Origin of the sequence: Kitasatospora sp. NPDC057965, from assembly GCF_042887135.1 — a bacterium.
Lineage (GTDB): Bacteria > Actinomycetota > Actinomycetes > Streptomycetales > Streptomycetaceae > Kitasatospora.
The window spans coordinates 330,038-385,836 of the sequence record NZ_JBHVPZ010000003.1; the positions used below are offsets into that span (position 1 = coordinate 330,038).

Annotated in this window: 55 protein-coding genes and 1 pseudogene (2 of these 56 running past the window's edge); 15 read left to right on the top strand and 41 right to left on the bottom strand. The window is 73.4% G+C overall.

Annotated elements, in window-relative coordinates:
* Positions 1–1,029, top strand: partial view of a bifunctional metallophosphatase/5'-nucleotidase gene (locus tag ACFVVU_RS05375; protein WP_380682059.1) — the 3' portion only. Its footprint begins 798 nt before the window's first position; only the last 1,029 of its 1,827 coding nucleotides appear in the window; its start codon lies beyond the left edge, outside the window; it ends in the stop codon at positions 1,027–1,029.
* A 126-nt stretch (positions 1,030–1,155) separates the two neighbouring features.
* A complete protein-coding gene (locus ACFVVU_RS05380; protein WP_387788462.1) occupies positions 1,156–1,584 on the top strand; it encodes a hypothetical protein in 429 nt (142 codons plus the stop codon).
* A 25-nt stretch (positions 1,585–1,609) separates the two neighbouring features.
* On the opposite strand, the gene ACFVVU_RS05385 is transcribed toward ACFVVU_RS05380, so the two are convergent.
* Together ACFVVU_RS05385 and ACFVVU_RS05390 are read right to left on the bottom strand one after the other, a co-directional pair.
* The gene (locus ACFVVU_RS05385) at positions 1,610–2,581 is read right to left on the bottom strand and encodes a BtrH N-terminal domain-containing protein (protein WP_387788463.1); all 972 of its coding nucleotides are present in this window, start codon (positions 2,579–2,581) and stop codon (positions 1,610–1,612) included.
* A complete protein-coding gene (locus ACFVVU_RS05390; protein WP_387788464.1) occupies positions 2,578–3,417 on the bottom strand; it encodes a MerR family transcriptional regulator in 840 nt (279 codons plus the stop codon). The genes ACFVVU_RS05385 and ACFVVU_RS05390 overlap by 4 nt, the downstream gene beginning before the upstream one ends.
* Positions 3,418–3,658: 241 nt before the next feature.
* Here ACFVVU_RS05390 and ACFVVU_RS05395 point away from each other — a divergent pair, with 241 nt between their 5' ends.
* Positions 3,659–4,585, top strand: coding sequence for an NADP-dependent oxidoreductase (locus ACFVVU_RS05395; protein WP_387788465.1), 927 nt, complete (start codon positions 3,659–3,661; stop codon positions 4,583–4,585).
* Between the two features lie 64 nt (positions 4,586–4,649).
* Positions 4,650–5,579, top strand: coding sequence for an AraC family transcriptional regulator (locus tag ACFVVU_RS05400; RefSeq protein WP_387788466.1), 930 nt, complete (start codon positions 4,650–4,652; stop codon positions 5,577–5,579).
* Positions 5,580–5,619: 40 nt separating this feature from the next.
* On the opposite strand, the gene ACFVVU_RS05405 is transcribed toward ACFVVU_RS05400, so the two are convergent.
* Entirely contained in the window at positions 5,620–6,531 is a 912-nt protein-coding gene (locus ACFVVU_RS05405) for an LLM class flavin-dependent oxidoreductase (protein ID WP_387788467.1), read from the bottom strand.
* Between the two features lie 90 nt (positions 6,532–6,621).
* Positions 6,622–7,053 carry a MarR family winged helix-turn-helix transcriptional regulator gene (locus tag ACFVVU_RS05410; RefSeq protein WP_387788510.1) on the bottom strand — a complete coding sequence of 144 codons (432 nt, stop codon included), beginning with the start codon at positions 7,051–7,053 and terminating at the stop codon, positions 6,622–6,624.
* A 100-nt stretch (positions 7,054–7,153) separates the two neighbouring features.
* On the opposite strand from ACFVVU_RS05410, the gene ACFVVU_RS05415 reads away from it, so the two are divergent.
* Entirely contained in the window at positions 7,154–7,723 is a 570-nt protein-coding gene (locus ACFVVU_RS05415; protein WP_387788468.1) for a Uma2 family endonuclease, read from the top strand.
* Here the strand turns inward: ACFVVU_RS05415 and ACFVVU_RS05420 are convergent.
* The 3 genes from ACFVVU_RS05420 to ACFVVU_RS05430 form a co-directional block, all read right to left on the bottom strand.
* Positions 7,720–8,574 carry an SAM-dependent methyltransferase gene (locus ACFVVU_RS05420; protein WP_387788469.1) on the bottom strand — a complete coding sequence of 285 codons (855 nt, stop codon included), beginning with the start codon at positions 8,572–8,574 and terminating at the stop codon, positions 7,720–7,722. The genes ACFVVU_RS05415 and ACFVVU_RS05420 overlap by 4 nt on opposite strands.
* A gap of 154 nt (positions 8,575–8,728) precedes the next feature.
* Positions 8,729–10,186, bottom strand: a complete 1,458-nt coding sequence (locus tag ACFVVU_RS05425; protein WP_387788470.1) for an aldehyde dehydrogenase family protein — start codon at positions 10,184–10,186, stop codon at positions 8,729–8,731.
* A gap of 88 nt (positions 10,187–10,274) precedes the next feature.
* The gene (locus ACFVVU_RS05430) at positions 10,275–11,141 is read right to left on the bottom strand and encodes a helix-turn-helix transcriptional regulator (protein WP_355361593.1); all 867 of its coding nucleotides are present in this window, start codon (positions 11,139–11,141) and stop codon (positions 10,275–10,277) included.
* A gap of 302 nt (positions 11,142–11,443) precedes the next feature.
* Here ACFVVU_RS05430 and ACFVVU_RS05435 point away from each other — a divergent pair, with 302 nt between their 5' ends.
* Complete coding sequence (locus ACFVVU_RS05435; protein ID WP_387788471.1) at positions 11,444–12,307, top strand: hypothetical protein; 864 nt, start codon at positions 11,444–11,446, stop codon at positions 12,305–12,307.
* 144 nt (positions 12,308–12,451) lie between these two features.
* On the opposite strand, the gene ACFVVU_RS05440 is transcribed toward ACFVVU_RS05435, so the two are convergent.
* The 17 genes from ACFVVU_RS05440 to hisI form a co-directional block, all read right to left on the bottom strand.
* Entirely contained in the window at positions 12,452–13,912 is a 1,461-nt protein-coding gene (locus ACFVVU_RS05440; protein WP_380682048.1) for a glutamate synthase subunit beta, read from the bottom strand.
* The gene (gene gltB, locus ACFVVU_RS05445) at positions 13,905–18,506 is read right to left on the bottom strand and encodes a glutamate synthase large subunit (RefSeq protein ID WP_387788511.1); all 4,602 of its coding nucleotides are present in this window, start codon (positions 18,504–18,506) and stop codon (positions 13,905–13,907) included. Before gltB ends, ACFVVU_RS05440 begins: the two co-directional genes overlap by 8 nt.
* Positions 18,507–18,983: 477 nt before the next feature.
* Positions 18,984–19,706 carry a VIT1/CCC1 transporter family protein gene (locus ACFVVU_RS05450; RefSeq protein WP_355362093.1) on the bottom strand — a complete coding sequence of 241 codons (723 nt, stop codon included), beginning with the start codon at positions 19,704–19,706 and terminating at the stop codon, positions 18,984–18,986.
* Between the two features lie 169 nt (positions 19,707–19,875).
* Positions 19,876–20,859 (bottom strand): prolipoprotein diacylglyceryl transferase, encoded by a 984-nt coding sequence (gene lgt, locus ACFVVU_RS05455; protein ID WP_387788472.1) that lies wholly within the window; start codon positions 20,857–20,859, stop codon positions 19,876–19,878.
* Positions 20,860–21,012: 153 nt separating this feature from the next.
* The gene (locus ACFVVU_RS05460; RefSeq protein WP_387788473.1) at positions 21,013–21,876 is read right to left on the bottom strand and encodes a DsbA family protein; all 864 of its coding nucleotides are present in this window, start codon (positions 21,874–21,876) and stop codon (positions 21,013–21,015) included.
* 68 nt (positions 21,877–21,944) lie between these two features.
* The gene (locus ACFVVU_RS05465) at positions 21,945–22,406 is read right to left on the bottom strand and encodes a MauE/DoxX family redox-associated membrane protein (RefSeq protein ID WP_355361603.1); all 462 of its coding nucleotides are present in this window, start codon (positions 22,404–22,406) and stop codon (positions 21,945–21,947) included.
* A gap of 120 nt (positions 22,407–22,526) precedes the next feature.
* A complete protein-coding gene (locus ACFVVU_RS05470) occupies positions 22,527–22,820 on the bottom strand; it encodes a hypothetical protein (protein ID WP_387788474.1) in 294 nt (97 codons plus the stop codon).
* Positions 22,821–23,048: 228 nt separating this feature from the next.
* Positions 23,049–23,858, bottom strand: a complete 810-nt coding sequence (gene trpA, locus ACFVVU_RS05475) for a tryptophan synthase subunit alpha (protein ID WP_380684407.1) — start codon at positions 23,856–23,858, stop codon at positions 23,049–23,051.
* A 2-nt stretch (positions 23,859–23,860) separates the two neighbouring features.
* Positions 23,861–25,120: a tryptophan synthase subunit beta gene (trpB, locus tag ACFVVU_RS05480; protein ID WP_380684406.1), complete on the bottom strand. Its 1,260-nt coding sequence runs from the start codon at positions 25,118–25,120 to the stop codon at positions 23,861–23,863.
* 55 nt (positions 25,121–25,175) lie between these two features.
* Positions 25,176–25,325, bottom strand: a complete 150-nt coding sequence (gene trpM / locus ACFVVU_RS05485; RefSeq protein ID WP_344337432.1) for a tryptophan biosynthesis modulator TrpM — start codon at positions 25,323–25,325, stop codon at positions 25,176–25,178.
* Between the two features lie 10 nt (positions 25,326–25,335).
* Complete coding sequence (gene trpC, locus ACFVVU_RS05490; RefSeq protein WP_380684405.1) at positions 25,336–26,142, bottom strand: indole-3-glycerol phosphate synthase TrpC; 807 nt, start codon at positions 26,140–26,142, stop codon at positions 25,336–25,338.
* A 193-nt stretch (positions 26,143–26,335) separates the two neighbouring features.
* Complete coding sequence (locus tag ACFVVU_RS05495) at positions 26,336–26,785, bottom strand: DUF2752 domain-containing protein (RefSeq protein WP_380684404.1); 450 nt, start codon at positions 26,783–26,785, stop codon at positions 26,336–26,338.
* Between the two features lie 80 nt (positions 26,786–26,865).
* Positions 26,866–27,114, bottom strand: a complete 249-nt coding sequence (locus ACFVVU_RS05500; protein WP_355361615.1) for an HGxxPAAW family protein — start codon at positions 27,112–27,114, stop codon at positions 26,866–26,868.
* 182 nt (positions 27,115–27,296) lie between these two features.
* Positions 27,297–27,938 carry a TIGR02234 family membrane protein gene (locus ACFVVU_RS05505; RefSeq protein WP_380684403.1) on the bottom strand — a complete coding sequence of 214 codons (642 nt, stop codon included), beginning with the start codon at positions 27,936–27,938 and terminating at the stop codon, positions 27,297–27,299.
* A gap of 20 nt (positions 27,939–27,958) precedes the next feature.
* A complete protein-coding gene (locus tag ACFVVU_RS05510; protein ID WP_380684402.1) occupies positions 27,959–28,405 on the bottom strand; it encodes a hypothetical protein in 447 nt (148 codons plus the stop codon).
* A 55-nt stretch (positions 28,406–28,460) separates the two neighbouring features.
* Positions 28,461–29,975 (bottom strand): anthranilate synthase component I, encoded by a 1,515-nt coding sequence (locus ACFVVU_RS05515; RefSeq protein ID WP_387788475.1) that lies wholly within the window; start codon positions 29,973–29,975, stop codon positions 28,461–28,463.
* A gap of 56 nt (positions 29,976–30,031) precedes the next feature.
* Complete coding sequence (gene hisI, locus ACFVVU_RS05520) at positions 30,032–30,403, bottom strand: phosphoribosyl-AMP cyclohydrolase (RefSeq protein ID WP_355361623.1); 372 nt, start codon at positions 30,401–30,403, stop codon at positions 30,032–30,034.
* Between the two features lie 166 nt (positions 30,404–30,569).
* Here hisI and ACFVVU_RS05525 point away from each other — a divergent pair, with 166 nt between their 5' ends.
* From ACFVVU_RS05525 to ACFVVU_RS05540, 4 genes and pseudogenes are all read left to right on the top strand, one after another.
* Positions 30,570–31,208 (top strand): hypothetical protein, encoded by a 639-nt coding sequence (locus tag ACFVVU_RS05525; RefSeq protein ID WP_387788476.1) that lies wholly within the window; start codon positions 30,570–30,572, stop codon positions 31,206–31,208.
* A gap of 32 nt (positions 31,209–31,240) precedes the next feature.
* On the top strand, positions 31,241–31,879 hold the full coding sequence (locus tag ACFVVU_RS05530; RefSeq protein WP_387788477.1) for a TIGR03085 family metal-binding protein: 639 nt from the start codon (positions 31,241–31,243) through the stop codon (positions 31,877–31,879).
* 126 nt (positions 31,880–32,005) lie between these two features.
* The gene (locus ACFVVU_RS05535) at positions 32,006–32,791 is read left to right on the top strand and encodes a VOC family protein (RefSeq protein WP_387788478.1); all 786 of its coding nucleotides are present in this window, start codon (positions 32,006–32,008) and stop codon (positions 32,789–32,791) included.
* 76 nt (positions 32,792–32,867) lie between these two features.
* Positions 32,868–33,560 (top strand): annotated as a pseudogene (locus tag ACFVVU_RS05540) (Crp/Fnr family transcriptional regulator); the annotation flags it as partial.
* Positions 33,561–33,641: 81 nt separating this feature from the next.
* Here the strand turns inward: ACFVVU_RS05540 and hisF are convergent.
* From hisF to hisD, 8 genes are read right to left on the bottom strand one after another with little or no spacing between them, the layout of a single operon-like run.
* Complete coding sequence (gene hisF / locus ACFVVU_RS05545; RefSeq protein ID WP_387788479.1) at positions 33,642–34,412, bottom strand: imidazole glycerol phosphate synthase subunit HisF; 771 nt, start codon at positions 34,410–34,412, stop codon at positions 33,642–33,644.
* Positions 34,409–34,849: a Rid family hydrolase gene (locus ACFVVU_RS05550; RefSeq protein WP_380682189.1), complete on the bottom strand. Its 441-nt coding sequence runs from the start codon at positions 34,847–34,849 to the stop codon at positions 34,409–34,411. Before ACFVVU_RS05550 ends, hisF begins: the two co-directional genes overlap by 4 nt.
* Positions 34,846–35,571 (bottom strand): bifunctional 1-(5-phosphoribosyl)-5-((5-phosphoribosylamino)methylideneamino)imidazole-4-carboxamide isomerase/phosphoribosylanthranilate isomerase PriA, encoded by a 726-nt coding sequence (gene priA, locus ACFVVU_RS05555; RefSeq protein WP_380682190.1) that lies wholly within the window; start codon positions 35,569–35,571, stop codon positions 34,846–34,848. The genes ACFVVU_RS05550 and priA overlap by 4 nt, the downstream gene beginning before the upstream one ends.
* Before the next feature lie 20 nt (positions 35,572–35,591).
* Positions 35,592–36,227: an imidazole glycerol phosphate synthase subunit HisH gene (hisH, locus tag ACFVVU_RS05560; RefSeq protein WP_380682191.1), complete on the bottom strand. Its 636-nt coding sequence runs from the start codon at positions 36,225–36,227 to the stop codon at positions 35,592–35,594.
* A 34-nt stretch (positions 36,228–36,261) separates the two neighbouring features.
* Positions 36,262–36,414, bottom strand: coding sequence for a hypothetical protein (locus ACFVVU_RS05565; protein ID WP_344325680.1), 153 nt, complete (start codon positions 36,412–36,414; stop codon positions 36,262–36,264).
* Positions 36,411–37,004, bottom strand: coding sequence for an imidazoleglycerol-phosphate dehydratase HisB (gene hisB / locus ACFVVU_RS05570; RefSeq protein WP_355361642.1), 594 nt, complete (start codon positions 37,002–37,004; stop codon positions 36,411–36,413). Before hisB ends, ACFVVU_RS05565 begins: the two co-directional genes overlap by 4 nt.
* Positions 37,005–37,009: 5 nt before the next feature.
* Positions 37,010–38,110, bottom strand: coding sequence for a histidinol-phosphate transaminase (locus ACFVVU_RS05575; protein ID WP_387788480.1), 1,101 nt, complete (start codon positions 38,108–38,110; stop codon positions 37,010–37,012).
* Positions 38,107–39,414: a histidinol dehydrogenase gene (gene hisD / locus ACFVVU_RS05580; RefSeq protein ID WP_387788481.1), complete on the bottom strand. Its 1,308-nt coding sequence runs from the start codon at positions 39,412–39,414 to the stop codon at positions 38,107–38,109. The genes ACFVVU_RS05575 and hisD overlap by 4 nt, the downstream gene beginning before the upstream one ends.
* A 101-nt stretch (positions 39,415–39,515) precedes the next feature.
* Here hisD and ACFVVU_RS05585 point away from each other — a divergent pair, with 101 nt between their 5' ends.
* From ACFVVU_RS05585 to ybaK, 3 genes are read left to right on the top strand one after another with little or no spacing between them, the layout of a single operon-like run.
* Positions 39,516–41,096, top strand: coding sequence for an oxidoreductase (locus tag ACFVVU_RS05585; RefSeq protein ID WP_387788482.1), 1,581 nt, complete (start codon positions 39,516–39,518; stop codon positions 41,094–41,096).
* 60 nt (positions 41,097–41,156) lie between these two features.
* Complete coding sequence (locus tag ACFVVU_RS05590) at positions 41,157–41,882, top strand: LON peptidase substrate-binding domain-containing protein (protein ID WP_387788483.1); 726 nt, start codon at positions 41,157–41,159, stop codon at positions 41,880–41,882.
* Between the two features lie 55 nt (positions 41,883–41,937).
* A complete protein-coding gene (gene ybaK / locus ACFVVU_RS05595; RefSeq protein WP_387788484.1) occupies positions 41,938–42,432 on the top strand; it encodes a Cys-tRNA(Pro) deacylase in 495 nt (164 codons plus the stop codon).
* A gap of 23 nt (positions 42,433–42,455) precedes the next feature.
* On the opposite strand, the gene ACFVVU_RS05600 is transcribed toward ybaK, so the two are convergent.
* The 6 genes from ACFVVU_RS05600 to ACFVVU_RS05625 all read right to left on the bottom strand — a co-directional run bounded on the left by ACFVVU_RS05600 (position 42,456) and on the right by ACFVVU_RS05625 (position 48,715).
* Entirely contained in the window at positions 42,456–43,229 is a 774-nt protein-coding gene (locus tag ACFVVU_RS05600) for a hypothetical protein (RefSeq protein WP_387788485.1), read from the bottom strand.
* Between the two features lie 83 nt (positions 43,230–43,312).
* Positions 43,313–44,125, bottom strand: a complete 813-nt coding sequence (locus tag ACFVVU_RS05605) for an ABC transporter permease (protein WP_380682198.1) — start codon at positions 44,123–44,125, stop codon at positions 43,313–43,315.
* Positions 44,122–45,120, bottom strand: coding sequence for an ABC transporter ATP-binding protein (locus ACFVVU_RS05610; RefSeq protein WP_380682199.1), 999 nt, complete (start codon positions 45,118–45,120; stop codon positions 44,122–44,124). The genes ACFVVU_RS05605 and ACFVVU_RS05610 overlap by 4 nt, the downstream gene beginning before the upstream one ends.
* An 83-nt stretch (positions 45,121–45,203) precedes the next feature.
* Positions 45,204–46,448: an NYN domain-containing protein gene (locus ACFVVU_RS05615; RefSeq protein ID WP_380682200.1), complete on the bottom strand. Its 1,245-nt coding sequence runs from the start codon at positions 46,446–46,448 to the stop codon at positions 45,204–45,206.
* A 251-nt stretch (positions 46,449–46,699) separates the two neighbouring features.
* Positions 46,700–47,728 carry an aspartate-semialdehyde dehydrogenase gene (locus ACFVVU_RS05620; RefSeq protein WP_380682201.1) on the bottom strand — a complete coding sequence of 343 codons (1,029 nt, stop codon included), beginning with the start codon at positions 47,726–47,728 and terminating at the stop codon, positions 46,700–46,702.
* Between the two features lie 96 nt (positions 47,729–47,824).
* Complete coding sequence (locus ACFVVU_RS05625) at positions 47,825–48,715, bottom strand: dihydrodipicolinate synthase family protein (RefSeq protein WP_387788486.1); 891 nt, start codon at positions 48,713–48,715, stop codon at positions 47,825–47,827.
* A 72-nt stretch (positions 48,716–48,787) separates the two neighbouring features.
* Here ACFVVU_RS05625 and ACFVVU_RS05630 point away from each other — a divergent pair, with 72 nt between their 5' ends.
* Positions 48,788–49,675 (top strand): LysR substrate-binding domain-containing protein, encoded by an 888-nt coding sequence (locus tag ACFVVU_RS05630; protein WP_380682203.1) that lies wholly within the window; start codon positions 48,788–48,790, stop codon positions 49,673–49,675.
* A gap of 62 nt (positions 49,676–49,737) precedes the next feature.
* Here ACFVVU_RS05630 and dnaE read toward each other — a convergent pair whose 3' ends face one another.
* From dnaE to ACFVVU_RS05645, 3 genes are all read right to left on the bottom strand, one after another.
* A complete protein-coding gene (gene dnaE / locus ACFVVU_RS05635; RefSeq protein WP_380682204.1) occupies positions 49,738–53,283 on the bottom strand; it encodes a DNA polymerase III subunit alpha in 3,546 nt (1,181 codons plus the stop codon).
* Positions 53,284–53,400: 117 nt separating this feature from the next.
* Positions 53,401–54,129 carry a hypothetical protein gene (locus tag ACFVVU_RS05640; protein WP_387788487.1) on the bottom strand — a complete coding sequence of 243 codons (729 nt, stop codon included), beginning with the start codon at positions 54,127–54,129 and terminating at the stop codon, positions 53,401–53,403.
* A 64-nt stretch (positions 54,130–54,193) separates the two neighbouring features.
* On the bottom strand, positions 54,194–54,778 hold the full coding sequence (locus ACFVVU_RS05645; protein WP_387788488.1) for a dienelactone hydrolase family protein: 585 nt from the start codon (positions 54,776–54,778) through the stop codon (positions 54,194–54,196).
* Positions 54,779–54,968: 190 nt separating this feature from the next.
* Here ACFVVU_RS05645 and ACFVVU_RS05650 point away from each other — a divergent pair, with 190 nt between their 5' ends.
* Positions 54,969–55,799 carry the 5' portion of an alkaline phosphatase D family protein gene (locus tag ACFVVU_RS05650; RefSeq protein WP_387788512.1) on the top strand. Its footprint extends 804 nt past the window's final position, so the window shows 831 of its 1,635 coding nt (coding positions 1–831); the start codon lies at positions 54,969–54,971; its stop codon lies beyond the right edge, outside the window.

The following is a 55,799-nucleotide window of genomic DNA, read 5'->3' on the forward strand; positions in this document are numbered from 1 at the left end:
GCCACCTCCTACGGCGACCAGCTGCCCTGGGCGGAGAACGCCTCGGTGGCGCTGGCCGAGCAGGTGCCGGGCATCGACGCCGTCCTGGTGGGCCACGCGCACAAGGAGATCGCGCAGCGCCTGGTCGTCAACAAGCAGACCGGCAGGACGGTCGTGCTCTCCGAGCCGCTGGCCTGGGGCCAGCGGCTGACCTGCTTCGACTTCGAGGTCGAGTTCGACAAGGGCGCGTGGAAGGTCGTCTCGCTCTCCTCCCGGGTGCTGAACTCCAACACCGTCCCGGAGGACCCGGAGATCGTCGGCCTGATGACCGAGCAGCACAAGAAGGTCGTCGCCTACGTCAACCAGGTCATCGGCACCTCCAAGATCGAGCTGTCCATCGCCGACGCCCCGTTCAAGGACACCCCGATCATCGACCTCATCGGCCGGGTCCAGGCCGACGTGGTGCGCGCCGCGCTGGCCGGCGGCCAGTACGCCAAGCTGCCGGTGCTCGCCCAGGCCGCGCCGTTCAACCGCACCGCGGTGATCCCGTCCGGCCAGGTCAAGCTGCGCGACGCGGCCGGCCTGTACATCTACGAGAACACCCTGGAGGCCCGAATCCTGACGGGTGCGCAGCTCAAGGACTACCTGGAGTTCTCGGCGAAGTACTACGCCCAGCTCGCCCCGGGCGCGGTGGTCGACAAGGCCACCCTGACCAACGCGCAGAACACCCCGGACTACAACTACGACGCGGTGTACGGCGTGTCGTACGACATCGACATCGCCCAGCCGGTCGGCTCGCGGATCGTCAACCTCTCCTTCGAGGGCAAGCCGATCGACCCGAACGCCCAGTTCGTCCTCGCGGTCAACAACTACCGCGCCAACGGCGGCGGCAACTTCCCGCACGTCGCGGCCGCGCAGAAGCTGTGGGCCAACTCGGACGAGATCCGCAACGCGATGATCGCCTGGGTGAAGGAGAAGGGCGTCATCGACCCGGCGGACTTCTACAGCGAGTCCTGGCGCCTGGTCCGGGCCGGCCAGCCGGTCTTCTGACCGAACCGCCCATCGGCAGCACCCGACCGGCCCCGGGGTCCACACCCCGGGGCCGGTCCCGTTCCCGCCCCCGTTCCCGTCCCAGTTCCCGTCCCCTTCCGGCTCTCTCCCGGCTAGCCTGACGGCATGCGGACCATCGCCGCCTGGCCCCTGGACGGCACGCCCCCGCCGGACGTGCCGGCCGAGTTCCACGACGCCTGCGCCCGGATCGGCCGGGACCTGCGGCACCTGCCCGCCGGCGACCGGCTCCCGGCCGGCGTCCGCTGGGAGCTCTCCGAGGACCACCACAGCGGCTTCCTGCTCGGCCTGGGGGCCGACCGGGGCATGCTGTTCGCCCAGGACACGGACCCCTACCTCCCGCCCGGCCCGCTCACCGCGTACGTCGCCGAACGGGTGCAGGACCACCTGGCCGGCCATGAGTTCGTCCAGTGGCCCGCCTGCCCCGGCCACCCCCACCCGCTGGTGGCCGCCGCGGCCGGGGCGCAGGCCTGGTGGCACTGCCGACGCTCCGGACGCCCCCTCGTCCGGATCGGCGAGCTGGCCACCGGCCGCTGAGGCCCCGGGGCATGTCGGACACGTCCTAACGCAGCGCGGCCAGCTCCCCCATCGCCTCGCGTTCGATCCGCGCCAGGTCCTCCAGAAGTCGCCCGGCCCGCTCCAGCGGCGCGGCGTCCCCGGACTCCCCGGCCGCGGCGACCAGCGCGGCCACCTCGGTCCAGCCCGCCGCGGCCACGATGTACCGCTCGTGGGCGGTCCGCACCCGGCTGCCCCCGAGCAGTTCGACGCACTCGCCGAGGAAGTCCCGGTAGAGGTTGCGGAACAGCGCGCCGCCGGTGCCGGCCCGCTCCATCATCAGTGCGGCCTGCGGCAGTTGGCGCGCGGGCTGCTCGGCCCGGGCCAGCCAGCCCGGCACGGCGGCGGCGGCCTTCGCGATGCCGCGGTGCCCGAGGTTGGCGATCGGCGGATGCAGGAACGCCCTCGCGCAGTCGGCCATCGCCGGGGCCAGCAGGCCCCGCAGGTCCGGGAGTTCGCCGCGCAGGGCGAGCGTGAAGGAGCGGTGGCGGGCGGTCATCGGGCCGCGTTCGGCGCGCGCCGCCGCGAGCGAGGCCAGGCTGGTGGTGACCGAGCCGCCCTGCTGCGCGGTGTCCACCAGGTGCGCGCGGTCGGCGTCGTAGCCCTCCATCGCGACCATGTGCCCGCCGAAGTGCACCCGGGAGGTGAAGTACTCCAGGTGGTAGCTGTCCAGCTGGAGCCCGACCGGGCGCCCGGCGTCCAGCTCGACGGCCACGTTCTGCCAGGCCCGGCGGGCCGATCCGGTCTCCCGGACCTCCAGCTCCAGTCCGAGCCGGGCGGCCAGGGCGCGGGTCAGCTCGAAGGGCTTGACCCGCCCGCCGAGGAACGGGAAGTCCAGGCCCTTGCCGTCCCAGTAGACGAACGACAGCCCGGCCCCGAGCCCGAACAGCATCGGCTCGGACAGCTCGACGCCCTGGTGGCGCAGCAGCACGTCCAGCGTCGTCGTCTCGCAGTGCTCGCCCGCGCGCGGCCCCGTCACGCCGTCCCCTCCGTCCGCTCCTCGACCCGGACCACCAGCCGGGTCGTCCACTCCTCCGCCGGGGCCTCCCCCGGCCCGACCAGGTACGCCTCCCGCACCGGCGCCAGCGGCCGCAGCCCGCGCTCGTGCACGGCGGCCAGCAACGCGTGGTAGGCGAGCGGCAGTTGGGTGTACGGGCCGTGGTGCACCGTCTCGACCGCCGGCCCGCCGGGCAGCACCTCCCACTCCAGCCCGTCCGGCAGCGCACCCGGCTCCTCCGCGGTCTGCGCGCCGACCGCGATCCGCATGCCGTCCCCGAGGTCCAGCGGGAACAGCCCCCACAGCGGGGGCCGCCACGGCGTGCCGTCCAGCGCCGCCAGCAGCCGGCCGACGCTCCCGCCGATCCGTTCCGCCAGCTCGCCGGGCCCGGCCACCGCCCGGACGACGGCCAGCCGGCGCCGCGGCTCCTGTCCGAGGGTGATCTCGTACCCGGGCAGTCCGCCGCCGTCGGCGAGGCGTTCCAGCAGCTCCAGGCGGGCGCGGTCGCGGGTGATCCGCTCGGCGACCCGGTCGCGTTCGGCGCGCAGCAGCCGGGCCCGCTCCGGTTCGGCGGACGCCAGGGTCGCGGCGATCACCGGGAGCGGCACGTCGAGTTCGCGCAGCAGGGCGACGGTGAGCGCGTCGCGGGCCTGCCCGGGGGCGTAGTAGCGGTAGCCGGTGGCGGGGTCGACCCGGGCCGGTGGCAGCAGGCCGGTGTCGTCGTAGTGGCGGAGCTGTTTGACGCTCAGCCGGCAGAGGCGGGCGAAGCGCCCGATGGTGAGGAGGTCGTCCCGCAGGACGTCGTCTGGGTCTCGCACGGGCCCATCGTGGACCCTCCCGCCGTGGGAGGGTCCATTCCGGTCGGGGCGTGCGGGACGGCACGGGCGTCCGCGACGGTCCCGGCGTCCGCGACGGTCCGGGCGTCCAGGACGGCCGGCGGGCGAGACGTTGGGACATCTTCCCGAGACAGCGGGATATTCAGCCGCGCGCGGGGCCTGCCTACCGTTGATCACGTCACCGAGAGTCCCCCTCAGCGAAGTTCCGAGAAGGAGCAGTCCCATGCGTGCAGTCGTCCAGCAGACCGTCGGCGGCCCGGAGGTCCTGGAGGTCGTGGAGACCGACCGGCCCACCCCGCTCAGCGCCGAGGTGCTCGTCCGCGTCCACGCCGCCGGCGTCAACCCGGTGGACGCGGCGGTCCGTTCCGGGATGTACCCGCTGCTCGGCGAGCCGCCGTTCGGGGTCGGCTGGGACATCTCCGGCGTGGTCGAGGAGGCCGCGCCGGGCGCCCGCTTCAAGGTCGGCGACGAGGTGTTCGGGATGCCGTTCTTCCCGCGCGCCGCCACCGGCTACGCCGAGTACGTCGCGGTGCCCTCCCGCCAGGTGGCCCGCAAGCCCGCCTCGCTGGACCACGTGCAGGCCGCGGCCCTGCCGCTGGCCGCGCTGACCGCCTGGCAGGGCCTGGTGGACGCGGCGGGTCTGGCCGAGGGGCAGCGGGTGCTGATCCACCGGGCGGCGGGCGGCGTCGGCCACCTGGCCGTGCAGATCGCCAAGGCGCGCGGCGCGCACGTGATCGCCCTGGCGAGCGAGCCGAAGCACGAGTTCGTGCGCTCGCTGGGCGCCGACGAGGTGATCGACTACCGCGAGGAGGGGTTCCTGGAGCGGGTCGGCCAGGTGGACGTGGTGTTCGACTCCTCCTCGCAGGGCACCGCCTCGCTGGCGGTGCTGCCCGAGGGTGGTGTGCTGGTCTCGATCATGGAGCACTGGAACACCACGCTGGCCACCGAGGTCGAGGCCGCCGGGCGGCGGTTCGCGGGCGTCTCGGTGGAGCCGGACTACGCCTCGCTGGAGGCCATCGCCCGACTGGTCGACGAGGGCCGGATCCGTCCGCACATCGCCGAGACCTTCCCGCTGGAGGAGGCCGGCAAGGCGCACGAGCTGATCTCCACCGGCCGCACCCAGGGCAAGATCGTCCTGACCGTCGGCTGAGTTTCCGCCGGGTTCCCCGGTTCCGTAGGGTTTGCCCGGGACGGCTCGGCAACGGGGAGGGCGCGTGGACATCCTGAGCGAGGCACTGAGCTCGATGCGTACGGGGCAGCCCACCTCCGTGCGCACCGAGGGGCGGGCACCGTGGGGGCTTCGGCTGCCCCCGGTCGTCGGCGCCGGGTTCCACGTGGTGCTGTACGGAACGTGCTGGCTGGTGCCGCTGGAGGAGGAGGCCGCGCCGATCGCGCTCAGCCCGGGGGACGTGGTGTTCCTGCGCGACGGCCGCGGCCACATCCTCACCGACCGGCCCGGTACCCCCATCACCCCCGAGCAGGCCTCGGACTACCGGCCGTCCCTGCCGATCGGCACCGTGTCGATCGGCGGGGACGGGCCGCGCACCAGCCTGCTGTGCGGCAACTACCACCTCGACCAGGCCCGCCCGCACCCGCTGGTGCGCCAACTGCCGGCGATCGTCCACCTGCAGACCCGGCACGGCCGGCACCCGGAGCTGAGCGCGGCCGTCCAGCTGCTCGGCGCCGAGCTGGAGAACCCGCGGATCGGGTCGACCGGCATCGTCCCGGCGCTGATCGACTCGCTGCTGCTGTACATCCTGCGGGCGTGGTTCGAGGAGCAGCCGCCCGCCACCGCGGCCGGCTGGGCGGCGGCGCTCGGCGACTCTGCGGTGGCTCCGGCGCTCACCGCGATCCACGAGGCGCCGTCCACGGCGTGGACGGTGGAGTCGCTCGCCGCCCGGGCCGGGCTCTCCCGGGCGGCGTTCGCCCGGCGGTTCACCGCTCTGGTCGGCGAGCCGCCGATGGCGTACCTGACCCGCTGGCGGATGACCACGGCGGCCCGGCTGCTGCGCGAGTCGGAGGCTCCGCTCACCACCGTCGCCGCACGGACCGGCTACGGCTCGGAGTACGCCTTCGCCAAGGCGTTCAAGCGGGAGTTCGGCCTCGCCCCCGGCGGCTACCGCCGCGAGTCCCGGGCCGCCTGAGCACCCGCCGCGTCCGCACGTGCTCGCGGCGCGGCCGCCGCTACCCCTTGGCGACCGCCTCGCGGACCGCCGGGGCGATCTCGTTCGCCCAGCGGCCGAGGGTCAGCGGGTCCGGCGAGCCGTGGTCGGCGGCGAAGAGGGTGAAGCCGGACGCCCCGTGCTCCAGCACCGCGCCGGTCAGCTCGGCCACCCACTGCTCCACCGAGCCGCCGAGCCAGGTCCGTTCGCCGTTCCGGGTCGCCGCCAGCGGGCGCTCGGTGATCCGGCCCGGGAGGTTGTAGACGGTGCGGATCTCGCGCGGGTCGCGCCCGACGGCGGCGGCCGCCTCGTCGACGACCGGCCGCGAGGTGCGGTAGGGCTCGCTGAGCCAGTCCGCGGCGTGACCGGGGATCCAGCCGTCGGCGACCCGGCCGGTGACGGCCAGCGACTTGCGGCCGTTGGAGCCCGTCCACACCGGCGGCGCGGCCACCGGCGCGGGCTCGATCCGCCGCACGCGGTAGTGCCGGCCCTCGTGGGTGACCGGCTCGCCGCCGCCCGACAGTCGTTTGACCAGCAGGATCGCCTCCTCGAAGGCCTCCACCGCCTCGCCCGGGGTGAGCCGCTCCACCCCCAGGTCGGCGATCCGGTCCCAGAGTCCGCCGGCGCCCATGCCCAGCACCACCCGCCCGCCGGAGAGCGCGGACAGCGAGGTGACCGCCCGGGCCAGCAGCGGCGCGGGCCGGCTCGGCAGGTTGGTGACGTTGGCGAAGCCGCTGATCCGCTCGGTGCGCCCGAGCAGGAACCCGAGCGCGGCGTAGGCGTCCACCCGCCCGCCGAGGTAGGGGTGGTCGGACAGCGAGAAGTGGTCCAGCCCGTCCCGGTCGGCCTGCTGGACGACGCTCAGCAGCCGGCCGGTGTCGGCGATGTCACCCGGCGCGCCGAATCCGAAGACGACGCTCTTGCTACGACTCATGTTCTCTTGCCCCCAAAGCAGAAAAGAGTTGCAGTTCGCATCACGAACCTATTAGTTCGTTGCGCGAACTGCAACCCCTGCCGATCGGGATCAGCCCGGCTCCCCGAAGACCGGCGGCGCCTCGTTGTCCAGCACGACCCGCCCGAGCAGCCCGGCCAGCATCTCCCGCTCCGCCGCGGAGAGCCCGGCCGGCAGCCCGTCGACCCGCCGACAGGTCTCGGCGTGGAACCGCTCCGCCAGCGCCGCCCCCTCCACCGTCAGCGCGACCCGCACCGCCCGCGCGTCCGCCTCGCAACTCTCCCGCCGCACCAGCCCGTTGCGCTCACTGCGGTCCACCAGCCCGGTCAGGCTCGACTTGGCCAGCCGCAGCAGCCCCCCGAGCTCCCCCATCACGTACGACCGCCCCATCAGCACGCACAGCAACTGCCCCTGCTGCGGAGTCAGCCCGTACTCACGCGCCGACTCGGCGTACACCGCGTCCACCAGGAACGCCGCCCGCACCAGCGCCCCGACAACTCCGATTCCGCCACCCTCGCTCTTGTCCACCCGCCCAGCCTAACAGTCGTAATTCGCGACACGAACTACTGATTCGACGATCGGCGCCAGGTGAGAGGATGGCCCCATGACCGGATTCCAGATCCCCGAACGGCATGCGCAGTTGCTGGCCTACGCCCAGAGCCTCACCGCGCCGTCAGGTTGGAAGATCGAGGTGTCGGGTGACGAGATCATCATGATGGCCGGCCCATCGGTGATCCACCAGCGCAATCTGATGATCGTCCGAGAGCAGTTCGATGCCCACCGCCCGGCCGACCTGATGCCCAGCGAGAACACCGACCTCATCGCTCCGACCACCGGCAAGCTCCGCAACCCGGACCTGACCTACATCCCGCTCGACACCGTCGAGCTCGGCGGCAACCAGGTGCCCGCCGAGCTGGCCGCGATCGCGGTCGAGATCGTCTCCCCCTCCAACCCGGAGAACGAGCTGGTCGGCAAGGTCCGCGACTACCCGCAGATGGCGATCCCGCTCTACCTGGTGATCGACCCGCGCGAGGGCACGCTCACCCTCCACTCCGAACCCGGCGGCGGCACCTACCACCAGCGGTGGACCGGGAAGTTCGGGGACGGCGTGCCGATCCCGGAGCCGTTCGCCTTCGAGCTCGCCACCGACGAACTGCTCCGGTACCCCCGCTAGGGCTTCTCGGCCACGGCGGCCCAGATGGCGACCTGGGAGTCGGTCGGCTGCTCGGGGGCGTCGGGGCGCCAGAGGGGGGCGGTGACCAGGCCGGGGTCGGTGAGGTCGAGGCCTTCGAAGAAGCGCAGCACCTGCTCGCGGGTGCGCATGGTCAGCTGGGCGGAGGCGTTGCGGTAGACGGCGGGGCCGCGGCCGGCGTCGGCGGTCGGGGTGAAGTCCAGGGTGCCGTGCGAGAGGACGAGGCGGCTGCCGGACGGCAGGGCGTCCACCAGGGTGCGCACGATGCCGTACGGGTCGTCCTGCTCGTCGATGAAGTGCAGGACGGCGACGAGCAGCAGCGCCACCGGCTCACCGGAGTCCAGCGCCCGCCGAACCTCGGGGAGGGCCAGGATCGCGGCCGGGTCGCGCAGGTCGGCCTGGACCACCGAGGTGCTCTCCGGGGTGGTGCCGCTCAGCAGGGCGCGGCCGTGCACCAGCACGATCGGGTCATTGTCGAGGTAGACCACCCGGGCGTCCGGCCGCACCTGCTGGGCGACCTCGTGGGTGTTCCCGGCGCTGGGGATGCCGGTGCCGATGTCGACGAAGTGCCGGATGCCCTCGCCGGCGAGGTGACGCACCGCGCGGCCGAGGAAGGCCCGGTTGGCCAGCGCGCTGATCCGCACCATCGGGCTGATGCCGAGCACCCGCTCCGCGGCCTCGCGGTCGGCCGGGAAGTTGTCCTTGCCGCCGATGTAGTAGTCGTACATCCGGGCGGGGTGCGGTATCTCGGGGCGCAGGTCGGCGGGCGGCCGTACCTCGTCGCCCTCGTCACCGACGAGCCACTCCCGGCCGATCTCCTGAAACTCGGTCACCCCTGCCACCCCTTAGGTCCGTTCCGATCACACACGGTCGAACTCAGTCCCCACTGGTCACCATGCGATCCGACAGGCGCAGCATAGGGCAGCCCCGGCCGGCAAGCGGAACCCGGCCGTCCCTGCCGAAGCGGAGGGACGGCCGGACCCCGGGTCAGAACGGGAAGCGGCTGCGCCCGTGCTGGATCGAGATCCACTTCACGGTGGTGAACGCGTCGACCGTGGACTCGCCGTTCAGCCGGCCCACGCCCGAGCTCTTCTCGCCGCCGAAGGGCACCACCGGCTCGTCCGCGATGGTCCCGTCGTTGACGTGGATCATGCCGGTCTCGATCCGCTGCGCGACCCGCACACCGCGCTCCACGTCGGCCGTGTGCACCGCGCCGCTGAGGCCGAACGGCGTGTCGTTGGCGATCCGCACCGCCTCGTCCTCGCCGTCGAACGGCACGACCAGCACGACCGGCCCGAACAGCTCGCGCCGCAGGATCGGCGCGTCGGCCGGCAGGTCGCCGAGCACCACGGGCTCCATCAGGCTGCCGGTGGTGATGCCGCGCAGCAGCGCGGTGGCACCGGCGGCGACCGCCTGGTCGACCTGCGCGGTGAGGGCGTCGGCCTGGACGGGGTTGATCAGCGGGCCGATGTGGGTGGCCGGGTCCCGGGGGTCGCCGACCTTGAGGGTGGCGACCTTGGCGACGAACTTGCGGGTGAACTCCTCGGCCACGGTGCGGTCGACCAGCACGCGGTTGGCGGCCATGCAGACCTGCCCCTGGTGCACGAAGCGGCTGAACACGGCCGCGTCCACCGCGTAGTCGACATCGGCGTCGTCCAGCACGATCAGCGCGCTGTTGCCGCCCAGCTCCAGGACGGTCCGCTTGAAGTGCGAGGCGGCGACGGTGGCGACGTGCCGGCCGACCTTGTCGGAGCCGGTGAAGGAGATCACCTTGGGGATCGGGTGCTCGATGAACGCGTCGCCGATCTCGGCGATGTCGGTGATCACGACGTTCAGCAGGCCGGCCGGCAGGCCCGCCTCCTCGAAGATCTTGGCGATCAGGGTGCCGCCGACCACCGGGGTCTCCTGGTGCGGCTTGAGCACCACGCCGTTGCCGAGCGCCAGCGCCGGGGCGACCGCCTTCATCGACAGGAACAGCGGGAAGTTGAACGGGCTGATCACCCCGACGACGCCGACCGGCAGCCGGTAGAGCCGGTTCTCCTTGCCGTCCACCGGGGAGGGCAGCAGCCGCCCCTCGGCGCGCAGCGACAGCTGCATCGCCTCGCGCAGCATGTCCTTGGTGAGGGAGAGTTCGAACCAGGCCTTGACGGCGGTGCCGCCGAGCTCGGCCATGATGTCCCGGGTGATCTCCTGCTCGCGGTCCTCCAGGATCCGCAGCGCGCGCTCGAAGACCAGCCGGCGGGCGTAGGGGTTGGTGGCCGCCCACTCCTTCTGCGCCAGCGCCGCGGCCCGGTAGGCCTGGTCGACCTCCTCGACGGTGGCGACGGTGATGGCGGCGATCTTCTCGCCGGTGAAGGGGTCGACGTCGACGATGTCCCAGGAGCCGCTGCCCTCGCGCCACTCACCGTCGATGAACTGCAGCGCCAACTCGGAAAGGTACGACATCTGATCCCTCTCATGCCTACGGGAACGCACGAACATCGTTCGCGGTCGTTCGCGATCAGATCTGATCGGGGCTCATCGTACTTATCCGTCAGAGCTCTTGGCGTACCGAGCGAAGAAGTTCTCGTGTCCGCTCGGGAGAGAGACTGTCCGCCACCAGACCGTCCATCGCCCCCGCGTACTCGGCGACCTCCGCCGGCTTGTCCAGGTACAGCGCGGTGGTGAACTGCTCCAGGTACACGATGTCCGGCAGCTCCTGCTCGTCGAAGGCCAGCACCGAGAACGCCCCGCCCTCCGCGCGCAGCCCGCCGAAGCCCAGCGGCATCACCTGGAACTCGACGTTCGGCAGTTCGGTCAGCTCCAGCAGCCGGTCGACCTGCGCCCGCATCAGCTCCGGCCCGCCCCAGGGCCGGCGCAGCACGGCCTCGTCCAGCACCGCGACCAGCCGCGGCGCCCGCTCGGCGCTCAGCACCTCCTGGCGCTTGAGCCGCACCTCCACCCGCCGCTCGATCTCGGCCGGCTCGGTGACGTGCCCGCCGTGGGTGATCACGGCCCGGGCGTAGTCGGCGGTCTGCAGCAGCCCGTGGACGAACTGCACCTCGTAGCTGCGGATCTCGGTGGCGGCCTCCTCCAGGCCCAGGTAGTTCTGGAACCAGCCCGGCAGGACGTCCCCGTACCCGTGCCACCAGGACGTCGCGTTGGCCGCCCGCACCAGCCCCAGCACCGAGGCCCGCTCCGGCTCCGCGTCGACCCCGTACAGCGTCAGCAGGTCGGCGACGTCGCGCTCCTTGAAGCCGACCCGGCCGAGTTCCATCCGGCTGATCTTCGACTCGGAGGCCCGGATCGAGTACCCGGCCTCCTCCCGGCTGACGCCCCGGGCCTCCCGAAGCCTTCGCAGCTGCGACCCCAGCAGCAGACGCCGCACGGTGGCACCACCACCCGCCTGAGTCGCACCCATCGCCTCAACCCTCCACACCTCGGCAGCCCCCCGGCCGTCGGCCGCAGTCTTCCATCAGGGACCGACAAACAACAGTCCTCGGAACACCCTCGACGGAGCCGTCGGCCGCCGCCGTGACCGCCCGGACGCCCGCCGTCCGGATACGCGCGGTAGCCGACTCGTAGCTCCCCGGAACGCACTCTAGTCCCCCGCCGTCGCCATGCACATCCCCAGCCCCCCGGTGTGCCCGTGGGAGCCGCAACTCGGCCGGAACCGACAACCGTTGACGCAACCCGGGCACGCCTCCGGGCGTCCCCGACGATGTGCTGAGACGACTTCGCACCGCCGCCGTGGTCCTGCTCGCCGTGCTCCTCCTCCCCGGTGACTCCTCCACCGCCCCCGCCGACGTCCTGGTCCCCGCCGGCAGGGCCCTGGAGATGGCCCGTCAGGTGGCCGAGGCCTGGCCCGGCTCCGAGACCGAGCGGATCTGGCGCACCGGCTACTACCCGAGCCTGGAGGCGGAATACTGGCTGCCGAGGGACTTCTCCGACGACGGCGCCTTCGCGGCCTTCCTCGGCGACCGGATCGATCTCGCGGCCGGGTTCCCGCCGTCCCGCGGCACCGGGACGGTCTCCTTCCCGGACGGGACGTCCACAGCTCTGCCGCTGACCGACCCGCGCGCCGCCTACGAGAACCTCGTCCGCTACCGCGACGACCCCTGCACCAGAGAGCCCTGCAACACCGTGCTCACCGTCACCGAGGTCCGGCCCGCGACCCGGCCCCAGCGCACCAGCCGCGGAACGGCGACGGTCCCGGTCTGGGAGTTCCGGTTCGCCGGCCTCGACGAGCCCTACGCCGTCGTCGCCGTGGAGTCCCAGGCACCGCCGGGCCCCCATACCCGGGAGGACGACACCCTCCCCGCCTGGGTCACCGACACCGACTACGCGCATCGTGAGGGCGAACGGCGGCTGGAGGCCTCGGTGCACCTGCGGCGCTGCGCCCGTCTCCTTCCGGGCGAGGTGTACGAGACCGCCGACGTCCTGGTGCTGGTCGGCCGCGTCGACCGGCCGGCCGACTGCGAACCCCCGGGGTTCCTGGAGGACGTCCGGTTCCGCTCGGCCCGTCCCGTGGGCGACCGCGTGGTCCTCAATCTCGCCGGCCGCCCCATCCTCTTCCCCGAGGACTGACCCGCCCCCGGGAACGCGAAAGGCGCCTGCCCCCAAACTGGTCGGGGATGTGGGCAGGCGCCAGGGACCGCGGTGGCCCGGCGACGCTGACGGGGTGCGGCTCGGTACGACCCGGCAGTGCGGTGCCGGGCTACCTGGACCGGATCAGACCACCAGCGGGCGGTCCGTCGGCCGGATCGGGGCGGGCAGCGGGGTCTTGCCGCCCAGGTAGGTGTCGACCGCCGCGGCGGCCGAACGGCCCTCCGCGATGGCCCAGACGATCAGGGACTGGCCTCGTCCCGCGTCACCGCAGACGTAGACGCCATCGACATTGGTGGCGAAGCGGCCGTCCCGGGCCACATTACCGCGTGCGTCGAGGTCCACGCCCAGCTGCTCGACCAGACCGTTCTTCACGTCCGTCCCGGTGAAGCCCATCGCCAGGGTGACCAGCTGCGCCGGGACGGCCCGCTCGGTGCCCGGCACCTGCTCGAACCTCCCGTCCTTGAACTCCACCTCGACCAGGTGCAGCTGCTGGACGTTGCCCTCCTCGTCGCCGCTGAAGTGGGTGGTGGAGACGGAGTAGATCCGCTCGCCGCCCTCCTCGTGCGCCGAGGTGACCTTGTAGGTCATCGGCATGGTCGGCCACGGCTGGTTGGCCGGCCGGTCCTCGCCGGGCCGCGGCATGATCTCCAGCTGGGTGACGGAGGCCGCCCCCTGCCGGTGCGCGGTACCGACGCAGTCCGCGCCGGTGTCGCCGCCGCCGATCACCACGACGTGCTTGCCCTTGGCGCTGATCGGCGACTCCACGAAGTCGCCCTCCTGCACCTTGTTGGCCAGCGGCAGGTACTCCATGGCCTGGTGGACGCCCTTGAGCTCGCGCCCGGGCACCGGCAGGTCGCGGGCGGTGGTGGCGCCGGCGGCGACGACCACCGCGTCGAAGCGCTCGCGCAGCTGCTGCCCGGTGACGTCCTCGCCGACGTGCACGCCGGTGCGGAACCGGGTGCCCTCCGCGCGCATCTGCTCGATGCGGCGGTTGATGTGGCGCTTCTCCATCTTGAACTCGGGGATGCCGTACCGCAGCAGGCCGCCGATCCGGTCGGCCCGCTCGTACACCACCACGGTGTGCCCGGCCCGGGTGAGCTGCTGGGCGGCGGCCAGGCCGGCCGGCCCGGAGCCGACCACGGCGACCGTCTTGCCGGACAGCCGCTCCGGCACCTGCGGGGTGACCCCGCCGCGGTCCCAGGCCTTGTCGATGATGGTGACCTCGACGTTCTTGATGGTCACCGCGTCCTGGTTGATGCCGAGCACGCAGGCCGACTCGCAGGGCGCCGGGCAGAGCCGCCCGGTGAACTCCGGGAAGTTGTTGGTCGCGTGCAGCCGCTCGATCGCGCCCTTCCAGTCGTCCCGGTAGGCGAGGTCGTTCCACTCGGGGACGAGGTTCCCGAGCGGGCAGCCGTTGTGGCAGAACGGGATGCCGCAGTCCATGCAGCGCCCGGCCTGCTTGGTGATGATCGGGAGCAGGCTGCGCTCGACGTAGACCTCGTTCCAGTCGCGCAGGCGCACGTCCACCGGACGCCGCTCGGCCAGCTGCTTGGGCGTGGTCAGGAAGCCCTTGGGGTCAGCCACGTGCCGCCTCCATCATCTTGCGAGTGGTCTCGGCCTCGGAGAGGCCATCGCGCTCAGCGGCGTCCTTGGCGGCGAGCACTGCCTTGTAGTCGGTCGGCATGATCGTGGAGAAGCGGGAGACCCCGCTGCCCCAGTCCGCCAGGAGCTCGGCCGCCACGGTGGAGCCGGTCTCCTCGTAGTGCTGCTGCACGGTCTCGCGCAGCCATTCGCGGGCGGCGGCGTCGGGGGCCTCGATGCCCACCATGCCGCTGTTGACGTTCGCCGGGCGCAGGTCCAGCACGTAGGCGATGCCGCCGGACATGCCGGCCGCCAGGTTGCGCCCGGTCTCGCCGAGGACGACGACCCGGCCGCCGGTCATGTACTCCAGGCCGTGGTCACCGACGCCCTCGACCACCAGGGTGGCCCCGGAGTTGCGGACCGCGAACCGCTCGCCGGCCTTGCCGCGCAGGTGGATCCGGCCGCCGGTGGCGCCGTAGCCGATGGTGTTGCCGGCGATGACGTGGTTCTGCGCGTCGTTGCCGATCGCCGCCGCGTCACGGGCCGGGCGGACCACGATCACGCCGCCGGACAGGCCCTTGCCGACGTAGTCGTTGGCGTCGCCCTCCAGGCGCAGCGTGATGCCGCGCGGCACGAAGGCGCCGAAGGACTGGCCGGCCGAGCCGGTGAAGGTGACGTCGATGGTCCCCTCCGGCAGGCCCTCGCCGCGGTACCGCTTGGTCACCTGGTGGCCGAGCATGGTGCCGACGGTCCGGTTGACGTTGCGGATCGGCAGCTGGATGCGGACGGCGTCGCCGTTCTCCAGGGCGTCCTGGGCCAGGTCGATCAGCTGGTTGTCCAGGGCCTTGTCCAGCGCGTGGTCCTGCGTGGTGGTGCGGTGCAGAGCCGCGCCCTCGGGCAGCTCGGGCACGTGGAACAGCGGGGCGAGGTCGAGCCCGGCGGCCTTCCAGTGGTCGACCGCGGCCTCGGCGTCGATGTGCTCGGCGTGGCCGACGGCCTCCTCGATCGAGCGGAAGCCCAGCGAGGCCAGGATCTCCCGGACCTCCTCGGCGATGAACTCGAAGAAGTTGACCACGAACTCGGGCTTGCCGGAGAACCGCTCGCGCAGCACCGGGTTCTGGGTGGCGACGCCGACCGGGCAGGTGTCCAGGTGGCAGACGCGCATCATGATGCAGCCGGAGACCACCAGCGGGGCGGTCGCGAAGCCGAACTCCTCGGCGCCCAGCAGGGCGGCGATGACGACGTCGCGGCCGGTCTTCAGCTGGCCGTCGGTCTGCACCACGATCCGGTCGCGCAGGCCGTTGAGCAGCAGGGTCTGCTGGGTCTCGGCGAGGCCGAGCTCCCAGGGGCCGCCCGCGTGCTTGAGCGAGGTGAGCGGCGAGGCGCCGGTGCCGCCGTCGTGGCCGGAGACCAGCACGACGTCCGCGTGCGCCTTGGAGACGCCGGCCGCGACCGTGCCGACGCCGACCTCGGAGACCAGCTTCACGTGGATGCGGGCCTCGGGGTTGGCGTTCTTGAGGTCGTGGATCAGCTGCGCCAGGTCCTCGATCGAGTAGATGTCGTGGTGCGGCGGCGGCGAGATCAGACCGACACCCGGGGTGGAGTGCCGGGTCCTGGCGACCCACGGGTACACCTTGTGGCCGGGCAGCTGGCCGCCCTCGCCGGGCTTGGCGCCCTGGGCCATCTTGATCTGGATGTCGTCGGCGTTGACCAGGTACTCGGAGGTGACGCCGAACCGGCCGGAGGCGACCTGCTTGATCGCCGAGCGGCGCTCCGGGTCGTACAGGCGGTCCGGGTCCTCGCCGCCCTCACCGGTGTTGGACTTGCCGCCGAGGCGGTTCATCGCGATCGCCAGGGTCTCGTGCGCCTCCAGCGAGATCGAGCCGTACGACATGGCGCCGGTGGAGAAGCGCTTGACGATCTCGGAGACCGGCTCGACCTCCTCGACGGGCACCGGGGTGCGGCCGAGCGCGTCGAGCTTGAACAGGCCGCGCAGCGTCATCAGCCGCTCGGACTGCTCGTTCACCCGGTCCGTGTACTGCTTGAAGACGTCGTAGCGGCGGTTGCGGGTGGAGTGCTGCAGCCGGAAGACGGTGTCCGGGTCGAACAGGTGCGGCTCGCCCTCGCGGCGCCACTGGTACTCGCCGCCGATCTCCAGCGCGCGGTGCGCGGCCGGGATGCCGGAGGCCGGGTAGGCCTTGGCGTGCCGGGCGGCGGTCTCCTTCGCGATCTCGTCCAGGCCGATGCCGCCGAGCTTGGTGGTGGTGCCGGCGAAGTAGGCGTCCACCAGCTCCCGGGAGAGGCCGATGGCCTCGAAGACCTGCGCGCCGCGGTAGGAGGCGACGGTGGAGATGCCCATCTTGGACATCACCTTGAGCACGCCCTTGCCGAGCGCCTTGATCAGGTTCTTGATCGCCTTCTCGGGCTCGATCGCGGTCAGGAAGGTGCCCTGGGCGACGAGGTCCTCGACCGACTCCATGGCCAGGTACGGGTTGACCGCGCCGGCGCCGTAGCCGATCAGCAGCGCGACGTGGTGCACCTCGCGGACGTCACCGGCCTCGACCAGCAGCGACACCCGGGTGCGCTGCTTGGTGCGGATGAGGTGGTGGTGGATCGCCGAGGTGAGCAGCAGCGAGGGGATCGGGGCGTGCTCGGCGTCCGAGTGCCGGTCGGAGAGCACGATGATCCGGGTGCCGTCGGCGATCGCCGCGTCGGCCTCGGCGGCGATCGCGGCGAGCCGGGCGGCCAGCGCCTCGCCGCCGCCGGCGACCTTGTACAGGCCGGACAGCGTGACGGCCTTGAGCCCGGGCTGGTCGCCGTCCGCGTTGACGTGGACCAGCTTGGCCAGCTCGTCGTTGTCGATCACCGGGAAGGTGATGCCGACGGAGCGGCAGGCGGCGGCCTCGGCGGCCAGCAGGTTGCCCTCGGGGCCGAGGTTGGACAGCAGCGAGGTGACCAGTTCCTCGCGGATCGCGTCCAGCGGCGGGTTGGTGACCTGCGCGAACAGCTGCACGAAGTAGTCGAACAGCAGTCGCGGCTTCTCGCTCAGCGCGGCGATCGGCGAGTCGGTGCCCATCGAGCCGAGTGCCTCGGCGCCGGTCTTGGCCATCGGCGCCAGGATGACCCGCAGCTCCTCCTCGGTGTAACCGAAGGTCTGCTGGCGGCGGGTGACCGAGGCGTGGGTGTGCGCGATGTGCTCGCGCTCGGGGAGCTTGGCGAGCTGGATCTGCCCGGCCTCCACCCACTCCTCGTAGGGGTGCTCGGCGGCCAGCGCCGACTTGATCTCCTCGTCCTCGACGATGCGGTGCTCCGCGGTGTCGACGAGGAACATCCGGCCGGGCTGCAGCCGGCCCTTCTTGACCACCCGGGTCTGCTCGATGTCGAGCACGCCGACCTCGGAGGAGAGGACGACCAGGCCGTCCTCGGTGATCCAGTAGCGGGCCGGGCGCAGGCCGTTGCGGTCCAGCACGGCGCCGATCTGGATGCCGTCGGTGAAGGTGACGCAGGCCGGGCCGTCCCAGGGCTCCATCAGGTTGGAGTGGTACCGGTAGAACGCGCGGCGGGCCGGGTCCATCGTGGCGTGGTTCTCCCACGCCTCCGGGATCATCATCAGCACGGCGTGCGGCAGCGAGCGGCCGCCGAGGTGGAGCAGCTCCAGGACCTCGTCGAAGGAGGCCGAGTCGGAGTGGTCCGGGGTGCAGATCGGGAAGATCCGCTCCAGCCCCTGCCCGTTGCGGTTGGCGGGGATGAGGTCGGTGGCGAGCTGGGACTCCCGGGCGGTCATCCAGTTCCGGTTGCCCTTGACCGTGTTGATCTCGCCGTTGTGCGCGACGAACCGGTACGGGTGGGCGAGCGGCCAGCTCGGGAAGGTGTTGGTGGAGAAGCGCGAGTGCACCAGGCCGAGCGCGGAGGCGTAGAGCCGGTCCGACAGGTCGGGGAAGAAGGGCTCCAGCTGGCCGGTGGTCAGCATGCCCTTGTAGACGATGGTGCGCGCGGAGAGCGAGGGGAAATAGACCCCGGCCTCGCGCTCGGAGCGCTTGCGGACCACGAAGGCGACCCGGTCCAGCGCCAGGCCGGTCTTGCCCTCGCCGGCCAGGAAGAGCTGGCGGAAGCGCGGCATGACACCGCGGGCGGTGGCGCCCAGCAGGTCGGGGGTGACCGGGACGTCGCGCCAGCCGAGGACGGTCAGGCCCTCCTCGTCCGCGATCGCCTCGATCCGGGCGACGGCGGCGGCGTCCTCGTCGTCGGCGTCGGGCAGGAAGGCGATGCCCACCGCGTAGCCGCCGGCCGCCGGGAGCTCGAAGGCCACGTTGGCGCGCAGGAAGGCGTCCGGGATCTGGGTGAGGATGCCCGCGCCGTCACCGGAGTCCGGCTCGGCGCCGGTGGCGCCGCGGTGCTCCAGGTTGCGCAGGACGGTCAGCGCCTGCTCGACGACGGTGTGGTCGGCGGTGCCGGTCAGCGTGGCGACGAATCCGACGCCACAGGCGTCGTGCTCGTTTCGCGGGTCGTACAGGCCCTGAGCAGCAGGTCGCGCATCCGGAACGAGCGCGTACGGCGGGCGGGCGGCGCCGGCCTGGGGCTCGTTGGCGGAGTGCATGGATGCAGACAGCATCGGCTCTCCCGTCGTCGTCTTTCGAAACTGGTGCAGTAGGGACGACGCTGGCCCTGATGCGATTGAGGCACGCACGTTACATGATGCCGAAGACCCCGGGAAGCGGAAAAAAGCGTCCACATCGCGGACGGACCCGCAGGTCACGGGGGTGATGAGGGAACGTGCCACACCGCACGTCCCGACGATTGTGCCCGGCGCTCCAGGGGCTGAAACAGGGGCCAGATCCCCCGGCCATCGGAGTCGATCAATGCGGCCTGCGATTCCAGCCCGGAAATCGATCCGCGGATGCGATTCCTCGGCGAATGGGCCCATATGGCGAGACAAGGCCAGGTCCAGCCGGGCGGCCATGTGTGCAAGCTCACCCGTTCGGGCGCATAACAATGCAACGGCACAGTGCCCGGCCGACCCGGCCCGCCAGTCCCTCCGGCCCCTCGGTCGCTCGCCCCATCGACCCGTCCGGCGTCAGCCGACCTGCCCGCCGATCAGCACGCCCAGCAGGTAGGTCACCGCTGCCGCGACACCGCCCAGCGCCAGCTGCCGCAGGCCGCTGTACCACCAGCTGCGCGCGGTCACCCGGGCCACCACCGCACCGCAGACGAACAGCCCGGCCGCCGCGACCAGCAGCGCCGGCAGCAGCGAGGTCGCACCCAGCAGGTACGGCAGCAGCGGCAGCAGCGCGCCCACCGCGAAGCAGACGAAGGAGGACCCGGCCGCCACCCACGGCGAGGGCAGGTCGTTGGGGTCGATGCCGAGCTCCTCGCGGGCGTGGATCTCCAGCGTCTGCTCCGGGTCGGCGGACAGCTGCCGCGCCACCTCGTGGGCGAGCTCGGGATCCACCCCGCGCTCGACGTACAGCTGGGCCAGCTCGGCCAGCTCGCCGTGCGGGTTGCGGCGCAGCTCCAGCCGCTCGGCCTCGATCTCGGCCTGCACCAGCTCCCGCTGGGAGGCCACCGAGGTGTACTCGCCCGCCGCCATCGAGCAGGCGCCGGCCGCCAGCCCGGCGAGGCCGGTGAGCACCACGGTGCTGGTGGAGACGGCGCCGCCGACGACGCCGGTCATCAGCGCGAAGTTGGAGACCAGGCCGTCCATCGCACCGAACACCGCCGGCCGCAGCCAGCCGCCGTTGACGTCCCGGTGGTGCCCTGCGGCGGGTATCCGGGGCTGGTGCCCGGCCTCGTGTTCCAGGGCGGTCGCAGTCACGGCCGTTCCCCTCCGTCCATTGGTCAGATCGCCTTACTGACTGACCGTAACCCTCTTGAGCTGGGCACTTCCAGCAAAGTTAGGCTGTCCGAACATGGCTTCGGCCGCCTCCGCACGGGGTGCGGAGGCGGCCGGGAGCAGGGGTCGGCGCAGGTCAGGCCGGGTTCTTGGCGCCCTTCTCCAGCTTGTCGCGCTTGGCGCCGGACTCCGCGGCGCCGGCGGCGGGCTCCGCGTCCCGCTCGGCCTTCGGCAGGTCACCCGGCTCGTCGGACGGCGCGTCGGCGGGCTCCCCGGCCCGTGCCTCGGCGCTCGCCATCGGATCGATGCTCGCCGGGTCCTCCCGGCCGGGCCGCTTCTTCCCGACGATCACGAAGTACGCGACGGCCCCGAGGAAGACGAGGATCGCCACCCAGTCGTTCAGCCGCAGGCCCAGGATGTGGTGCGCCTCGTCGACCCGCAGCCACTCGGTCCAGAACCGGCCCGCCGTGTACCCGGCCACGTACAGCGCGAAGGCCCGCCCGTGGCCCAGGGTGAACCGCTTGTCCGCCCAGATCACCAGCAGCGCGACACCCACGCACCAGAGCGACTCGTAGAGGAAGGTCGGGTGGTGGATCGTGGTGACGACCTCGCCGTTGGGCAGCGTCTTGGTGATCTCCAGGCCCCACGGCAGGGTGGTCTCCCGGCCGTACAGCTCCTGGTTGAACCAGTTGCCCCAGCGGCCGAGGGCCTGGGCGAGCACGATGCCCGGCGCGATGGCGTCCGCGTACGCGGGCAGCGGGACGCCGCGGCGGCGGGCGCCGATCCAGGCGCCGACCGCGCCCAGCGCGATCGCGCCCCAGATGCCGAGGCCGCCCTCCCAGATCTTCAGGGCGTTCCAGGGGTTCTTCCCCTCGCCGAAGTAGAGCTGGTTGTCGGTGATCACGTGGTACAGCCGGCCGCCGACCAGGCCGAACGGCACGGCCCAGACGGCGATGTCACCCACGGTGTGCCGGCCACCGCCCCGGGCGACCCAGCGCTTGCTGCCGAGCCAGACGGCGACGACGACACCGAGGATGATGCAGAAGGCGTAGGCGCGCAGCGGGATCGGTCCGAGGTACAGGACACCCCGCGACGGGCTGGGAATGTAGGCGATATCCATGGCAGCTCCGACGCTACAGGGTCGACGGCCCGTCCAGGACACCCCGGCGGTCACAGTCGGGCACAGATCGGGGCGCGGGCCCGGAGCACGGCCCGCCGTCGCCCCCTCCGGACGGGGAGGGGGCGGCGGCCACCCCGCAGCGTACGCGCCCGCTCAGCCGGCGTTCGGCGAGGGGTTGTTGGCCTCCGAGGTGGTGCTGGTGGGCGCCGGGGACTGGCCGTGGGTGCCGGGGGTGCCCAGCTGCTTGCCCTGGTTGGCCGCGTCCACCCACTTCACCAGGTTGGCCGGGGTGATCTCCTCGTTGTTGAACTTCGGGTAGATCGGCTGCCCGTTGAGCAGCACGGTCGGCGTGGACTTGAAGCTGGACTTGTCGAAGTCCTGCTGCACGGCGGACACCCATCCGCTGTACTTCAGGTCGTTGACGCAGGCCTCGAAGGTCGGCGTGACCAGGCCGTCGACCTGCTTGGCGAGGTTGATCAGGGTGGCCTTGTTCCCGAAGGCGTCGTTGGTCTCGTCCGGCTGGTTGCGGTACAGCACGTCGTGGTAGTCGCGGAAGTGCCCGGCGTCCTGGGCGCAGCCGAGCGCGTTGGCCGCGTACTTGGAGCCCTTGCCCGGCACGGCCCGGTCGATGAACGAGACGATGTGGTAGTTGGTGAAGATCTTGCCCGCGTCCTCCAGCTGGCTGATGGTGGACGAGAACTCCCGCTCGAAGATGCCGCAGGCGGGGCAGCGCGGGTCCTCGTAGACGGTGAGGACGGACGGCGCGTTGTCCGAGCCCACCGGGACGACCAGGTTCTTGTCCCCGATGGTGCCGGCCGGGACGGCGGTGGGGGTCTCCGGGGTGGAGCGCTGGTCCTGCACCACCACGCCGGTGACCACCGCGGCGGCGATCACCGCGAGCGCCACGCCGCCGATGATCAGCTTCTTCCTCCGCCGGCCGCGGGCCTCGTCCTCGGCCCGCTCCGCCAGCATCCGCTCACGGGCGGTGCGCTTGCCTTCTCGGTTCTTCTCGCTCATCAGCCTTGGAATTCCAGGTTCGGGGGGTGGGGGTGCGGTGGGTGGGACCGGGACGGCGGAGCCGGCACTCAGCCGGCCAGCCAGCCGTCCACGGAGAACTTCGTACGGGGCCGCCAGACCAGCCAGCCGGCCAGCAGCAGGAACCCGGTGTCGCGCAGGATCTCCTGCAGGTACTCGGTCTGCGAGGCGTCGACCGCCCCGCCGCCGCCGAAGCAGCCGCAGTCGATCGAGATGCCGCGCGCCCACGCGGAGGTGATCCCGCCGATGAAGGCGAGCAGCAGCACCGCCGAGACGGCCGCGACCAGGCGCGTGCCCAGGCCGATCACCAGCAGCAGGGCGAGCGCCAGCTCCAGGAAGGGCAGCCCGTGGCCCACCGGTTTGACCAGGGACTCGGGCAGGATCTCGTACGCGCGCACCGCCTGGGCGGCCTCCGCCGGGTCGGCGATCTTCGCCAGCCCGGCCCAGCCCCAGACCACGGCCAGGCCGAGCCGGGCGGCCGTGCCGATCCACTCAGTCGCCGGCCCGGCCATCCGGACAACCCCCTCGGGAAACACCGTCACGCCCCTATGAACCGCTCGTGGGGACGCCGGGTTCCTCCTGATTTCCGAGTTAAGCCAAAAGAGTGAAGGTTAAGACACTCTGAGGGCATTTCACCCTAATGGGTGGTCGGGGCCGCAGCCGGGCGGCCACCCCAGGTCGCGGCGGACGGCGGCGGAGCGGTCCGGGGCGGCGAGCTCCGGCCGGCCCCGGGCGGCCGAGCGGCCGGCCCGGGCCACCGCCGCCAGCCGGACCGCCTCCGCGCACACCTGGGCGTCCCGCTCGGCCCGCTCCACCCCCCGCCTGGCCAGCGCCGGCCCGACCGCGCTCTGTGCCCCGAGCGCGGCGCCGAGCGCCAGCGCGGCCGCGGCCGCCCGCAGCAGCACGGCTCGCTGAAGACCGGGCATCGGCCGACCCCTTCCGCTCGCTCGCCCCCGGGCACCGGGCACGTGGCAGGTGCACTCGTCCCTCCACTCAACGCGGCCCAACCACCGCTGGTGCGCGTGCCCGCCACTGTTCACCCGTTCGGGTCGGCGGGTTGACCGGACGGGCGTCGAACGGGTCCGGGAACGACGGCGGCCCGCCACCCCCGGCAAAGGGGTGACGGGCCGCCGGACGAGCCGTGGCGGGCGGTCCTACCGCCGGCGCACGCCCTGCGCCAGCTCACCGGCCAGCGAACGCACCGCCGCCAGCGCGGCCTCCTCGTCCCCGTCGGCGTCCAGGATCCGCTGCACGAACGCCGAGCCGACGATCACGCCGTCCGCGAACCCGGCCACCTGCGCGGCCTGCTCACGGGTCGACACCCCGAGGCCGACGCAGACCGGCAGCTCGGTGGTGGCCCTGGTCCGGGCGACCAGGTCCTCGGCGAGGTCGCCGACCTGCGCCCGGCTGCCGGTCACGCCCATCACCGCGGCCGCGTACACGAAGCCGCTGCCGGCCGCCGTGACCTCGGCCAGCCGCTTGTCCTTGCTGCTCGGCGCGACCACGAACACGGTGTCCAGACCGTGCTCCCCGGCCGCCTTGCGCCACTCCTCGGACTCCTCCACCGGCAGGTCCGGCAGGATGCAGCCCGCCCCGCCGGCCGCGGCCAGGTCGGCGGCGAACCGCGCGACGCCGTACCGGTCCACCGGGTTCCAGTAGGTCATCACCAGCACCGCCGCGGCGGGGTGCGCGGCGGCGACCTCCTGGACGGTGCGCAGCACGTCCTTGATCCGCACGCCGGCCCGCAACGCGATGTCGTCGGCGGTCTGGATGGTCGGGCCGTCCAGCACCGGGTCGGAGTGCGGCAGGCCGACCTCGACGATGTCGCAGCCGCCCTCGATCAGCGCGTTGACCGCCCGCACGCCGCCGTCCACGGACGGGAAGCCGGCCGGCAGGTAGCCGATCAGCGCGGCGCGGTCCTCCGCCTCGGCGGCGGCCAGGATGCCACTGAGCTTCGAAGCCATGGTCACTTACCCCCGTGGGCGGAGCCGGCGCCCGGCTCGTCGTAGAGGCCGAAGTACTCGGCGGCGGTGTGCATGTCCTTGTCGCCGCGCCCGGAGAGCGAGACCAGGATGGTGGCCTCGGGCCCGAGCTCGCGGCCCAGCTCCAGGGCGCCGGCCAGCGCGTGCGCGCTCTCGATGGCCGGGATGATGCCCTCGGTGCGGGACAGCAGCCGCAGCGCCTGCATGGCGGCGTCGTCGGTGACCGGGCGGTACTCGGCCCGGCCGGTGTCCTTCAGCCAGGCGTGCTCCGGGCCGACGCCCGGGTAGTCCAGGCCCGCCGAGATCGAGTGCGACTCGATGGTCTGGCCGTCCTCGTCCTGCAGGACGTAGGTGCGCGAGCCGTGCAGCACGCCCGGGTCGCCCTTGGTGAGGGTGGCCGCGTGCCGCGGGGTCTCGGCGCCCTCGCCGGCCGCCTCGCAGCCGATCAGCCGCACCCCGGCGTCCGGGATGAACTCGTGGAAGATGCCCATCGCGTTGGAGCCGCCGCCGACGCAGGCGACCACGGCGTCGGGCAGCCGCCCGGTGCGCTCCAGCACCTGCTCGCGCGCCTCCACGCCGATGACCCGATGGAAGTCGCGGACCATCATCGGGAAGGGGTGCGGGCCGGCCACGGTGCCGAACAGGTAGTGGGTGGAGTCCACGTTGGCGACCCAGTCGCGGAACGCCTCATTGATGGCGTCCTTGAGCGTGCGGCTGCCGGACTTCACGGCGATGACCTCGGCGCCGAGCATCCGCATCCGGGCGACGTTCAGCGCCTGGCGCTGGGTGTCGACCTCGCCCATGTAGATGGTGCAGTCGAAGCCGAACAGGGCGCAGGCGGTGGCGGTGGCCACGCCGTGCTGGCCGGCCCCGGTCTCGGCGATGATCCGGGTCTTGCCCATCCGCTTGGTGAGCAGGGCCTGGCCCAGCACATTGTTGATCTTGTGCGAGCCGGTGTGGTTGAGGTCCTCGCGCTTGAGCAGGATGCGCGCGCCGCCCGCCTCGGCGGAGAACCGGTGCACGTCGGTCAGCGGACTGGGGCGGCCGGTGTAGTCCTTGAGCAGCGCGTCGAGCTCGGCGGTGAAGGCCGGGTCGGCCTTGGCCTTCTCGTACTCCTCGGCGACCTGCTCCACGGCGGCGACCAGCGCCTCCGGGATGAAGCGGCCGCCGTACGCGCCGAAGTAGCCGCGCGCGTCCGGCACCTCGGCGCCGGGCAGGTAGTCCTTGTCGGACCGTTCGGACATGGTGAAGTCCCTCGGAAAGATGACGACGGTTGACGGTGACGTCTGTCGGCTGCGCTCAGCCGGACGTCTCGCGCCATCGCCGCCCCGGCACCTGCCCGGGTTCGCAGCCGATGACGTACCGCACCCGCCGCCCCAGCACCCGGCGTGCGGGCGCGCGGCAGCCGCGCGGGCGGCAGCCGGGAGCGAGTCGGGTGGCGATCTTCATGGCGGCGGGATCAGTCCTTGTGCCGGATCGCCGGGTGGGCACCGGCGGCGACCAGGTCGGCCACCGCGGCCCGCGGGTCCTTGCCGGTCACCAGCGACTCGCCGACCAGCACCGCGTCCGCGCCCAGGTTGGCGTAGGAGATCACGTCGAGCGGGCCGCGCACCCCGGACTCGGCGACCTTGACGATGCCGTCCGGGATCGCGTGGACGACGTTGCCGAAGGTGTTGCGGTCCACCTCAAGGGTCTTGAGGTTGCGGGCGTTGACGCCGATGATCCGCGCGCCGGCGTCCACCGCGCGCTTGATCTCCTCCTCGTCGTGCACCTCGACCAGCGGGGTGAGGCCGATCGACTCGGCCCGCTCGATCAGCGACACCAGGGCCGGCTGTTCGAGGGCCGCGACGATCAGCAGCGCGAGGTCCGCGCCGTGCGCCCGGGCCTCCCACAGCTGGTAGGCGGTGACGATGAAGTCCTTGCGGAGCAGCGGGGTGTCCACGGCGGCCCGGACGGCGTCCAGGTCCGCCAGCGACCCGCCGAAGCGGCGCTGTTCGGTCAGCACGCTGATCGCGGCGGCGCCGCCGGCCGCGTAGTCGATCGCCAGCGACGCCGGGTCCGCGATCGCGGCCAGCGCGCCCTTGGACGGGCTGGAGCGCTTGACCTCGCAGATCACCCGGACACCGTCGCCGCGCAGCGCGGCCACGCCGTCCTTGGCGTCCGGGGCCTTGGCGGCGCGCTCCTTGAGCTCGTCCAGCGAGACCCGGGCCTGCCGCTCGGCGAGGTCCTCCAGGACCCCTTCGACGATCGAGTCGAGCACACTCACTCGGGCGCCCCCATCATGTCTGCCAGTCCTGGTCCCGCTGGCGAGGAGCCGGACGGCCTAGCGGACCTCCGGCCCTTCGATGGTATCGGCACGGGGGAGCGCACGGCGCATCCGCCCGGCGCGCGTCTCACGGAACGGACCCCCGGCGACCGCCGCGAACTGCGGCTTCACACCGCCACCACCACCGGAACGGTCAGACCGGGGGCGGTGCCAGGCCCGCGCCGACCGGCAGATTGCGGACCACCGTGAAGACCAGGACGAGCAGCCCCACCAGCACCCAGCGCCGGGCCCCCAGCGCGAGCCCGGGGCCGGGCAGGGCCCGCAGCGCGGCCCAGAGCCAGCGCACCCAGAGCACCCCCAGCACGGCGAACAGCAGCACCGCGACCGCGTTGTCGTGCAGCGCTCCGCTGAGGTCCCCGTGGGTCAGCGCGTGCACGCAGCGCAGCCCGCCGCAGCCGGGGCACCACCAGCCGGTGGCCGCCAGGAAGGGACAGTCGGGGTAGTGCCCGGGGACGTTCGGGTCCACCGTGGCGACGTACCCGGTGGGAATGGCCACGGCGGCCACTGCGGACAGCGGCGGCACCAGCCGGCGCGGCGCGGAGGGCCGGGCGGCGGTGGGGGCGGGGGCGGCGTTCACGCCCATGATTGTGCCCGCCCGGGCGCCCGGGCGGGAGAAGCGAAACGGCGGCCCGCGGGCCGCCGTTCACGCGAGGTGCCGTTCGATCAGGCGGAGGCGGCGGCCAGCGCGGCCTGCTCCTCGGGGGTGTAGACCATGGTGCTGGGCTGCTTGCCCATGCCCGCCATCGACATGGCCTTGCCGACCACGCCGCCGAGCAGGACGACCGCCAGGCCGGCGCAGGTCAGCAGCACCGACGGGAGGATCATCGCAACGCCGGCGATGCCGAAGCCGAGGAACGAGATGGTCACGCCGGTCCAGGCGGCGGGGTTGTGGCCGTGTGCTGCTGCTGCCATCGGATGGTGCTCCTACGCTCTCGGGGCCCGACCGGGCCTGCTCGGCCCCTCACGGGTTGACGTGTCCCACTTGACGTCTCCATTGTGCCGGGCCACACAAGCACGCCCCAAGGGGGTGCCGGGTCTATCACGTCACAGTCGGGCCCGGCGCGTCGACGCTCGGCGCGCGGCGGTCCGTCCGGTCAGCCCGCCGTCGGGTCCTCGCCCCGGTCCAGCGCCTTCCACAGGTCCGCCGGGCTCTCCGCGGCGGCGGCCCGCCGCTTCGCCGGCGCCGCCTTGCCGGTCGGCGCCTCGTAGCGGCTGCCCATGGCCGGCCAGCCGCGCCCGTACCGGGCGGTCAGCAGCCCGGCCAGCGCCAGCAGCAGCCCGCCCAGCAGGGCCACCCACGGCCAGGCGGTGTGCGAGACCCCGGTCGCGGCCGAGCCGGTCAGCGCCAGCTTGCGGGCCGCCTCCGCGTCCAGCGCGGCGGTGTCCCCGGCGCCCGCCGCCGCGGCGGCCGCCGCGCCCAGCCCGGCCAGCACGGTCAGCGCCCCCACCGCGAGCCGGCCGGCGCCGCGCACCGCGAACACCGCCACCGCCGCCGCCAGCGCCACCAGCGCCAGCCCGGCGGGCAGTTCGGAGATCTTCCCGCCGGTGACGGAGACCTCCAGGGTCCCCGCCGTACCCTCGGCCCAGACCCGGCCGGCGGCGGTCAGGACCAGCACCGCGCCCAGCACGGTGAGCAGCAGCATCACCCCCAGCGTGCGCCGTCCGGCCCGCGCGGCGGGCGCGGGAGCGGCGGCGGGGGCGGGGGGTACGGCGTCGGTAGGGGCTTCAGCGCTCACCGCACCAGTGTCCCCCGCCCTCACCCCGCCACCGCACCCGGGGTGGGCGGCTCGACCGGGAAACCGCCCGTCTCCAGCACCAAGGTGCGCTCCCCCAGCGGCAGGAAGAGATCGTTCCCGAAGGGCACCCGCTCCGCCTCCCGGTACCCGGCGCCGGGCAGCGGGCGGCTGTGCACCGTGCAGACGCCCTCCCGCGGGTCCACCACGACGTACAGCGGGACGCCCGCGGCGGCGTGGAACCGGTGGCGCCCGGCCGGCTCCGGCGCCGGGAGCACGTCCAGCACCACCAGCGCGTCCCCGGCCCGGTAGTGCCCGGCGGGGTCCGGCACCGCCCCCGGGGCGAGCAGCACCAGCGCGGCCGGCTGCCCGTCCAGCCGCACGTCCGCGAGGACGCCGCCGTGGCCGCCCGGCTGCCGCACCAGCTGCTCCCTGGCGGAGGTCACGATCCGCCGCTGCGCCTCCGGCATCCTGCTGTCCCTTCCGCTGCGGCGGCCCCCGCGACCCGCGCGGGGACCGGCGGTCCTACGGCCTACGCAGCGTATTCGCGGTGGCCACCGCGCGCAGGACGGCGGCGGCCTTGTTGCGGCATTCGGTGTCCTCGCCGTGCGGGTCGGAGTCGGCCACCACGCCGGCGCCGGCCTGCACGTACGCGGTGCCGTCGCGCAGCACGGCGGTGCGGATGGCGATCGCGGTGTCGGAGTCCCCGGCGAAGTCCAGGTAGCCGACGCAGCCGCCGTACAGGCCGCGGCGGGTGGGCTCCAGTTCCTCGATGATCCGCATCGCCCGCGGCTTGGGAGCCCCGGAGAGGGTGCCGGCCGGGAAGCACGCGGTCAGCACGTCGAAGGCGGTCCGCCCCTCGGCGACCTTGCCGGTCACCGTGGAGACGATGTGCATGACGTGGCTGTAGCGCTCGATCTGCATGAAGTCGACGACCTCGACGCTGCCCGGCTCGCAGACCCGCCCGAGGTCGTTGCGCCCGAGGTCGACCAGCATCAGGTGCTCGGCCCGCTCCTTGGGGTCGGCGAGCAGCTCGGCGGCCAGCTCGGCGTCCTCGTGCGGGGTGGCGCCGCGGTGCCGGGTGCCGGCGATCGGGTGCAGCATCGCCGCGCCGTCGGTGACCTTGACCAGCGCCTCCGGGCTGGAGCCGACCACGTCGAAGCCGCCCTCGGCGCCGCCGTCCGGGCCGGGGAAGCGGAACAGGTACATGTACGGGCTCGGGTTGGTGGTGCGCAGCACCCGGTAGACGTCGAGCGCGGAGGCCGGGCAGGGCGCCTCGAACCGCTGCGAGGGCACCACCTGGAACGCCTCGCCGGCCCGGATCCGCTCCTTGATCTCCTCCACCGCGGCCCGGTACGGCTCCCCGCCGAACGGCGAGCGGACCTCGCCGGGGCCGCTCGGGGTGAAGGTGGCCAGGCCCGGGTCGACCGGCTTGAGCAGGTCGGCCTCCATCGCGTCGAGCCGGGCGACGGCGTCCGCGTAGGCCTCGTCCACCCCGCTGGCCAGGTCGTTGTGGTTGACCGCGTTGGCGATCAGCAGCACGGTGCCGTCGGCGTGGTCGAGCACGGCGAGGTCGGTGGCGAGCAGCAGGGTCAGCTCGGGCAGCTTCAGGTCGTCCGGGTTGAGGTCGGGCAGCTTCTCCAGCCGGCGGACCACGTCGTAGCCGAGGTAGCCGACCAGGCCGCCGGTGAGCGGGGGCAGGCCGTCGTCGGGGTGGCGCGGGGTGTGCAGGGCCCGCAGCGTGGCGCGCAGCACCTCCAGCGGGTCGCCGTCGGTGGGGATGCCGACCGGCGGGGCGCCGAGCCAGCGGGCGCCGCCGTCCGGGGCCGTGGTCAGGGTGGCGGCGCACCGCACGCCGACGAAGGAGTAGCGCGACCAGCTGCGGCCCTGCTCGGCGGACTCCAGCAGGAAGGTGCCGGGGCGCTCGTCGGCGAGGCTGCGGTAGAGGCCGATCGGGGTGAGGCCGTCCGCGAGGAGCCTGCGGGTGACCGGGATGACCCGGGTGTCGACGGCGAGCTTGCGGAAGGCTTCGAGGTCCATGGCGTGCGGCACCTTACGACGGAGGGGCGGAAGGGGGTGGTCGGCCGGGCGGTCGGTCAGCCGAGCGGGAGCACGTCGGCGTCGAAGCAGGTGCGGTCGCCGGTGTGGCAGGCCGCGCCGGTCTGGTCGACCTTGACCAGCAGGGTGTCGCCGTCGCAGTCCAGCGCGACCGACTTGACCTGCTGCACGTGGCCGGAGGTGTCGCCCTTCACCCAGTACTCGCGGCGGCTGCGGCTCCAGTAGGTGCAGCGGCCGGTGGTGAGGGTGCGGTGCAGCGCCTCGTCGTCCATCCAGCCCAGCATCAGCACCTCGCCGGTGTCGTACTGCTGCGCGATCGCCGGGAGGAGGCCGTCCTCGGTGCGCTTGAGGCGGGCGGCGATCTCGGCGGCCAGGGCGGTGGAACCGGGGGCGGCGGGTGTGGTGGACATGGGGCCATTGTGTCAGCCCGGTCCGGGCGGCCGGGCCGCCGTCCGGATCGCGGCCGCGGCCGTGAACAGCGGCGGACGGTCCCCGGGGCGCCGGACCGACCATCCGATCGAACGAGTTGTGCCAACCGCCTGCCGGGCGGCCCGGTTCTGCGCCATTCTCATGGTCATGACCTCCGAGCAGCGCGCCGCCGACCCCGCCGAGCCGCCGGGCGACGACGACCGCCCCCGCCCGGGGGGCACCTCCGACGCCCGGCCGTCCCGGGGCCTGCTGATCGCCGTCGCGGCGGTGCTGGCGGTCCTGCTCGCGGTGGTGGCGACGGTCCTGCTGTGGCCCGCGGACGACCCGGCGCCCAAGCCGCCGCCGCCCACCCCCACCACGGCCTCGCCGACGCCCACCCCGACCCCCACGCCGACGCCCACCCCGACGCCGACGCCCACGCCGAGCAAGGCGGTGCCGTACAGCTTCTTCACCGTCGGCGCCTGCCTGGACCACCCGCAGCTGAGCAAGACGGTCACCAAGCCGGAGGCCCGCCCCTGCGAGGAGAAGCACGACGGCGAGGCCGTCGCCGACCAGCTGCTGCCGGAGGGGCTGTCCGGCGACTACCAGATCGGCAACGCGATGCGGGACGGCTGCAAGGAGGCGCAGGCCGCCGCCGAGGCCCGGCAGGGCGGCGGCGGGCCGTACTACAGCTACCCGGTGGGCCCGAACTTCTCCTTCTACCAGCAGGGCTGGCGCGACTACACCTGCATCCTGACCGCGAGCAACCGGCCCGGCTCCACCAAGCTCACCGGGCAGCTGCGCTGAATCCCCGTCAGCGGGACGCCTAGGCTGAGGGCATGTCGAACCACGCCCTCGCCGAGCGCCACCGCCTGGCCGAACTGCTGGCCGCCGCCGGACCGGACGCGCCCACCCTCTGCGCCGGGTGGTCCACCCGGGACCTCGCCGCCCACCTGGTGATCCGCGAGCGGCGGCCGGACGCCGCCGCGGGCATCCGGGTCGGCCCGCTGGCCGGCTGGACCCACCGGGTGCAGGAGTCGTACGCCGACCGGCCCTACGAGGAGCTGGTCCGGATGTTCCGCTCCGGACCGCCGGTGCTCTCGCTGTTCTCGCTGCCCGGCGCGGACGAGGCGGCCAACACCGTCGAGTACTACGTGCACGCCGAGGACGTCGCCCGCGCCGGCGAAGGCCCCGGGCCTCGGCCCGTACCGCCCGGCCGGGTCGAGGCGCTCTGGCGCCGGCTCCCGCTGATCGCCCGGCTGGAGGCCGGCCGCCGCTCCCCCGTGCGGCTGCAGCTGAGCCACCCGGACGGCCGGAGCCTGACCGTCGGCCCGGCCGGCATGCCGACCGTGCGGATCACCGGAGAGCCGGGCGAGCTGGTGCTCTTCGCCTTCGGCCGCGGCGCCCGCGCCGAGCTGACGGTGGACGGCCCCGAGGACGCCGTCGAGGCCCTGCGCCACGCCCTGCCGATCCCGTAGCCGGGGGCGGTCCCGGCTGCGGATGTCACCGGCGGGGTGCAGACTCGCAGATGGCAGAGGCCGGGCGGGCCGCCGCCCGGCCCCGCCCGTCGTTCCCGTCTCCCTCCCCCGAAGGGACGCGACACCATGCTCACCACCGACTTCCCCGCCGGCTCCCCCTGCTGGATCGACCTCGGCAGCCCGGACCCGGCCGCCGCCGCCACCTTCTACGGGACGGTCTTCGGCTGGACCTTCCGGTCCGCCGGCCCGGAGGCCGGCGGTTACGGCTTCCTCCAGCTGAACGGGAAGACGGCCGCGGCCGTCGGCCCGCTCACCGAGGAGGGCGCGCACTCGGCCTGGACGACGTACTTCCGCACGCCCGACGCCGAGGCCACCGGCAAGGCCGTCGCGCAGGCCGGCGGCACCGTCCGGGTCCCGGCCATGGACGTGATGGACGCCGGGCTGATGGCCCAGCTGACCGACCCGCAGGGCGCCGACTTCGCGCTCTGGCAGCCCGGCACGGTGACCGGCCTGGACGTGGTCTCCGAGGACGGCGCGCTGATCTGGGCCGAGCTGCACACCAGTGACGTCGACGCGGGCTTCGCCTTCTACCGGAAGGTCTTCGGCTGGCGCTCCGAGGACTTCCCCGCCCCCGGCATGACGTACAAGGTGCTCTCCCCCGCCGAGGGCGACCTGCGGGGCACCGCGTTCGGCGGCATCGCCCCGGTGATGGGCGAGGCCCAGCCGCCGAGCTGGACGCCGTACTTCGGCGCCGTGGACGTGGACGGCGTGGTCGCCCGGGCCACCGGCGCCGGCGCCACCGTGCTGATGGGCCCGGAGAGCGTCCCGGACGTCGGCCGGATCGCCTGGCTCGCCGACCCGTTCGGCGCCCCGTTCGCCCTGATCAAGGGCGAACCCCCGAAGGAGTCCTGACCGCCTTCCGGCGCTTCCGCCCCCGCACCCCCTGCGCTAGCCTCGCGAGCGAGCGAGCAGCGCAGGGGGTGCGGCCGTGCAGCGAACACCGTCGGACGGGGGCTGGCCCGAGGGCACCCTGCTGGCCGAGCTGCGCCGCGACGGCTCCCCCGCCGCGCTCGCCGCCGAGCGGGCCGTCCTGCGGCTGGGCACCCGGCGCGCGCACGGCCACGGCGAGACCCTGATCCTGGACCGGGACCCCGGCGGCTTCGTCCTGCTGCTGCTGACCGGCTTCGCCAAGGCCACCGTCGAGGACACCGCGGGCGCGACCGCCCTGCTGGACGTCCGGGCGTACGGGGACGTGGTCGGCGAGGCCGCCGCCCTCGACGGGCAGCCCCGCTCGGCGACCGTGACCGCGGCCGGACCGGTCACCGTGCGCCGGATCTCCCAGCCCGAGTGGCTGCACTGGCTCGGCGGCCACGCCCCGGCCGGCCTCGCGCTGAGCCGCTGCCTGGTGCACCGCGGCCGGACCACCACCCGTCGGCTGGTCGGCCTCGCCTCCGAGCCGGTGCTGCACCGGCTCGCCCGCCGACTCGCCGACCTGGCCCGGTGCTACGGCACCGTCGGTCCGCGCGGCGCCGGCATCACCGTCCGCCCCCGGCTGACCCAGGCGGAGCTGGCCGCCCTGACCGGCGCCGGCGAGCGCCGGGTCCACCACGCCCTGCACGAGCTGGCCGACCGCGGCCTGATCCGGCTGGGCCGGCGCAGCACCGTCGTCCTGTCGCTGCCCGGCCTGGTGGAGCTGGCCGACGGACGGACGGACCCCGGCGCGGCCCTCGGCACGGACGTCGGCCCCGACCCCGATCCGGCCTCAGCGGACCGGGTGCCCGGCCTCCCGCAGCGCGTTCTTGACCTCGCCGATCCGCAGGTCGCCGAAGTGGAAGACGCTGGCGGCCAGCACCGCGTCCGCGCCCGCCTCCACCGCCGGGGCGAAGTCGGCGAGCTTCCCGGCCCCGCCGGAGGCGATCACCGGCACCGACACGGTCTTGCGCACCGCCCGGATCAGCTCCAGGTCGTAGCCGTCCTTGGTGCCGTCGGCGTCCATCGAGTTGAGCAGGATCTCGCCCGCGCCCAGCTCGGCGGCGCGCCCGGCCCACTCGACGGCGTCCAGCCCGGTGCCCTGACGGCCGCCGTGCGTGGTGACCTCGAAGCCCGAGGCGGTCTCGGTGCCCTCGGGGCAGCGCCGGGCGTCGACCGAGAGCACCAGCACCTGGCGGCCGAACCGCTGGGCGATCTCCCGGACCAGCTCGGGGCGGGCGATGGCGGCGGTGTTGACGCCGATCTTGTCGGCGCCGGCCCTCAGCAGCTTGTCGACGTCGTCGACGGCGCGGATGCCGCCGCCGACGGTGAGCGGGATGAAGACCTGCTCGGCGGTGCGGCGGACCACGTCGTAGGTGGTCTCGCGGTCGCCGGAGGAGGCCGTGATGTCGAGGAAGGTCAGCTCGTCGGCGCCCTCGGCGTCGTAGAGCTTGGCCATCTCGACCGGGTCCCCGGCGTCGCGGAGGTTCTGGAAGTTGACGCCCTTGACCACGCGGCCGGCGTCGACGTCCAGGCAGGGGATGACACGTACTGCGAGGGTCACGGCTGATTGCCTTCCAAAGCTTCCAGGGTCGCGGCGAGTCCGGCGCGGTGGGCGTCGAGTTCGACCTCGGCGAGCATCCGCGAGTCGACCAGGCTCTCCACCACCACGACGGCGGCCACCGGGCGCACCGCGCCGAAGAGCTCCTGGTGGGCGCGGCCCGCCGCGTCGATGTCACGGGCGTGGGTGAGGTACACCCGGGTGCGGACCACGTCGTCCGCCGTCAGACCGTACGCGGCCAGGGCCTCCAGCGCGTTGCCGAAGGCGGTCCGGGCCTGCTCGTAGGGGTCGCCCTCGCCGTGCAGCACGCCGTCCACCAGCGGCCGGGCACCGGCGACGTGCACGTGGTCCCCGGCGGCGACCGCCTGCGACGCGCCGAGGGTCTCCTCCCAGACGGAGAAGCCGCCGAGCCGGCCGCGCACGATCCGACGTTCCGTCATCCCGAAACCGCCTCCAACGCCTCTCCGAGGGTGAACTTCTGCTCGTAGAGTGCCTTGCCCACGATGGCGCCCTCGACTCCCTCGCCGACCAGGCCGGCGATGGCCCGCAGGTCGTCCAGCGAGGAGACGCCGCCGGAGGCGACCACCGGCTTGTCGGTGGCGGCGCACACGTCGCGCAGCAGCTGGAGGTTGGGGCCGGTCAGGGTGCCGTCCCGGTTGACGTCGGTGACCACGTAGCGGGCGCAGCCCTCGGCGTCCAGGCGGGCCAGCACGTCGAACAGCTGGCCGCCCTCGCTGGTCCAGCCGCGGCCGCGCAGCGTGGTGCCGACCACGTCCAGGCCGACGGCGATCCGCTCGCCGTGCTCGGCGATGGCCTTGGCGACCCACTCGGGGCTCTCCAGGGCGGCGGTGCCGAGGTTGACCCGGGTGCAGCCGGTGGCCAGCGCGGCGGCCAGCGACGCGTCGTCGCGGATGCCGCCGGACAGCTCGACCTTGATGTCCAGGGTCCCGGTGATCTCGCGCACCAGGTCCCGGTTGGAGCCGGTGCCGAAGGCGGCGTCGAGGTCGACCAGGTGCAGCCACTCGGCGCCGGCGTCCTGCCAGGCGAGGGCGGCGGCGAGCGGCTCGCCGAAGGAGGTCTCGGTGCCGGAGGCGCCCTTGACCAGGCGGACGGCCTGGCCGTCCCGGACGTCGACGGCGGGCAGCAGTTCGAGGCGGCTCATGATCTGAAACTCTTCCGTCGTCAGAGGGTGCTGACCCAGTTGGTCAGCAGGGCGGCGCCGGCGTCGCCGGACTTCTCGGGGTGGAACTGGGTGGCCCACAGCGGACCGTTCTCGACGGCCGCGACGAACGGCTGCCCGTGGGTGGCCCAGGTGACCAGCGGCGGGTTGATCCGCGCGCTGTGCGCCTCCAGCTCCCAGCTGCGTACCCCGTAGGAGTGGACGAAGTAGAAGCGGGTGTCCGCGTCCAGGCCGGCGAACATCCGGCTGCCCTCGGGGGCGTCCACGGTGTTCCAGCCCATGTGCGGCACGACCGGCGCCTCCAGCGGCTCCACGGTGCCCGGCCACTCGTCGCAGCCGGCGCTCTCCACGCCGTGCTCGACGCCCTTCTCGAAGAGGATCTGCATGCCCACGCAGATGCCCATGACCGGCCGGCCGCCGGCCAGCCGGCGCCCGATGATCCAGTCCCCGCGGACCGACCTCAGCCCGCGCATGCAGGCCTCGAAGGCGCCGACGCCGGGCACCAGCAGGCCGTCGGCGTCCATCGCGGTCTGGTAGTCGGAGGTGACGGTGACGTTCGCCCCGGTCCGCTCCAGGGCGCGCTGCGCCGAGCGGAGGTTGCCCGAGCCGTAGTCGAGCACCACGACGTTCTTGCCCATGTTCAGGTGTCCCAGTCTTTCGTTCGCTCGACGGTTACAGGCGCATGAGGCCCGAGCCCAGGCACATCAGCGAACCCAGGGCGAGCACGAGGATGACGCCCTTGGAGTGCTTCTGCTTCCAGAACGAGATGACGCCGCCGGCCAGGAAGAGCCCGACGAAGATGAGGATCATCGCGGAGTTGCTCACAGTGCGCCCTTGGTCGACGGGAGGATGCCGGCCGCGCGCGGGTCGCGCTCGGCGGCGTAGCGCAGGGCCCGGGCCAGCGCCTTGAACTGGCACTCCACGATGTGGTGCGCGTTGCGACCGTACGGCACGTGGACGTGCAGGGCGATCTGGGCCTGGGCCACGAAGGACTCCAGGATGTGCCGGGTCATGGTGGTGTCGTAGGTGCCGATCATCGGCGCCATCTTCTCCGGCTCGGTGTGCACCAGGTAGGGGCGGCCGGAGAGGTCGACGGTCACCTGGGCGAGCGACTCGTCCAGCGGCACGGTGCAGTTGCCGAACCGGTAGATGCCGACCTTGTCGCCGAGCGCCTGCCGGAAGGCGGCGCCGAGCGCGAGGGCGGTGTCCTCGATGGTGTGGTGGGTGTCGATGTGCAGGTCGCCGTCGGTCTTCACGGTGAGGTCGAAGAGACCGTGGCGGCCGAGCTGGTCGAGCATGTGGTCGTAGAAGCCGACGCCCGTGGAGATGTCGGTCTTGCCGGTGCCGTCCAGGTCTATCTCGACCAGGACGGAGGTCTCCTTGGTGGTGCGCTCGACGCGTCCGATGCGGGTCATTCGGGTTAGAGCTCCTTGATCACGGTGGCGACGGCGGCCAGGAAGGCGTCGTTCTCGGCGGGGGTGCCGGCGGTGACGCGCAGCCATCCGGGGACGCCGTTGTCACGGACCAGGACGCCGTGGTCGAGGACGGCCCGCCAGACGGCGTGGGTGTCGGCGAAGCGGCCGAACTGGACGAAGTTGGCGTCCGAGTCGGTCACCTCCAGACCGAGCCCGCGCAGCGCCTCGACCAGCCGGTCGCGCTCGGCCTTGAGCCGGCCGACGTAGCCGAGCAGGGTGTCGGTGTGCTCCAGGCAGGCCAGCGCGGTGGCCTGGGTGACGGCCGACAGGTGGTACGGCAGCCGGACCAGCTGCACCGCGTCCACCACCGCCGGGTCGGCGGCCAGGTAGCCCAGGCGCAGCCCGGCCGCGCCGAAGGCCTTGGACATGGTGCGGGAGACCACCAGGTTGGGGCGGCCCTCGATCAGCGGCAGCAGCGAGTCGCGGTGCGAGAACTCGACGTACGCCTCGTCGACCACCACCAGGCTGGGCCGGGCGGCCTGCGCGGCCTCGTACAGCCGCAGCACGGTGGCGGCGTCGACGGCGGTGCCGGTCGGGTTGTTCGGCGAGCAGACGAACACCACGTGCGGGCGGTGCTCGGCGATCGCCGCGACGGCGGCGTCCAGGTCGATGGTGAAGTCGGCGTTGCGCGGGCCGGAGATCCAGCCGGTGCCGGTGCCCCGGGAGATCAGCGCGTGCATCGAGTACGAGGGCTCGAAGCCGAGCGCGGTGCGGCCGGGGCCGCCGAAGGTCTGCAGCAGCTGCTGGATCACCTCGTTGGAGCCGTTGGCGGCCCAGACGTTCTCCCGGGCGACGGCGTGGCCGGTGGTGCGGGTTAGGTACGCCGCCAGGCCCTCGCGCAGCTCGACCGCGTCGCGGTCGGGGTAGCGGTTGAGGTTCCGGGCGGCCTCGGCGACCCGCTCGGCGATCCGGGCGACCAGCTCCTCGGGGAGCGGGTACGGGTTCTCGTTGGTGTTCAGCTGGACCGGGACGTCGAGCTGCGGGGCGCCGTAGGGCGACTGGCCGCGCAGCTCGTCCCGGACGGGAAGGTCGTCGATCGTGGTCACGTTCCGGGAACCGTCCAGTCGAATCGGGCCTTGATCGCGTCGCCGTGACCGGGCAGGTCCTCGGCGTTCGCCAGGTTGACGACGTGCTCGGCGATGCCGGCCAGCGCCTCGCGGTCGTACTCGACGACCTGCACGCCGCGCAGGAAGGTCTGCACGGACAGGCCCGAGGAGTGGCAGGCGCAGCCGCCGGTGGGCAGCACGTGGTTGGAGCCGGCCGCGTAGTCGCCCAGCGAGACCGGGGTGAACCGGCCGAGGAAGATCGCGCCGGCGTTGCGCACCTTCGCCGCGACCGCGTGCGGGTCGCGGGTCTGGATCTCCAGGTGCTCGGCCGCGTAGGCGTTGACCACGGCCAGGCCCTGCTCCAGGTCGTCGACCAGGATGACGCCGGACTGCCGGCCGCCCAGCGCCTCGGCCACCCGCTCGCTGTGCCGGGTACGGGCGACCTGGGTCTTCAGCTCGGCCTCGACCGCGTCGGCGAGCGCCACCGAGTCGGTGACCAGCACCGAGCCCGAGGTCGGGCCGTGCTCGGCCTGGCTGATCAGGTCGGCGGCGACGTCCACCGGGTCGGCGCTGTCGTCGGCGAGGACGGCGATCTCGGTCGGGCCGGCCTCGGAGTCGATGCCGATCCGCCCGGCGAAGTAGCGCTTGGCGGCGGCCACGTAGATGTTGCCGGGGCCGGTGACCATGTTCACCGGCTCGCACTCCTCGGTGCCCAGCGCGAACATGGCGACCGCCTGGGCACCGCCGACCGAATAGACCTCGGTGACGCCGAGCAGCGCGCAGGCCGCCAGGATGGTCGGGTGCACCCGGCCGCCGAAGGCCTTCTGCGGCGGCGAGGTCACCGCGATGCCGCGCACGCCCGCCTCCTGGGCCGGCACCACGTTCATCACAACGGAGGACGGGTAGACGGCCAGCCCGCCGGGCACGTACAGCCCGACCCGGTCCACCGGCACCCAGCGCTGGGTGACCGTGCCGCCCGGCACCACCTGGGTGGTGTGCCCCTCGCGGCGCTGGTCCGCGTGCACGATGCGGGCGCGGCGGATCGACTCCTCCAGCGCGGCGCGCACCTTCGGGTCCAGCTCCTCCAGCGCCCGCGCGATCTGCTCGGCCGGGACCCGGGTGGACTCCAGCCGCACGCCGTCGAAGCGTTCGGTGATCTCGATCAGCGCCGCGACCCCGCGATGATGCACGTCCTCGGCGATCGGACGCACCTTCTCCAGGGCGGCCGCGACGTCGAAGTCGGCACGGGGCAGCAGGTCGCGCGGGTCGTCGAGCGAGCCGCGCAGATCGATTCGAGAGATCACGCCCCCAGTGTAAGGAGTGGCCGGAACCGACGGTCCCGCATTTCAGTCCGTGATACGAAGGGCGAGACGGCCGGGGGAGGCCGGGGGAATCGGGGGGAACCGTGACGGATCGGGCACCGGACGACTGGACGGCCGCCGAACAGGCACTCTGGCAGGCGTTCCGGCTCGGCCGGATCCACGACCTGCGCAGCGGCGAGGCCGCCGAGGACGACCCGTTCGGCGAGGCCGTCTGGGGTCCGGAGCGAACGGTCCGCGCCCGGGTGCTCGCCCGGCTGCTGCTGGACGGCCCGGCCGCGGTCCCCGGCCGGGTCGCCTCGCTCAAGCTGACCGGCGCCCTGGTCACCGGCCCGCTCGACCTGGCCGGCGGCACCATCGGCCACTACGTCGAGCTGCACGACTGCCGCTTCGACCAGAAGGTCCTGATCTCCGAGGCCGAGGCCGGCACCCTGCGCTTCATCAACTGCCTCATCCCCCGGCTGGAGGCCTCCCGGCTGGCGACCTCCGGGGACCTGCACCTGGCCCGCTGCCGGATCCGCCAGGGCGTGCGGCTCACCGACGCCCGGATCGGCACCGACCTGCTGATCAACCAGGCCGTCCTGGGCGGCGACCGGTTCGGCCGGGCGCTGTCCGCCGACGGCATCGCGGTCAGCCAGGACTGCGAGGCCGACCGGCTGGCGACCCACGGCGAGGTCAGCCTGCGGACCGCCCGGATCGGCGGCCGGCTCTCGCTGCGCGGCGCCCAGCTGCGCGCCGCGCCGGGCAACCGCAACGCCCTCAACGCGGTGCGGCTCACCGTCGGCCACACCCTGTACCTGAGCGGCTCGGCCGACGGCGGCTGGTACGGGTCCCAGACCTACTACGGCTCCGGGTACGGCGAGGTCCCGCCGCCGGACGCGCCGAGCACGCCGTTCCGCGCCTTCGGCCAGGTCCGGCTCTCCGACGGCCGCTTCGAGAACGCCTGTCTGCTCTCCGACGCCGAGTTCCACCTGGTCGACGGCGACGAGGTGACCCTGCGCCGGATCCAGACCCCGGAACTGCGCTTCACCTGCCGGTTCCCGGAGGGCGGCGCCGTCTCGCTGTCCCGGGCCCGGATCGGCAACCTGGTCGACGCCCCCGGCTCCTGGCCGCAGGGGGGATCGGTCGGGCTCACCGGGTTCACCTACGAGTGCCTGCGCCCGGCCGTGCCGTTCCCCGTCCGGCAGCGGATCGGCTGGCTGGAACGTTCCTCCGTGGAGTTCCAGCCCGAGTCCTACGAGCAGCTCGCCGCCGCGCTGCGCCGCGACGGCGCCGACGACGACGCCCGCGAGGTGCTCTACGCCAAGCAGCGCCGCCGCCGGCAGACCCTGCCGCTGCCGGCCCGGATCTGGGGCCGGATCCAGGACGCCACCGTCGGCTACGGCTTCCGCCCCGGCCGCGCCGCGCTCTGGCTGCTGCTCGCCTGGGCACTCGGCAGCCTCTACTTCGCCACCCACGCGCTCCAGCCGCTCAAGGCCGACGAGCGCCCGCACTGGAACCCGGTGCTGTACGCGCTCGGCCAGCTGCTGCCGATCGTCGACCTCGGCCAGACCGGCTGGAACCCCGGCGGCACCGCCCAGTGGGTCTCCTCCGGCCTGGTCGTGGTCGGCTGGGTGCTCGCCACCACGGTCGCCGCCGGCGCCAGCCGGATGCTCCAGCGCGGCTGAGGACCGCTGAGCACCCGGGCCGTGAAGGCCCGGCGGGTCCGGGGAACTACGCTGTCCGCCGTGACAGAACGGCTTCCGCTCTTCCCGCTGAACACCGTGCTCTACCCGGGCCTGGTGATGCCCCTGAACGTCTTCGAGGAGCGCTACCGCCGTCTGGTCGCCGACCTGCTGGAGCGACCCGAGGACCAGCCGCGCCGCTTCGGCGTGCTCGCCATCAAGGACGGCCGCGAGGTCGCCCCGGTCCGCCCCGAGGACGGCCCGGCCGGCCCGCTGGACGGCCTCGGCACCACCGGCGACCCCTTGGAGGCGCTCCACCACATCGGCTGCGTCGCCGACGTCACCTCCGTCCAGCCGCAGCCGGACGGCCGGTACGAGCTGCTGATCACCGGGACCACCCGGTTCTGGCTCCGGTCCGTCGACGTCGGCGGCCCGTACCTCGTCGGCGAGCTCGAACCCATCGAGGAACTCACCGGCGAGGGCTCCGGCGCACTGGCCGCCGAGGTCGAACGGGTCTTCCGCACCTACCAGCGCCGGCTCGCCGGGGCCCGCGAGGCCAGCACCGTCGGCCGCCAGGAACTGCCCGACGACCCGCAGGTGCTGTCCTACCTGGTCGCCGCGGCCGCCGTCCTGGAGGTCCCGCTCAAGCAGCAGCTGCTCGCCTGCCCCGACAACGCCCAGCGGCTGCGCACCGAGCTCGAACTGCTGCGCCGCGAGACGGCGGTGCTCAGCTGGCTGCCCTCGCTGCCCGCCGTCAACCTCACCCGCCAGTCCTTCAGCCCCAACTGACCCGGTCCACCGACCGCACCCCACCGACCGCACCCCACCGATTTGCGGAGCCCCCGTGGCCAAGAAGCCGAAGAAGGGCGGCCAGGGCACGCCCGCGACGGTCGCCCTGGAGACCGCCGCCGTGCCGTTCACCGTCCACTCCTACGAGCACGACCCGGCCGCCGCCTCCTACGGCGGCGAGGCCGCCGAGGCGCTCGGCGTGCCGGCCGAGCGGGTCTTCAAGACCCTGGTCGCCGACGTCGACGGTGTCCTCACCGTCGGCGTCGTCCCGGTCGCCGGCCGGCTCGACCTCAAGGCGCTGGCCGCGGCGGTCGGCGGCAAGCGCGCCGCGATGGCCGACCCGGCCGCCGCCGAACGCAGCAGCGGCTACGTCCTCGGCGGCATCTCCCCGCTCGGCCAGCGCCGCCCGCTGCGCACCGTCGTCGACGCCAGCGCGCTCACCCACCCCACCGTCTACGTCTCCGCCGGCCGCCGCGGCCTGGAGGTCGAGCTCTCCCCCGCCCACCTCGTCACCCTCACCAACGCCCGCACCGCCCCCATCGCCCACTGACCCGAGGTCGCGGGGGGCAGACCTCAGCCCTCCCGCCGCTCCTCAGCCGACGGAACCCCCGCGTCCACGGCCGCGGGCCCCGGCACCCCCCAGTACGGCGGCGGGTCCTCCTCGCGCTTCCCGAATGCCGCCGACAGCGCCAGCAGCAGCACCATCGCCGCCATCGGCCACGCCAGCACCGCCCCGTACGCCCCGAGGTCGATGTCCGCCTGGAAGTGCCCGCCGTTCCCGACCCGCCGCGCCTCCGCGACCAGGTCGCGGCCCGGCCCGAGCCACCGCCCGAGGCCCCACGCCCCGACCGACGCCAGCAGCCCGCCGACCGCCAGCCCGACCGCCACCGAGATCCCGCCGCCGCGCTTCCGGCTGACCAGGAACGCGCCCAGCGCCGTCAGGATCCCCATCCCCAGCCCGATCAGCACGAACACGCTGTCGGCCCCGGCCCGCTGCTCGCCCTCCGGGTCGGCGTAGAGGATCTTGTTGCCGTCCACGACCAGCGGCACCTTGGGCGCCAGCCAGGCCCACAGCACGCCCATCACGACCCCCAGCACCAGGCAGGCCAGCACCGTGGCCGCCCCGATCCTCAGCTCGGGCAGCAGCCGCTGGGCGAGCGGCTCCGCCGGCTTCGGCTTGCCGGCCACCAGGTCGAGCCCCGGCGGCAGCGCGTACGGATCGCGCGCGGCGTACGGGTCGGGCGCGGCGTACGGAGCGGGCACGGAGTCCCCGGTCACGGAGTCCGCGGGCACGGCATCGGAGCCGTCGGCGCGCGCGGGATCCGGAGGTGTGTTCGGTACGGTCACACCCCCCATCGTTTCACGGTCGACGCCCCCGCGACCCGGCCACCCACCGACCGGGCGACCGGCCCCGGCCGGGCACCGACCGGCTAGCGGCGGGTCGCCCGCCGGTACGCCCAGGTGGCGACGGCCAGCGAGACCACGCCCACTCCCGCGCACACCGCGAGGTCCCCGGCCACCGCCGCCCAGTCCGGCGACGGCCGGAACGTCCGGGCGAAGGCCTCCACCGCGTAGGTGGACGGCAGCAGGTCGCGCAGCCAGAGCACCGGCTGCGGCAGGTTGTCCACCGGCAGCACGCCGAGCAGCAGCGCCGCCGACATGCCGAGCTGCCCCAGCATGGTGGCGATCTCCTGCTTGGGCGCGAGCAGCCCGCAGGCCGCCCCGAGCCCGGAGAGCGCAGCCCCGGCCAGCGGCACCACCGCGAGCAGCACCCACAGCTGCCCGAGCGGCAGCCCGAACATCACCGCGCCGACCCCCGCGGTGACGAGCGTCCCGGGCAGGGTGAACGAGGCGAAGGCGGCGGCCGTGCCGAGCACCACCGAGGCGGCCGGCACCGGCAGCGTCGCGTAGTGGTCCAGCCCGCCGCTGGCCCGCAGCCGGCCGAAGTACTGGGCGAGCAGGTTGAGCGCCACGAAGGCGACCACCAGCACGCTGGAGCCGGACACCACGTACCGGGCGGCCGAGGTCTGCCCGGAGTCGACGACGCCCCGCATCATCACCAGGATGCCGAGCGACTGGAAGGTGGCCACGAACAGCAGCGGGATCCGCGCCACCCGGGCCCGCGCGAGCTGCGCCCGGTAGACGGCCGCGAGGGCGGGCAGCATCCGGGCGGCGGGCGCGAGCGGGGCGGGCCCGCCGGCCGTGTCCGGGGTGGTGCGCGCCGGTGCCGAGAGCAGCGTCACTTGGCCAGTCCTCCGTGGCGGCCGCCCAGCTTGAGGTAGGCGTCCTCAAGGCTCGGGGTGGCCAGGGTGAAGTCGTCCAGGGCGGCGAAGGCCGGGCCGGTGGTGACGGCGGCGACCAGCTCGCGGGCCTGCTCGGGGGTGGTGCGGACGGTCCAGCGGCGGCCGGTGCGCTCGGCCCGTTCGGCGAGCGCCGCCACCGCGGGGACGGCCAGCGGCGCTTCGTCGCGCCAGACCAGGTCGAGCCGGACGTCACCGTCGACCAGCGCCTTGAGGCCGCCGGGGGTGTCGCAGGCGATCACCCGGCCGTCGTCGACCACCGCGACCCGGTCCAGCACCGTCTCCGCCTCGATCACGTTGTGGGTGACCAGCAGCACGGTGGCCGAGCGCTCGGTCCGGCGGCGTTCGACCGCCGACCAGACGGCCCGCCGGGCGACCGGGTCCATGCCGGTGGTGGGCTCGTCGAGGACCAGCAGCGGCCGGTCGCCGACCAGGGCGGCGGCGAAGCAGGCGAGCCGGCGCTGGCCGCCGGACAGCTTGGCGAGCGGCCGGTGGGCGAGCGGTTCCAGGGCGAGTTCGGCGATCACCTCGTCGGCGGCGGCGCGGGCCGCGGCCCGGCTCAGACCGCGCAGCCGCCCGGTGGTCTCGGCGGCGAGGGCGACGGTCAGCTCGTCGAGCGCGCTGGACTCCTGGCCGAGGTAGCCGAGCAGCCGGGCGGCCCGTTCGGGGTGCCGGACCACGTCGTGGCCGAGGATCTCGATGCTGCCGGAGTCGGGCCGCAGCAGGCCGGTGAGCTGGCGGACCAGGGTGGACTTGCCGGCGCCGTTGGGCCCGAGCAGGCCGAAGATCTCACCCTGCCGGACGGTCAGGGTGATGCCGTCGTTGGCCCGGATCGCGGTGGCCGAGGCGCCGCGCCCGGCGCGGTACGTGCGGACCAGGTCGCGTACGGCGCAGCACGGCGAGGTCTCCTGGGGTGCCCGCCCGGCCGTCTCACTCACGACCGGAGACTCTACGCGGTGCAACGGGCGAACCGGACAACGGGGCCCCGCCCGCGGCGCCGCCGGGGGCCGCCCCGGACCGGTCAGTCGTCGACGACCAGGTCACCGCCGGGGACCCTGGCGGCGAGCTCCTTCCAGAAGCCCGCCCGGATCGCGTACCGGTCGTGCTCGTCGATCTGGTCGTCCTTGTGCGCGAGCAGCCCGAAGCGGGCGGCGTAGCGCAGCAGCTCGCCGTCGACCCGGTGCGGGATGCGCGGGTAGCCGGGCCACAGGACGGTGAGCCGTTCGACGTCACCCATCCGGCCGGTCCAGCGGCGGGCGAAGACCTGGCCGACCTCGTGGGCGTCGCCGCCGATGGAGGTGATGTCCTCCTCACGGTCGGCCCAGCGCTGTTCGGCGGTGGTGAGCTGGGCCAGGGTCGGCAGGCCGTCGCCGGCGGTGACGGCGGGCTCGGTGGCGGGCCGCTCGATCCAGCCGCGGTCGGAGGACCAGCGCAGCACCGGGCCGGCCTGCTGCCGGTCGGCCGCGGCCTGCCGGTCGGCGCTGCGCCCGGCGAGGTCCTTGGGGGTGGGGACGATCTTGAGTCCGGCGACGGCCGGCTGCGGGCGCCCGTTGGCGGCGGGGGCCGCCACGGCGACCGGCTCGGCCTCGGCGGGGCGACCGGGCACCTGGGCCGCGGGCAGCGGGCCCGGCAGGGTGGCGGGGGGCGCGGCGGGCGGCGCGGCGAGGATCTTGGCGATGTCGTGCCGGGCGCCGGGGCCGGGGAAGACGCTGGAGGTGTCGCGCAGGCTGAACGAGCCCTCGATCCACTCACGGTCCAGCACCCGTCGCTCGTCGGCCTCGCCGACGAGGTCCTCGGACTGGTTGAAGTCGCCGTCGGCGGCCTGCAGCGCCCAGAGGTGGACGACGACGCCGTGCTCCTTGGCGGACATCATGCCGGGCAGCAGGTCGCCGTCGCCGGTGATCAGCACGATGTCGGCGCAGGCCCGGTTGCGGGCGAGTTCGGAGAGTTCGGCGTGCATCGCGGCGTCGACGCCCTTCTGCACCCAGCGGCCCTCGGCCCGGGTGAGCGCACCGAGCCGCACGGTGACCCGGGGAAGCACGCGCAGCCGCCGGTGCTCGGGCATCGGGCGGCGTTCCGGCGCGGCGTCGAACCAGTAGATCCGCAGCAGCGGCAGACCGGTCTCGGCCTCGGCGCGCTCGCGCAGGGCGGCGATCAGCGCGGTGTGGTCGACGGTGACCTTGGAACGGGAGGGGTCACCGGCGAGCAGGCTCGCGGCGGCGCCCAGCAGGTATCCGGCGTCCACCAGGACGACACAGCGGTCCATCGCGCACCTCTTTCCGCTCGCCCTCGGGTGGGGCTCCGCCGGGACGGACGGGGCCGGGGTGGGCGCGCTGCGCCCGGGTCCGGGCGGAATGGGGTGAGGGGTGCCCGCAGCCGCCCGATCGTTGGGTCACCTTGTTCCCCCGGATCCGCCCGCCGAACCCCGGCCGTCCGGCGCTTTCCCGGTACCGACGCCGAGGGCCCCCGTCCGGTCGCGGTCGCGGACGGGGGCCCTCGCGCGGTGCGCGGCGGGGATCAGCCCTTGAGCTCGGCGGCGACCAGCTCGGCCAGCTGGACGGCGTTGAGCGCGGCGCCCTTGCGCAGGTTGTCGTTGGAGATGAACAGCGACAGGCCGTTCTCCACCGTCTCGTCGACGCGGATCCGGCCGACGTAGCTCGGGTCCTGACCGGCGGCCTGGAGCGGGGTCGGGATGTCGCTCAGCTCGACGCCGGGGGCGCCGGCCAGCAGCTCGACCGCGCGCTCGGGGCTGATCGGGCGCTCGAAGCGGGCGTTGATCTGCAGCGAGTGGCCGGAGAAGACCGGGACGCGCACGCAGGTGCCGGCCACCTTGAGCTCGGGGATGCCGAGGATCTTGCGGCTCTCGTGGCGGAGCTTCTGCTCCTCGTCGGTCTCGTTGGAGCCGTCCTCGACGATGGAACCGGCCAGCGGCACCACGTTGAAGGCGATCGGCCGCTGGTAGACCTTGGGCTCGGGGAACTCGACGGCCGAGCCGTCGTGGGCGAGGGCGGCGGCGCCGTCCACGACCTTGGCGGCCTGGTCCTGAAGCTCGGCGACGCCGGCCACGCCGCTGCCGGAGACGGCCTGGTAGGTGGAGACGACGAGGGCGGCGAGGCCGGCCTCGTCGTGCAGCGGGCGCAGCACCGGCATGGCGGCCATGGTGGTGCAGTTCGGGTTGGCGATGATGCCCTTGGGGCGGTCGGCGATCGCCTCGGGGTTGACCTCGGAGACGACCAGCGGGACCTCGGGGTCGCGGCGCCAGGCGGAGGAGTTGTCGATCACGACGGCACCGGCGGCGGCGACCTTGGGGGCGAGCGCCTTGGAGGTGGCGCCGCCGGCCGAGAAGATCACGATGTCCAGGCCGGTGTAGTCGGCCGTGGCCGCGTCCTCGACGGTGACCTCGGTACCCTGCCAGGGCAGCGTGCGCCCGGCCGAGCGGGCCGAGGCGAACAGCCGCAGCTGCTCCACCGGGAGGTTGCGCTCCGCCAGGATCTCGCGGACCACGCCGCCGACCTGGCCGGTGGCCCCGACAATGCCGATCTTCATCCGACTACTCCTCTTGATCTTGCAACTCACAGCCGCACTCCGCCCATCATGCCTTGTCACCGGCACGGGGCGGCCCGGCATTCCATCCTGTGGTCCTCAGTGGTCCAGACCACTGAGGAGTTCCAGCGCCCGCGCGACCTCCGACGGCCCGGCCGGCAGCAGCGGCAGCCGGACGTCCGGCGTCGGGATCCGCCCCTGCGCGTGCAGCACGCCTTTGACCACCGCCGGGTTCGGCGCGGCGAAGGCCGCCACCGCCAGTCCGGTCAGCCGGTGGCCCAGCGCCCGGGCGCGCGCCGCGTCCCCGGCCCGCCAGGCCTCGGCCAGCTCGACGAAGCGCGCGGTCGCCAGGTGCGCGGAGGCCAGGATGCCGCCGTCCGCGCCGAGCGCCAGCAGCGGCGCGAGCACGGCGTCGTCCCCGCCCAGCACCGAGAACCCGGCCGGCGCCGCGGCCAGCAGCTCCACCGCCGCCTGGTCCACCCCGCCCGTCGCGTACTTGACGCCCGCCACGTTCGGCAGCGCGGCCAGCTCCAGCAGCGCGGCGCCCGACAGCGCCTGCCCGGTGCGGTACGGGATGTGGTAGACGACCAGCGGCACCGAGCTGGCCTCGGCCAGCGCCCGGAAGTGCGCGACCGTCCCGGCCTCGCCCGGCCGGACGAAGGACGGCACGGTCACCAGCGCCCCCGCCACCCCCGGCACCCGGGCGGCCAGCCCGGCCAGCTCCTCGGCCGCCGCCGCGGTGCCCGGCCCGCCGGCGCCGACCAGCAGCGGCACACCGCGCCCGGCGCAGACCGCCGCGCAGACCTCGGTGACCGCGCGCCGCTCGTCCGCGCTCAGGGCGGCCGGCTCGCCGGTGGTGCCGAGCGCGACCAGTCCGGCCGCGCCGTCGTCCAGCACCGAGCCGGCCAGCTTCTCCAGCGCGTCCAGCGCCACCGAGCCGTCGGCCGCGAACGGCGTGACCAGCGGGACGAAAATGCCCTTGAGTTCCATGCCCACGATCCTGCGGCCCGCCGATCCCCCAGGTCCAGTTCACGTTTCCGAAGCTTCTCGTAAGCTGAGCCGATGCTCGATGTCCGACGCCTGCGCCTGCTGCGCGAACTCGCCCACCTCGGCACCATCGCCGCCGTCGCCGAGGCGCTCAGCTTCAGCCCTTCGGCGGTGTCCCAGCAGCTGTCCGTGCTGGAGAAGGAGGCCGGCGTCCCGCTGCTGGAACGCACCGGCCGCCGGGTCACCCTCACCCCCGCCGGGCGCAACCTGGTCCGGCACGCCGAGGCCGTGCTCGAACGGCTGGAGCAGGCGGACGCCGAACTGGCCCACGCCCGCGACGGCCTGGCCGGCCCGCTGCGGATCGGCACCTACCCGTCGGCGGCCCGCGCGATCATCCCCGCCGTGCTCGCCGAACTGGCCGGCTGGCACCCGGGGCTGGAGCCGATGGTCACCGAGGTCGACCCGGCCGAGGTCGCGGCGGCGCTGCGCGCGGGCGAGCTGGACGTGGCGCTGCTGCACGAGTACGACCTGGTGCCCGCCGACCCGGAGCCCGGGCTGGCGATGACCCGGCCGATCTTCACCGAGCCGATGTACCTGGCGGCCCGCGCCCCCGGCGCCGTCGCCGACCAGCGCGCCGAACCCTGGATCCTCGCCCCGCCGGGCACCCTGTGCCACAGCATGGCCGTCCGGGCCTGCGAGAGCGCGGGCTTCGCGCCCCGGATCCGCCACCAGATCGACGACTTCGCCACCGTGCTCGCCCTGGTGGCGGCCGGTCAGGGGGTGGCGCTGGTCCCGCACCTCGGCATCGACCGGCCGCCGCCGGGGGTCGTCCTCACCCGGCTGCCGATGTACCGCCGCACCCGCACCGCGTTCCGCGCCGGGGCCGGCGCCCACCCCGCGATCTCCGCCTTCGTCTCCGCACTGCACACCGCCGTACCGGCCCCGCTGCGCAACTCCGCGTAGCGCGGAGCGCCCGTACCCGGCCGGGCACGGGCGCTCCGCGGGGTCCGCGCAGGGGACAGCCCCTACGCCGCCCCGTTGCCCGCCAGGCAGCTCGGGCCGAGCAGCTGCTTCAGGTCCCCGAACAGCGCCGGATCCGACTTCACCCGGTGCCGGTCGAGCCGCAGCACCGTCGTCCTGCTGCGCGCCTCCAGCCGGACCCGCACCTCGGTCGTCCCCCGGTGACTGCTCAGCACCTCGCCGAGCCGCGCCACCAACGGGGGCGTCACCTTCCCGCTCGGGATGTTGATGATGATCGGCGCCTCGGCGTGCGCGTTCGACAGGTCCGGGACGGTGAGCTCCATGCCCATCAGCCGGGGCACGTCCTCGCGCTTGTCCAGCTTCCCGCGCACGAACACCACCGCGTCCTCGACCAGCTGCGAGGAGACCAGCTGGTAGCTGGCCGGGAAGAACATGCAGTCGATCGAGCCCGCGAGGTCCTCGACCGTCGCGATCGCCCAGGCGTTGCCCTGCTTGGTCATCTTCCGCTGGAGGCCCGAGATGATGCCGCCGATGGTGACGATCGTCCCGTCCGGCCGTTCGGCGAGGTCCGCGACCGCGCAGTCCGCCTTGTCGGCGAGCACGTGCTCGATGCCGTGCAGCGGGTGCGAGGAGACGTACAGACCGAGCATCTCCCGCTCCTGGGTGAGCAGGAAGGACTTCTCCCACTCGTCCTCGGAGAACACCACGTCCAGGCCGAAGCTCGGCTCGTCGCTCGCCGTGTCGCCGCCGAAGAGGTCGAACTGCCCCTCGGCCTCCTTGCGCTTGATGCCGACGACGTTGTCGATCATCGGCTCGAACTGCGCGGTCAGGCCCTTGCGGGTGTGGCCGAGCGAGTCGAACGAACCGGCCTTGATCAGCGATTCGACGGTCCGCTTGTTGCAGACCACCGACTCCACCTTCTCCAGGAAGTCCGGGAAGGAGGAGAACTTCCCCTTGGTCTTCCGGGTCCGGATCATCGACTCGACGACCGGGCCGCCGACGTTGCGGATGGCGGTCAGGCCGAACCGGACGGTGGTGTCACCGTGCGGGGTGAAGTCCGCGTCCGACTCGTTGACGTCCGGCGGCAGGACGTTGATGCCCATCTTCCGGCACTCGTTGAGGTAGACGGCCGACTTGTCCTTGTCGTCCTTGACCGAGGTGAGCAGGCCGGACATGTACTCGGCCGGGTAGTTGGCCTTGAGGTACGCCGTCCAGTAGGAGACGAGCCCGTAGCCCGCCGTGTGCGCCTTGTTGAACGCGTAGCCGGAGAAGGGGACCAGGACGTCCCACACCGCCTGGATCGCCGCGTCCGAGTAGCCGCGCTCCCGGCAGCCCTTCTGGAACGGGACGAACTCGGCCTCCAGGATCTCCTTCTTCTTCTTGCCCATGGCGCGGCGCAGCAGGTCGGCCTGGCCGAGCGAGTAGCCGGCCAGGATCTGCGCGGCCTTCTGCACCTGCTCCTGGTAGACGATCAGGCCGTAGGTGGGCCTGAGCACCTCCTCCAGGGGCTTCTCCAGCTCCGGGTGGATCGGGGTGATCTCCTGCTGCCCGTTCTTGCGCAGCGCGTAGTTGGTGTGCGAGTTGACGCCCATCGGACCCGGCCGGTACAGCGCCAGAACGGCCGAGATGTCTTCGAAGTTGTCGGGCTTCATCAGGCGCAGCAGCGAGCGCATGGGGCCGCCGTCGAGCTGGAAGACGCCGAGCGTGTCACCGCGCGCCAGCAGTTCGTAGGTCGGCTTGTCGTCCAGGGGCAGCTCAAGAAGATTGATCTTGACGCCCTTGTTCTTCTCGATCGCCTTGACGGCGTCGTCCATGATCGTCAGGTTGCGCAGGCCGAGGAAGTCCATCTTGAGAAGGCCGAGGCCCTCGCAGGTGGGGTAGTCGAACTGCGTGATGGTGACGCCGTCGGTGTGCCGGGTCCAGACCGGGATGTGGTCGGTCAGCGGCTCGGCGGACATGATGACGCCGGCCGCGTGCACACCGGGCTGGCGGATCAGGCCCTCGATGCCGCGCGCGGTGTCGATCACCTTGCGCACGTCGGGGTCGGTCTCGTAGAGCCCGCGGATCTCGCCGGCCTCGCTGTAGCGCGGGTGGCTGTTGTCGGTGATGCCGGACAGCGGGATGCCCTTGCCCATGACGTCCGGCGGCATCGCCTTGGTGATCCGGTCGCCCATCGCGTACGGGTAGCCGAGGACGCGCGAGGAGTCCTTGATGGCGGCCTTCGCCTTGATGGTGCCGTACGTGACGATCATGGCGACCTTGTCGGATCCCCACTTCTCCGTCACGTACCGGATCACGTCACCGCGCCGGCGCTCGTCGAAGTCGATGTCGACATCGGGCATGGAGATGCGCTCGGGGTTGAGGAAGCGCTCGAAGATCAGACCGTGCGGGATCGGGTCGAGGTCGGTGATGCCCATGGCGTACGCGACCAGCGAGCCGGCCGCCGAACCACGGCCCGGCCCCACCGCGATGCCCTGGCTCTTCGCCCACATGATGAAGTCGGCGACCACGAGGAAGTACGCCGGGAACCCCATCTGGATGATGGTGTCCATCTCGTACTCGGCGAGCTTCTTGTGCTCCTCGTCGTACCCGCCCGGGAAGCGCCAGTCCATGCCCTCCCAGACCTTGGACTTGAAGAAGTCCGCCTCGGACTCGAAGCCCTCCGGGATCGGGAAGCGCGGCATCAGGTTGCGGAACTCGAACATGCCCTCGGTGTCGACCCGGGAGGCCACCAGCAGCTGGCTGTTGCGACAGCCCTCCTGCCAGGCGTCCGACTGGTCCAGGGCGTACATCTCGGCGGCCGACTTGATGTAGTAGCCGGTGCCGTCGAACCGGAAGCGGTCCGGGTCGGAGAGGTTCTTGCCGGTCTGCACGCAGAGCAGCAGGTCGTGGGCGCCGGCGTCGGCCTCGGTGGTGTAGTGCGAGTCGTTGGTGACGACCGGCGGGATGCCGAGCTTCTTCCCGATCTCGATCAGCCCGTCGCGGACCCGCTTCTCGATGTCGAGACCGTGGTCCATCAGCTCCAGGAAGTAGTTCTCCTTGCCGAAGATCTCCTGGTACTCGGCGGCGGACCGCAGCGCCTCGTCGAACTGGCCGAGGCGCAGCCGGGTCTGCAGCTCGCCGGAGGGGCAGCCGGTGGTGGCCATAAGGCCGCCGGACAGCTCGGAGATCAGCTCCTTGTCCATCCGGGGCCACTTGACCAGCCAGCCCTCGGAGTACGAGCGCGAGGTCAGCTTGAAGAGGTTGTGCAGGCCCTCCTTGTTCCGGGCCCAGATGGTCTTGTGGGTGTAGGCGCCGGACGCCGAGACGTCGTCCTTCTTCTGGTGCGGCTGGCCCCACAGGATGCGCTTGGTGTTGGAGCGGGCCTCCGGGGCGACGTACGCCTCGATGCCGATCACCGGGGTGATGCCGGCGGCGGTGGCCTGCTTGTGGAACTCGGCCGCGCCGTACATGTTGCCGTGGTCGGTCATCGCGACATGGCTCTGCCCCAGCCGCTCGACCTCCTTGAACATCTGCTTCAGCCGGGCGGCGCCGTCCAGCATCGAGTACTCGGTGTGGACGTGCAGATGCGCGAACGGCTGATCGCTCAAGGCGGGGCCTCCGTAGGCTCGTGCTGGCAGGTGGGCCGGTGAACGCGCGGGTCACAGAAGGTGCCCGGAAATGGATGAGGCCCGAGCCGCTACCGGCCCGGACCATCACTCACACGTTCACCCTCCCACTCTAGCCCGCTCCCGCCCCTCCCCTCGCACTCGCTCACCGCGAGCGGACCGGCACCGCAGCAGCCTCTCCCGGGCGGCCGCCCGGACCGCCTCCCCCTCCAGCTCGTCGCGCTCCAGGTACCGCAGCCGCTCCCGCACCTGCGCCCCGTCCGGAGCCCGCTCCACCCCCAGCAGCCGGGCGTCCTCCTCGCAGTCCCAGAGGCACTCCAGGTAGATCCCGTCCAGCCCGGCCGGCTCGATGACCGCCAGTGCCTCCAGGTACCCCACCCGCTCGTGCGAGTGCGGCGTCCACAGCCAGAAGCGCCTGAGCAGCGACGCCGCGCCGCGCGCCCGCACCCCGAACCCGGCCAACGCCCGCGCCGTGTGCACCGGCCCGCACCACCGGCGCTCCACCCACTCCCGCTCCAGCCGCTCGACCAGCGCCTCGACGTCCCCCTCCGCCGCCTCCCCCGCCCCGTGCGTCTCGTGCCGCCGCCCACCCGGCACCGGCGCCAGCGGCGCGGCCTCGACCCCCGCGTCCCGCAGCAGCCGCGCCAGGTACACCGCCCGCTGATCGGCGTCGTCCCACCGCCAGTCCCACCGGACGCACCCCGCCACCACCTCGGCGGCCCCCCGCGGATCCTCCGCCACCATGCGCGCACCCAGCCCGCGCCCCCGCTGCACCATCCCGATCAACGACCCCGCCGGCGCGTACCGGCCGTCACTCATCCTCGTCACGGCCCCATCCTCCCCGAGGGCGCGGGAGGCCGGCCGGGCCGGCCTCCCGCGCCGGCGAACAGGACTACGCGGCGTCCAGCTCGGCGAGGAAGTCCAGGGCCACGGCCCAGGTGCGCTCGGCCGCCTCGGCGTCGTAGTCCGACAGCTCGGGGTCGGTGAAGAGGTGACCGGCGCCGTGGTAGCGGTGGATCTCGACGTCGGCGCCGGCCCTGCGCATGTTGAGGTACCAGGCGTTCAGCCAGTCCTCCGGCTCGAACGGGTCCGGCTCGGCCACGTGCAGTTGGACGGGGACGGCGGTGGCCGCGTCCTCGCGGATGTCGGAGGTGCCGTGCAGGAGGAGCAGCCCGCGCGCGTTCTCGTCGGCGAGGGCGAGGTTCTGGGCGAGCGAGCCGCCGAGCGAGAAGCCGGCGTAGACCAGGGCGTCGCCGGAGGTCAGCAGCGGGGCGGCCGCGCCCACGGCCCGGCGAAGCAGTTCGTCGCTGCCCAGCTCCTCCTTGTACGCCATGCCCTCCTCGATGTCGTCGAAGGTCCGGCCGTCGTAGAGGTCGGGGGTGTGCACGGTGTGGCCGGCGTCGCGCAGGCGGTCGGCGGCGGCGTGGACGGCGGGGCGCAGGCCGTACGCGGAGTGCAGGAGCAGGATCTGGGCCACGTCGGGGAACTTCCTTGCAGCGGGCGGGGAACCTCCCCATCATCGCTCATGGCCGCCAGGTGGCCGCGCCCACCCGGCGGGATGGCGGGACGTCACGCATCGGTGAATCACCGACAAACAGTCAGTTCGTCATATGGAACACATCATTACCCACGGGTAGCCTGTCGCCGTGACCGACCTTGTCAATGACATGACCTCCGCCCGCCCGCACCGTCGCCAGGTGCTCAAGGCCACCGCCGTCGTCGCGGGCGCCGCCGCCCTGCCGCTGACCCTCGGCGCCGCGGCCCAGGCCGCCGCCGCGCCCCAGTTCCTGCACGGCGTCGCCTCGGGCGACCCGCTGCCCGACGGGATCCTGCTCTGGACCCGCGTCACCCCGGCCCCCGAGGCCGCCCCCGGCTCCGGCCTGGGCGCCGGCACCGAGGTCCGCTGGGAGCTCGCCGCCGACAAGGGCTTCACCCGGATCGTGGCGAGCGGCACCGTGACCACCTCCGCCGACACCGACCACACCGTCAAGGCGGACGTCCGCGGCCTCACCCCGGCCACCGCCTACTGGTACCGCTTCACCGCCGGCGCCACCACCTCCCCGGTCGGCCGCACCCACACCACCCCGGCCACCGACGCCGCCCTCGACCGGCTCCGCTTCGGCGTGGCGTCCTGCGCCAACTGGGAGGCCGGCTACTTCTCCGCCTACCGCCACCTGGCGGCCCGCGGCGACCTCGACGCCTTCCTCTTCCTCGGCGACTACATCTACGAGTACAAGACCGGCGAGTTCTGCGCCGCCGGCTCCGTGGTCCGCCCGCACGCGCCGGCCCACGAGATCCTCACCCTCGCCGACTACCGCACCCGCCACGGCCGGTACAAGACGGACGAGGACCTCCAGGCGCTGCACGCCCAGGTCCCGACCATCGCGATCTGGGACGACCACGAGTTCGCCAACGACGCCTGGTCCGGCGGCGCCGAGAACCACACCCCCGGCACCGAGGGCGACTGGGCGGCCCGGGTCGCCGCCGCCAAGCAGGCC

Excerpts from the sequence above, each read along its gene's own strand:
- ACFVVU_RS05380 (WP_387788462.1), top strand. The coding sequence starts at position 1,156 with ATGCGGACCATCGCCGCCTGGCCCCTGGACGGCACGCCCCCGCCGGAC.
- ACFVVU_RS05395 (WP_387788465.1), top strand. The coding sequence starts at position 3,659 with ATGCGTGCAGTCGTCCAGCAGACCGTCGGCGGCCCGGAGGTCCTGGAG.
- ACFVVU_RS05405 (WP_387788467.1), bottom strand. The coding sequence starts at position 6,531 with ATGAGTCGTAGCAAGAGCGTCGTCTTCGGATTCGGCGCGCCGGGTGAC.
- ACFVVU_RS05415 (WP_387788468.1), top strand. The coding sequence starts at position 7,154 with ATGACCGGATTCCAGATCCCCGAACGGCATGCGCAGTTGCTGGCCTAC.
- ACFVVU_RS05425 (WP_387788470.1), bottom strand. The coding sequence starts at position 10,186 with ATGTCGTACCTTTCCGAGTTGGCGCTGCAGTTCATCGACGGTGAGTGG.
- ACFVVU_RS05430 (WP_355361593.1), bottom strand. The coding sequence starts at position 11,141 with ATGGGTGCGACTCAGGCGGGTGGTGGTGCCACCGTGCGGCGTCTGCTG.
- gltB (WP_387788511.1), bottom strand. The coding sequence starts at position 18,506 with ATGCACTCCGCCAACGAGCCCCAGGCCGGCGCCGCCCGCCCGCCGTAC.
- lgt (WP_387788472.1), bottom strand. The coding sequence starts at position 20,859 with ATGGATATCGCCTACATTCCCAGCCCGTCGCGGGGTGTCCTGTACCTC.
- ACFVVU_RS05460 (WP_387788473.1), bottom strand. The coding sequence starts at position 21,876 with ATGAGCGAGAAGAACCGAGAAGGCAAGCGCACCGCCCGTGAGCGGATG.
- ACFVVU_RS05465 (WP_355361603.1), bottom strand. The coding sequence starts at position 22,406 with ATGGCCGGGCCGGCGACTGAGTGGATCGGCACGGCCGCCCGGCTCGGC.
- ACFVVU_RS05470 (WP_387788474.1), bottom strand. The coding sequence starts at position 22,820 with ATGCCCGGTCTTCAGCGAGCCGTGCTGCTGCGGGCGGCCGCGGCCGCG.
- trpA (WP_380684407.1), bottom strand. The coding sequence starts at position 23,858 with ATGGCTTCGAAGCTCAGTGGCATCCTGGCCGCCGCCGAGGCGGAGGAC.
- trpB (WP_380684406.1), bottom strand. The coding sequence starts at position 25,120 with ATGTCCGAACGGTCCGACAAGGACTACCTGCCCGGCGCCGAGGTGCCG.
- trpM (WP_344337432.1), bottom strand. The coding sequence starts at position 25,325 with ATGAAGATCGCCACCCGACTCGCTCCCGGCTGCCGCCCGCGCGGCTGC.
- ACFVVU_RS05495 (WP_380684404.1), bottom strand. The coding sequence starts at position 26,785 with ATGGGCGTGAACGCCGCCCCCGCCCCCACCGCCGCCCGGCCCTCCGCG.
- ACFVVU_RS05500 (WP_355361615.1), bottom strand. The coding sequence starts at position 27,114 with ATGGCAGCAGCAGCACACGGCCACAACCCCGCCGCCTGGACCGGCGTG.
- ACFVVU_RS05510 (WP_380684402.1), bottom strand. The coding sequence starts at position 28,405 with ATGCCGGAGGCGCAGCGGCGGATCGTGACCTCCGCCAGGGAGCAGCTG.
- ACFVVU_RS05515 (WP_387788475.1), bottom strand. The coding sequence starts at position 29,975 with ATGGACCTCGAAGCCTTCCGCAAGCTCGCCGTCGACACCCGGGTCATC.
- hisI (WP_355361623.1), bottom strand. The coding sequence starts at position 30,403 with ATGTCCACCACACCCGCCGCCCCCGGTTCCACCGCCCTGGCCGCCGAG.
- ACFVVU_RS05525 (WP_387788476.1), top strand. The coding sequence starts at position 30,570 with ATGACCTCCGAGCAGCGCGCCGCCGACCCCGCCGAGCCGCCGGGCGAC.
- ACFVVU_RS05530 (WP_387788477.1), top strand. The coding sequence starts at position 31,241 with ATGTCGAACCACGCCCTCGCCGAGCGCCACCGCCTGGCCGAACTGCTG.
- ACFVVU_RS05535 (WP_387788478.1), top strand. The coding sequence starts at position 32,006 with ATGCTCACCACCGACTTCCCCGCCGGCTCCCCCTGCTGGATCGACCTC.
- ACFVVU_RS05550 (WP_380682189.1), bottom strand. The coding sequence starts at position 34,849 with ATGACGGAACGTCGGATCGTGCGCGGCCGGCTCGGCGGCTTCTCCGTC.
- priA (WP_380682190.1), bottom strand. The coding sequence starts at position 35,571 with ATGAGCCGCCTCGAACTGCTGCCCGCCGTCGACGTCCGGGACGGCCAG.
- hisH (WP_380682191.1), bottom strand. The coding sequence starts at position 36,227 with ATGGGCAAGAACGTCGTGGTGCTCGACTACGGCTCGGGCAACCTCCGC.
- hisB (WP_355361642.1), bottom strand. The coding sequence starts at position 37,004 with ATGACCCGCATCGGACGCGTCGAGCGCACCACCAAGGAGACCTCCGTC.
- ACFVVU_RS05615 (WP_380682200.1), bottom strand. The coding sequence starts at position 46,448 with ATGGACCGCTGTGTCGTCCTGGTGGACGCCGGATACCTGCTGGGCGCC.
- ACFVVU_RS05620 (WP_380682201.1), bottom strand. The coding sequence starts at position 47,728 with ATGAAGATCGGCATTGTCGGGGCCACCGGCCAGGTCGGCGGCGTGGTC.
- ACFVVU_RS05625 (WP_387788486.1), bottom strand. The coding sequence starts at position 48,715 with ATGGAACTCAAGGGCATTTTCGTCCCGCTGGTCACGCCGTTCGCGGCC.
- ACFVVU_RS05630 (WP_380682203.1), top strand. The coding sequence starts at position 48,788 with ATGCTCGATGTCCGACGCCTGCGCCTGCTGCGCGAACTCGCCCACCTC.